The organism is Aneurinibacillus terranovensis DSM 18919, from assembly GCF_000430625.1.
GTDB classification, from domain to species: domain Bacteria; phylum Bacillota; class Bacilli; order Aneurinibacillales; family Aneurinibacillaceae; genus Aneurinibacillus_B; species Aneurinibacillus_B terranovensis.
The window spans coordinates 1-57,671 of the sequence record NZ_AUMJ01000028.1 but is presented as its reverse complement, the minus strand read 5'-3'; the positions used below and the strand labels follow the sequence as shown (position 1 = coordinate 57,671).

Annotated in this window: 54 protein-coding genes and 1 pseudogene (1 of these 55 running past the window's edge); 41 read left to right on the top strand and 14 right to left on the bottom strand. The window is 44.0% G+C overall.

Features of this window, described 5'->3' with window-relative positions:
* The 6 genes from H525_RS23025 to trhA all read left to right on the top strand — a co-directional run.
* On the top strand, nucleotides 1-948 hold the final stretch of the coding sequence (locus H525_RS23025) for a sensor domain-containing diguanylate cyclase (protein WP_051330846.1). The gene continues 1,332 nt to the left of window position 1, outside the view; 948 of the gene's 2,280 nt are visible here — the last part of the coding sequence; its start codon lies beyond the left edge, outside the window; the stop codon is at nucleotides 946-948.
* Nucleotides 949-1,048: 100 nt separating this feature from the next.
* Nucleotides 1,049-2,020 (top strand): MBL fold metallo-hydrolase, encoded by a 972-nt coding sequence (locus tag H525_RS0106375; protein WP_051330845.1) that lies wholly within the window; start codon nucleotides 1,049-1,051, stop codon nucleotides 2,018-2,020.
* Nucleotides 2,021-2,130: 110 nt separating this feature from the next.
* Nucleotides 2,131-2,793 (top strand): TVP38/TMEM64 family protein, encoded by a 663-nt coding sequence (locus H525_RS0106370; protein WP_027415527.1) that lies wholly within the window; start codon nucleotides 2,131-2,133, stop codon nucleotides 2,791-2,793.
* A gap of 51 nt (nucleotides 2,794-2,844) precedes the next feature.
* Nucleotides 2,845-3,468 (top strand): forespore capture DNA-binding protein RefZ, encoded by a 624-nt coding sequence (refZ, locus tag H525_RS0106365; RefSeq protein WP_027415526.1) that lies wholly within the window; start codon nucleotides 2,845-2,847, stop codon nucleotides 3,466-3,468.
* Between the two features lie 137 nt (nucleotides 3,469-3,605).
* Nucleotides 3,606-5,810 carry a septation ring formation regulator EzrA gene (locus H525_RS0106360; RefSeq protein ID WP_211236982.1) on the top strand — a complete coding sequence of 735 codons (2,205 nt, stop codon included), beginning with the start codon at nucleotides 3,606-3,608 and terminating at the stop codon, nucleotides 5,808-5,810.
* A gap of 107 nt (nucleotides 5,811-5,917) precedes the next feature.
* On the top strand, nucleotides 5,918-6,568 hold the full coding sequence (gene trhA, locus H525_RS0106355) for a PAQR family membrane homeostasis protein TrhA (RefSeq protein WP_027415524.1): 651 nt from the start codon (nucleotides 5,918-5,920) through the stop codon (nucleotides 6,566-6,568).
* Here the strand turns inward: trhA and H525_RS0106350 are convergent.
* Nucleotides 6,565-6,867: a hypothetical protein gene (locus H525_RS0106350; protein ID WP_027415523.1), complete on the bottom strand. Its 303-nt coding sequence runs from the start codon at nucleotides 6,865-6,867 to the stop codon at nucleotides 6,565-6,567. The genes trhA and H525_RS0106350 overlap by 4 nt on opposite strands.
* A gap of 338 nt (nucleotides 6,868-7,205) precedes the next feature.
* Entirely contained in the window at nucleotides 7,206-8,486 is a 1,281-nt protein-coding gene (locus tag H525_RS0106345) for a BaiN/RdsA family NAD(P)/FAD-dependent oxidoreductase (RefSeq protein WP_035100204.1), read from the bottom strand.
* Nucleotides 8,487-8,894: 408 nt separating this feature from the next.
* Here H525_RS0106345 and H525_RS0106340 point away from each other — a divergent pair, with 408 nt between their 5' ends.
* From H525_RS0106340 to desA, 18 genes and pseudogenes are all read left to right on the top strand, one after another.
* Nucleotides 8,895-9,917, top strand: coding sequence for a TRAP transporter substrate-binding protein (locus tag H525_RS0106340; RefSeq protein ID WP_027415521.1), 1,023 nt, complete (start codon nucleotides 8,895-8,897; stop codon nucleotides 9,915-9,917).
* Nucleotides 9,918-9,986: 69 nt separating this feature from the next.
* The gene (locus H525_RS0106335; protein ID WP_027415520.1) at nucleotides 9,987-11,156 is read left to right on the top strand and encodes an iron-containing alcohol dehydrogenase; all 1,170 of its coding nucleotides are present in this window, start codon (nucleotides 9,987-9,989) and stop codon (nucleotides 11,154-11,156) included.
* Nucleotides 11,157-11,167: 11 nt separating this feature from the next.
* Entirely contained in the window at nucleotides 11,168-12,649 is a 1,482-nt protein-coding gene (locus H525_RS0106330; RefSeq protein ID WP_035100200.1) for an aldehyde dehydrogenase family protein, read from the top strand.
* Nucleotides 12,650-12,670: 21 nt separating this feature from the next.
* Nucleotides 12,671-13,810 (top strand): acyl-CoA dehydrogenase family protein, encoded by a 1,140-nt coding sequence (locus H525_RS0106325; protein WP_051330844.1) that lies wholly within the window; start codon nucleotides 12,671-12,673, stop codon nucleotides 13,808-13,810.
* Nucleotides 13,811-13,825: 15 nt separating this feature from the next.
* Nucleotides 13,826-14,470, top strand: a complete 645-nt coding sequence (locus H525_RS0106320) for a 4-carboxy-4-hydroxy-2-oxoadipate aldolase/oxaloacetate decarboxylase (protein ID WP_211236981.1) — start codon at nucleotides 13,826-13,828, stop codon at nucleotides 14,468-14,470.
* Between the two features lie 17 nt (nucleotides 14,471-14,487).
* Entirely contained in the window at nucleotides 14,488-16,107 is a 1,620-nt protein-coding gene (locus H525_RS0106315) for an acyl CoA:acetate/3-ketoacid CoA transferase (RefSeq protein WP_051330843.1), read from the top strand.
* Nucleotides 16,104-17,861, top strand: coding sequence for an FAD-binding protein (locus tag H525_RS0106310; RefSeq protein ID WP_027415515.1), 1,758 nt, complete (start codon nucleotides 16,104-16,106; stop codon nucleotides 17,859-17,861). Before H525_RS0106315 ends, H525_RS0106310 begins: the two co-directional genes overlap by 4 nt.
* Entirely contained in the window at nucleotides 17,858-18,625 is a 768-nt protein-coding gene (locus H525_RS0106305) for an enoyl-CoA hydratase/isomerase family protein (RefSeq protein WP_027415514.1), read from the top strand. The genes H525_RS0106310 and H525_RS0106305 overlap by 4 nt, the downstream gene beginning before the upstream one ends.
* Nucleotides 18,626-18,664: 39 nt before the next feature.
* Nucleotides 18,665-20,539: a TRAP transporter large permease gene (locus H525_RS0106300; protein ID WP_051330842.1), complete on the top strand. Its 1,875-nt coding sequence runs from the start codon at nucleotides 18,665-18,667 to the stop codon at nucleotides 20,537-20,539.
* Nucleotides 20,540-20,590: 51 nt separating this feature from the next.
* On the top strand, nucleotides 20,591-21,565 hold the full coding sequence (locus H525_RS0106295; protein WP_035100195.1) for a 2-hydroxyacid dehydrogenase: 975 nt from the start codon (nucleotides 20,591-20,593) through the stop codon (nucleotides 21,563-21,565).
* A gap of 85 nt (nucleotides 21,566-21,650) precedes the next feature.
* The gene (locus tag H525_RS0106290; RefSeq protein WP_027415511.1) at nucleotides 21,651-22,325 is read left to right on the top strand and encodes a GntR family transcriptional regulator; all 675 of its coding nucleotides are present in this window, start codon (nucleotides 21,651-21,653) and stop codon (nucleotides 22,323-22,325) included.
* A gap of 348 nt (nucleotides 22,326-22,673) precedes the next feature.
* Complete coding sequence (locus H525_RS0106285) at nucleotides 22,674-23,501, top strand: electron transfer flavoprotein subunit beta/FixA family protein (RefSeq protein WP_027415510.1); 828 nt, start codon at nucleotides 22,674-22,676, stop codon at nucleotides 23,499-23,501.
* Nucleotides 23,502-23,645, top strand: a pseudogene (locus H525_RS28440) (DUF362 domain-containing protein); the annotation flags it as partial.
* A 177-nt stretch (nucleotides 23,646-23,822) separates the two neighbouring features.
* Nucleotides 23,823-24,893, top strand: a complete 1,071-nt coding sequence (locus H525_RS23020; protein WP_051330849.1) for an electron transfer flavoprotein subunit alpha/FixB family protein — start codon at nucleotides 23,823-23,825, stop codon at nucleotides 24,891-24,893.
* On the top strand, nucleotides 24,886-26,181 hold the full coding sequence (locus H525_RS0106275) for an FAD-dependent oxidoreductase (RefSeq protein ID WP_027415508.1): 1,296 nt from the start codon (nucleotides 24,886-24,888) through the stop codon (nucleotides 26,179-26,181). Before H525_RS23020 ends, H525_RS0106275 begins: the two co-directional genes overlap by 8 nt.
* On the top strand, nucleotides 26,163-26,477 hold the full coding sequence (locus H525_RS0106270; protein WP_081413261.1) for a ferredoxin family protein: 315 nt from the start codon (nucleotides 26,163-26,165) through the stop codon (nucleotides 26,475-26,477). Before H525_RS0106275 ends, H525_RS0106270 begins: the two co-directional genes overlap by 19 nt.
* A gap of 419 nt (nucleotides 26,478-26,896) precedes the next feature.
* Nucleotides 26,897-27,097 (top strand): cold-shock protein, encoded by a 201-nt coding sequence (locus tag H525_RS0106265; RefSeq protein WP_027415506.1) that lies wholly within the window; start codon nucleotides 26,897-26,899, stop codon nucleotides 27,095-27,097.
* A gap of 284 nt (nucleotides 27,098-27,381) precedes the next feature.
* Entirely contained in the window at nucleotides 27,382-28,377 is a 996-nt protein-coding gene (desA, locus tag H525_RS23015; protein WP_035100190.1) for a Delta(5) desaturase DesA, read from the top strand.
* 140 nt (nucleotides 28,378-28,517) lie between these two features.
* Here desA and H525_RS23010 read toward each other — a convergent pair whose 3' ends face one another.
* The 4 genes from H525_RS23010 to H525_RS0106240 form a co-directional block, all read right to left on the bottom strand.
* Nucleotides 28,518-29,351: a thermonuclease family protein gene (locus H525_RS23010; protein WP_051330841.1), complete on the bottom strand. Its 834-nt coding sequence runs from the start codon at nucleotides 29,349-29,351 to the stop codon at nucleotides 28,518-28,520.
* Nucleotides 29,352-29,699: 348 nt separating this feature from the next.
* The gene (locus tag H525_RS0106250; protein WP_027415505.1) at nucleotides 29,700-30,824 is read right to left on the bottom strand and encodes an acyltransferase; all 1,125 of its coding nucleotides are present in this window, start codon (nucleotides 30,822-30,824) and stop codon (nucleotides 29,700-29,702) included.
* 269 nt (nucleotides 30,825-31,093) lie between these two features.
* Nucleotides 31,094-31,291 (bottom strand): DUF378 domain-containing protein, encoded by a 198-nt coding sequence (locus H525_RS0106245; RefSeq protein ID WP_027415504.1) that lies wholly within the window; start codon nucleotides 31,289-31,291, stop codon nucleotides 31,094-31,096.
* A gap of 41 nt (nucleotides 31,292-31,332) precedes the next feature.
* Nucleotides 31,333-32,121: an SDR family oxidoreductase gene (locus tag H525_RS0106240; RefSeq protein ID WP_027415503.1), complete on the bottom strand. Its 789-nt coding sequence runs from the start codon at nucleotides 32,119-32,121 to the stop codon at nucleotides 31,333-31,335.
* Between the two features lie 280 nt (nucleotides 32,122-32,401).
* On the opposite strand from H525_RS0106240, the gene H525_RS0106235 reads away from it, so the two are divergent.
* Together H525_RS0106235 and H525_RS0106230 are read left to right on the top strand one after the other, a co-directional pair.
* On the top strand, nucleotides 32,402-32,713 hold the full coding sequence (locus H525_RS0106235) for a hypothetical protein (RefSeq protein ID WP_051330840.1): 312 nt from the start codon (nucleotides 32,402-32,404) through the stop codon (nucleotides 32,711-32,713).
* Nucleotides 32,714-32,805: 92 nt separating this feature from the next.
* On the top strand, nucleotides 32,806-33,915 hold the full coding sequence (locus H525_RS0106230) for a site-2 protease family protein (protein WP_027415501.1): 1,110 nt from the start codon (nucleotides 32,806-32,808) through the stop codon (nucleotides 33,913-33,915).
* A 70-nt stretch (nucleotides 33,916-33,985) separates the two neighbouring features.
* Here the strand turns inward: H525_RS0106230 and H525_RS27060 are convergent, their stop codons facing one another.
* Entirely contained in the window at nucleotides 33,986-34,135 is a 150-nt protein-coding gene (locus H525_RS27060; protein ID WP_155837163.1) for a hypothetical protein, read from the bottom strand.
* A gap of 329 nt (nucleotides 34,136-34,464) precedes the next feature.
* Here H525_RS27060 and H525_RS0106220 point away from each other — a divergent pair, with 329 nt between their 5' ends.
* Together H525_RS0106220 and thiI are read left to right on the top strand one after the other, a co-directional pair.
* Complete coding sequence (locus H525_RS0106220; RefSeq protein WP_027415500.1) at nucleotides 34,465-35,619, top strand: cysteine desulfurase family protein; 1,155 nt, start codon at nucleotides 34,465-34,467, stop codon at nucleotides 35,617-35,619.
* A gap of 1 nt (nucleotide 35,620) precedes the next feature.
* Nucleotides 35,621-36,823 (top strand): tRNA uracil 4-sulfurtransferase ThiI, encoded by a 1,203-nt coding sequence (thiI, locus tag H525_RS0106215; RefSeq protein ID WP_027415499.1) that lies wholly within the window; start codon nucleotides 35,621-35,623, stop codon nucleotides 36,821-36,823.
* A 208-nt stretch (nucleotides 36,824-37,031) separates the two neighbouring features.
* Here thiI and phaC read toward each other — a convergent pair whose 3' ends face one another.
* The 3 genes from phaC to H525_RS23005 all read right to left on the bottom strand — a co-directional run bounded on the left by phaC (nucleotide 37,032) and on the right by H525_RS23005 (nucleotide 39,554).
* Nucleotides 37,032-38,120, bottom strand: coding sequence for a class III poly(R)-hydroxyalkanoic acid synthase subunit PhaC (gene phaC / locus H525_RS0106205; protein ID WP_027415498.1), 1,089 nt, complete (start codon nucleotides 38,118-38,120; stop codon nucleotides 37,032-37,034).
* A 79-nt stretch (nucleotides 38,121-38,199) separates the two neighbouring features.
* Complete coding sequence (gene fabG, locus H525_RS0106200) at nucleotides 38,200-38,943, bottom strand: 3-oxoacyl-[acyl-carrier-protein] reductase (protein ID WP_027415497.1); 744 nt, start codon at nucleotides 38,941-38,943, stop codon at nucleotides 38,200-38,202.
* Between the two features lie 107 nt (nucleotides 38,944-39,050).
* Nucleotides 39,051-39,554, bottom strand: coding sequence for a poly(R)-hydroxyalkanoic acid synthase subunit PhaE (locus H525_RS23005; protein ID WP_051330838.1), 504 nt, complete (start codon nucleotides 39,552-39,554; stop codon nucleotides 39,051-39,053).
* Between the two features lie 342 nt (nucleotides 39,555-39,896).
* On the opposite strand from H525_RS23005, the gene phaQ reads away from it, so the two are divergent.
* From phaQ to H525_RS0106150, 7 genes are all read left to right on the top strand, one after another.
* Entirely contained in the window at nucleotides 39,897-40,343 is a 447-nt protein-coding gene (gene phaQ / locus H525_RS23000) for a poly-beta-hydroxybutyrate-responsive repressor (protein WP_051330837.1), read from the top strand.
* 76 nt (nucleotides 40,344-40,419) lie between these two features.
* On the top strand, nucleotides 40,420-40,980 hold the full coding sequence (phaP, locus tag H525_RS0106185; protein WP_027415496.1) for a polyhydroxyalkanoic acid inclusion protein PhaP: 561 nt from the start codon (nucleotides 40,420-40,422) through the stop codon (nucleotides 40,978-40,980).
* 86 nt (nucleotides 40,981-41,066) lie between these two features.
* A complete protein-coding gene (locus tag H525_RS0106180) occupies nucleotides 41,067-41,510 on the top strand; it encodes a MaoC family dehydratase (RefSeq protein ID WP_027415495.1) in 444 nt (147 codons plus the stop codon).
* Between the two features lie 334 nt (nucleotides 41,511-41,844).
* A complete protein-coding gene (locus H525_RS29360; protein ID WP_155837161.1) occupies nucleotides 41,845-42,024 on the top strand; it encodes a hypothetical protein in 180 nt (59 codons plus the stop codon).
* Nucleotides 42,025-42,339: 315 nt separating this feature from the next.
* Nucleotides 42,340-43,401, top strand: coding sequence for an S-methyl-5-thioribose-1-phosphate isomerase (gene mtnA, locus H525_RS0106160; protein ID WP_027415494.1), 1,062 nt, complete (start codon nucleotides 42,340-42,342; stop codon nucleotides 43,399-43,401).
* Nucleotides 43,402-43,455: 54 nt separating this feature from the next.
* Nucleotides 43,456-45,126: an ABC1 kinase family protein gene (locus H525_RS22995; RefSeq protein WP_081413260.1), complete on the top strand. Its 1,671-nt coding sequence runs from the start codon at nucleotides 43,456-43,458 to the stop codon at nucleotides 45,124-45,126.
* Nucleotides 45,127-45,145: 19 nt separating this feature from the next.
* Nucleotides 45,146-45,433, top strand: coding sequence for a hypothetical protein (locus tag H525_RS0106150; protein WP_027415493.1), 288 nt, complete (start codon nucleotides 45,146-45,148; stop codon nucleotides 45,431-45,433).
* Between the two features lie 89 nt (nucleotides 45,434-45,522).
* On the opposite strand, the gene H525_RS0106145 is transcribed toward H525_RS0106150, so the two are convergent.
* Complete coding sequence (locus tag H525_RS0106145; protein ID WP_027415492.1) at nucleotides 45,523-47,283, bottom strand: UbiD family decarboxylase; 1,761 nt, start codon at nucleotides 47,281-47,283, stop codon at nucleotides 45,523-45,525.
* A gap of 248 nt (nucleotides 47,284-47,531) precedes the next feature.
* On the opposite strand from H525_RS0106145, the gene H525_RS0106140 reads away from it, so the two are divergent.
* Entirely contained in the window at nucleotides 47,532-48,341 is an 810-nt protein-coding gene (locus H525_RS0106140) for a Cof-type HAD-IIB family hydrolase (protein WP_027415491.1), read from the top strand.
* Between the two features lie 128 nt (nucleotides 48,342-48,469).
* On the opposite strand, the gene H525_RS27050 is transcribed toward H525_RS0106140, so the two are convergent.
* Nucleotides 48,470-48,721 (bottom strand): hypothetical protein, encoded by a 252-nt coding sequence (locus tag H525_RS27050; protein WP_155837159.1) that lies wholly within the window; start codon nucleotides 48,719-48,721, stop codon nucleotides 48,470-48,472.
* A 564-nt stretch (nucleotides 48,722-49,285) separates the two neighbouring features.
* On the opposite strand from H525_RS27050, the gene folE reads away from it, so the two are divergent.
* The 5 genes from folE to mbcS all read left to right on the top strand — a co-directional run bounded on the left by folE (nucleotide 49,286) and on the right by mbcS (nucleotide 54,465).
* Nucleotides 49,286-49,888: a GTP cyclohydrolase I FolE gene (folE, locus tag H525_RS0106125; RefSeq protein WP_425387658.1), complete on the top strand. Its 603-nt coding sequence runs from the start codon at nucleotides 49,286-49,288 to the stop codon at nucleotides 49,886-49,888.
* Nucleotides 49,889-50,084: 196 nt separating this feature from the next.
* The gene (gene purU, locus H525_RS0106120) at nucleotides 50,085-50,978 is read left to right on the top strand and encodes a formyltetrahydrofolate deformylase (RefSeq protein WP_027415488.1); all 894 of its coding nucleotides are present in this window, start codon (nucleotides 50,085-50,087) and stop codon (nucleotides 50,976-50,978) included.
* Nucleotides 50,979-51,160: 182 nt separating this feature from the next.
* A complete protein-coding gene (locus H525_RS0106115) occupies nucleotides 51,161-51,820 on the top strand; it encodes a Crp/Fnr family transcriptional regulator (protein WP_027415487.1) in 660 nt (219 codons plus the stop codon).
* Nucleotides 51,821-51,965: 145 nt separating this feature from the next.
* Nucleotides 51,966-52,640 (top strand): TerC family protein, encoded by a 675-nt coding sequence (locus tag H525_RS0106110; protein WP_027415486.1) that lies wholly within the window; start codon nucleotides 51,966-51,968, stop codon nucleotides 52,638-52,640.
* A 238-nt stretch (nucleotides 52,641-52,878) separates the two neighbouring features.
* Entirely contained in the window at nucleotides 52,879-54,465 is a 1,587-nt protein-coding gene (mbcS, locus tag H525_RS0106105; RefSeq protein ID WP_027415485.1) for an acyl-CoA synthetase MbcS, read from the top strand.
* Between the two features lie 113 nt (nucleotides 54,466-54,578).
* On the opposite strand, the gene bcaP is transcribed toward mbcS, so the two are convergent.
* Together bcaP and H525_RS0106095 are read right to left on the bottom strand one after the other, a co-directional pair.
* Nucleotides 54,579-55,991 carry a branched-chain amino acid transporter BcaP gene (gene bcaP / locus H525_RS0106100; RefSeq protein WP_027415484.1) on the bottom strand — a complete coding sequence of 471 codons (1,413 nt, stop codon included), beginning with the start codon at nucleotides 55,989-55,991 and terminating at the stop codon, nucleotides 54,579-54,581.
* A gap of 314 nt (nucleotides 55,992-56,305) precedes the next feature.
* Nucleotides 56,306-57,259, bottom strand: coding sequence for an S-layer homology domain-containing protein (locus H525_RS0106095; protein WP_027415483.1), 954 nt, complete (start codon nucleotides 57,257-57,259; stop codon nucleotides 56,306-56,308).
* Nucleotides 57,260-57,671: the final 412 nt, after the last annotated feature.

Genomic DNA, 57,671 nt, shown 5'->3' with positions numbered 1-57,671 from the left:
ATGTTAATCAATAAAATTACCAAGCAGTTGAACACAAGCTTGAAATTAAAAGATGTACTTACGTTTGTCACTCGTAAGTTGGTGGAAACGTACCATACGGAATACTGCTGTATTCTGCGCAAAGCTCCGGATGAGGATATGTTCATCGTCCAGGCGGCTACCGATGAAGAACACATCGGCAAACAAATTGATGCCCATGCGGAACGGCTCAAAGAGATTTATTTGAAAAAAGAGTCCGTCATTCTCGCAGATATTCCACCTGGTGAGGAGCGGGGCTGTTTGCTTTTTGAACACCGTTCTTTTATGGGTGTTCCGCTGTTTCAGGGGGAAGAGGTAGCAGGAGCTTTACTGGTGATGGATTCACGCCCGAACTACTACACGTTTGATAATTTCAAAATGCTGGAATTATTGGCGCAGCATATGAACCTTGCCATGACAAACGCTTCCCTGCACGCGGAAGTAGAAAGGATGGTCATTACTGATAATTTAACGGGCCTGTATAACCGCAAATACCTGTATGATCATATTTACCTTTCCCAACAGCAGGATGCTTACGGTTCGCTTATCCTGATGGACATTGACCATTTTAAGCGAATTAATGATACGTACGGGCACCAAACCGGAGATAAAATATTAATTCAAGTGGCCAATATTCTCCTTTCCTCTGTCCGCAGCACGGAAGTCGCAGCCAGGTGGGGAGGAGAGGAACTTGCCATCTACCTGCCAAAGTGCTCGATGGAAACAGCGATAACGGTAGCTGAGCGGGTGCGAACCAAAGTAATGACACAGACTACGCCGAACATTACGATTTCATGCGGCGTGGCGACCTGGACAAGAGAACAAGCAAAAATAGACGTGGAATTTTTGATTCAACGCGCTGATGAGGCGCTGTATGAAGCAAAACGCGCAGGTCGAAACCGGGTGATTGCTGCTGATCCGCAAACATAATCAGCATAATCGTATAAAGGAACAAAGAGGGTGCTTCGTTTTTTGAAGCCTCTTTCATTTCAATATCACATGAATGAACATTCAGTCAGAGGAGGCTGTCATGAACAAGGTAAAAACGGATCTTCTATCCCTTCGAATCCCCACCCCATTTAGTGTTGGGCCTGTTAATGTTTACCTGATAAAAGGAGAAACGGTTACGCTCGTCGATGCCGGCCCTAAGACTAGAGAAGCCTGGCACTTGTTGGACGAATTTATCAAGCGGGCTGGTCTGGATTGGCATGATGTCGATCAGCTATTTCTGACTCACCCGCACGTCGATCACAGCGGCTTGGTCGGGGAGATTCTTCACCGTGCCGATGTAAATGTCATTGCACATCCGCATGCGGTGCCCTACATGGAGCTTACGAAAGATTTTATGTATTACCACGATCATTATTTTCGTCAGTTCTACCTGGAACATGGGGTGCCTGATGCTTTGCTGAGAGCGGTGGATGAATTCCGAAGCAGTATGAATACCTACACAGAGTCTGCTCCTGTCCATCACGCCATGGAAGGCGGAGCCGAGCTTCCGGGGAATCCGGAGTGGACCGTTGTATTTACGCCGGGCCATACGCAGAACCATTTGTCACTATACCGGGAAAAAGACGGGATTATGCTGGTCGGCGACTTTTTAATTAAGGAAGTGCCGGCCAATGCCTTTATTGAACCTCCTTTTGACCCGAAGGGAGAGCGAGCGCGGCCGATTCTCGTTTATCGTAAAGCCATGCAGGAAATATTTCGCCTGCCGGTAACGCGTATGTATTCCGGCCATGGCGAAGAAATCACCGATTATCGCAGCCTCATTACAAGCAGGTTAAATCGCAACTGGACCCGCGCGGAACGATTAGTTCAGTTCTTGCAGGAAGGGGAAAAAACGGCCTTCCAGCTTTCTGCTGAGATTTTCCCTAAAATTTATCAAACACAACTGCCGCTTACGATGTCAGACACGGTAGGCCACCTGGATCTTCTGGAAGAGAGCGGGCGTGTTTCGGTGCGAAAACAAGGCGGGCAGAATGTTTACCGGCTCGTATAAAAACACCATGAAATTTTTTATTAAAAACATGACTTTTTGAGGTTTTTTTTCGTATAACAATGGTATAATGAGGGGCAGAGAGTGCAGCAAAGAGTAGAGGAGGAAATTGGTTGAAGAAAATTATTTTTTCTGTCCTCTTCCTGGTCGTGTGTCTTGCCTTGATTATGCAGACCGATTTCGGTCAATTATTGCGTACCGGAAATATTGAAGAGGTCGCTGCACGCATCCAATCCTATGGATGGATTGCAATTTTTATAGCGATGGCCGCTGTTGTTATACAGACCTTTTTTCCTATTGTTCCGTTCGTGCTGTTGGCAGGAGCGAATGTAATGGTTTTTGGCCTATGGGGCGGCTTTGTAACCAACTGGATTGCTGCGGTATTGGCAGCGCTTGCGAATTTCGCGCTTGCCCGGTATGCGGCCAGAGATTGGGCGGAAAAGAAGATGGGCCATCATGCGTTTGTACAAAAACTCAACAGGCAAGCTGAGACGAAAGGATTTTTCATCATCCTGTTCGCTCGCTGGATCCCTGTTTTGCCGTCAAGTGCGGTAAATACGGCTTCTGGTATTTCAAAGCTTCCGTTTAAATCATTTTTGTTTGCTACTATTCTTGGGAAAATTCCGGCTGTGTTTTTTGAATCCGTGCTTGGAAACTATATGATTAACTGGGAGAATCATAAAGGAACACTTGTGCTCCTTATCATTGGACTGGCGCTCTTCATGGTGGGACTTAATTACTTAAAAAAGAAAAAGAAATCAACCTTGCTGTCGTAACGCAAGGTTTTCTTTATATTTATAGATGAACGCAATAGGGAGGTGCGGAGGGTGAAGCGGACATCAAACTTAACCAAACAAAAAATTGTTGAGGCTGCGATTAAACTGTTTGACTTTCAGGGGTTTGACGGAACAACGGTACGGCAAATCGCTTCTGAGGCTGCGGTGAATGTTGCTCTTATCTCTTACTACTTCAAAAATAAAAAAGGGCTGCTGGAATACGTCATGGTATGCTACTATGAGGAGCTGTTTAACCGGCTTGATGACTGCCGGTACCGAAATGATTGGACAACCCTTTATGTTCTGCTTCGCAACATGCTCGAAGAGTTTATTCGTTTTCAATGCGAAGCGTATCAGGTGACTCGTCTCATACAGCGTGAACTCTCTGTCGAATCCATGCTTGGCAGAGAAATTATGAGTACATACATAGCAAGATTAAAGCACTATTTTTCCGCCATCATAGAGGAAGGAATAGCTCAGGGGGAATTTCAGGATGTACCGGTTGAGGGGCTGACCCTACATATTTTTTCTATTATGAGCTTTCCTTACATTTATCCGCAAATTCTTCGTGAAGTTTTCTATGTAGAACCATTAGACGAAAAATTTGTGGGCCGCATGATCGATTATGTATTCGACTTTTTACTGCGCATGGTGACGCCAATCGACACAGTGTGAGTTTTTTTATAGAAAAGTTCCTGATCAAAGCAGGAACTTTTTTGTGTCATACCTAATTAATAATATAGGAATTTTACTAAAGGAGTATGCGCGCGATGAAAGGACAGCCTCAACGATTGACTCGTTTTTTTATATTTTTGATTCTTTTAAGTTTTGCACTCTTAACTTCCTCCCTTCAGGTGTGGGCCGCCGATCTCCCTCAGTCGATTGATAAACCCATCACCGATCCGGGGGGGATTATAAAAAAACAGCAGGCACAGCAGCTGACCAAACTTTTCACAGCTGGCCCCCAGGTCTATAAACTGGTCGCGGTTAAAAACACAAATCCTCAAACGCTTGAGGAATACGCCAAAAGCGTGTCCGATACATTTAAAATCGACCCAAATACGATGGTCATGATTTTGTCGGTGGATGATAAAACGATGGCGATTATCAGCGGAAGTTATTTTGCGAAGAATGGAATCACCAGAGACGTAATCAACCGCAAAATTGATTTGTTTTTTAATCCGTATGCGAAGGAAGACGCGTTTACAACCGGGGTATCCACTTTCGTAAAGGAAATTAACAATGAGATCAAAACATACCAGCAAAAGAAAGCCAGCGGACAGATTGTTTCTAATACCGCCCAAACAGAAGCGGCTCCAGCCCAATCCACTGCCGCCGCCAGTAACGGGCAGTGGCCCCTGTGGTTTATCATTGGCTTTGCCATTCTTCTCATTGCGATTGTCGTCGTTGTATGGGCTTATTTCAGGAGGAGCCTCCTATTGAAAGAGGTAGACGAGGTCGATACGTGGCGCGGAAAGCTGTTAGACGAATTAAATGCGTTTGATGTTGGTACGGAGTGGAAGAAAGAGTCAACCAAAGTCAGAGAACGGTATTTGGATATTCTAACGTCGCTCGACGATTTGAAAAAAGATGCGATAGCAGACGTTGAACTCATTTTAGTTGATGCGGAAGAAACGATTGGAAAGTTTCGTTTTAGAAGAGGCCGTGAAATTATTCAAGAGGCGAAGGCGAGGCTGCAGCGTATTGAAGATAGCTATTTTCAATTGGGCAGACGCGCGAACAAGTTGACAGAGACGCTGAAAGATATCGAAACGTTAAAAGGGGAAGTCGGGCAGCAAAGGCAAAAGATTGAACGCCGCCTCGATGAACTTCGCATTCAATTTAACGCATCGTTTCATTCGATGAAAGATCGGCTCAACCAATTTATAAAAGAAGAGCAGGAGATTAAGGAGAGCCAGGAAAACGGTAATTTCGAAGAAACGAAGACAAAGCTGCAAAAACTTCATGAAGAACAGAAATCGCTGTTTGAAGCTGTCCAGAAAGTATCACTGCTGAGGCAGACGATTGAAAAAGACCTGGATCAAGAAATCCGCCAGCTTGATGAGGATTATCGGGAAATGCTGCAGGAAGGGTATACTGACGGGGAAGAGTTTTTTGCCGGCAAGCTGGTGAAAATACGCGGGGAAGCGGATAAGCTTCCCAAGCTGTTCGAAGACGGAAAAGTGGCGGAAACTGAACAGGTAATTGTAAAAGTGCGGGAAGAGATAGAATCTGTTTATCAGGCCATGGAGGAAATTGTTACAAGCCGCCATCAGTACCAGCGATTTTTGCAGGAATTACCGTACCAGCTCTCTGTACTGCGTGAAGATAAAAGTTATTTGATGAGCGAGCTTGCTGATTTAGCGGAGCGTTACCAAGTGGAAGACGGAGAAGCGTTCCACTACTCCCAACAAATTCCCGAAGTGATAGCGGAAATTGAGCATGCGCTGGAGCAGGTGGCACTGACGGAAGAAGCAGAAAGGTATAAGCGAAACAGGGAGACACTGGCGCAGGCAGCAGAACGTGCAAACAGCATGATTGAGCGGCGGGAAGTCGTACTGAATGAATTGAAAGAATTCCGCGCGGGAGAGCTGGCCGCGCGGGAGTCGTTAACGAAACTGCGCAGCGATGTAGCGCGGGTCGAGCAGCAGTTGAAACGCCTGCATCTTCCGGGGATTCCTGAGAGTGTGCTCAATAGCAGCCGAATTTCCCGACAGGCCCTTGCGACCGTAGAGCATGGGCTGGAAGAAATACCGCTTAATATGCAAAAGGTCGAGCATTTTTTAAAAGAAGCAACGGAACAGGTTATCCAATTACTGGAAAATGCGACGAATACGATTCGTTTCAGCAACGAAGCGGAAGAAATGATCCAGCGTACCAATCGTTTTCGCCGTTATGACAAGGAAATCGCCAACCTTCTTTCCCAGGCGGAGCAAGCTTTTCGCAGAGGTGAATATGAAGAAGCGTACCAACTTGCCCGGAAAGCGTCCGACATAGCCGCCGAGCGGTTTGAGTAGCAGTTCCTACATAATGATTCTATTTGAAAAAAGAGCACTTCCTCTGAAAGGGGTGCTCCTTTTCATTCGTCCCTGTATAACTTCAGTCCAAAAGGATGTGAGCTCTTATGGTTACTACACATGTTTTTTCCAAAGGAGAGGAGATTGCCAATTCCATCATTCATGGGATCGGTGCCCTTTTAAGCATTCCTGCTTTAGTTCTCTTAGTTGTTTTTTCTTCTCGTTTCGGAAACGCCTGGTATATTGTCAGTTTCACGTTATTTGGAGTTACGATGCTGCTTTTATATTTATCGTCCACCTTCCTGCATGCTCTTCCCCAGGGGAAAGCAAAAGATCTCTTTGAGATATTCGATCATTCCTCCATCTATTTTTTCATTTCCGGTACCTATACTCCGTTTTTATTTATCGCAGTGAAAGGATGGTTAGGGTGGACATTATTTGCTGTCGTGTGGGGGATTGCAGTTGGAGGCACAGTTTTTAAATGCTTCTTTGTCAAAAGGTTCTTATTTCTCTCCACTTTGCTGTACGTTGTGATGGGCTGGCTAATCGTCTTTGCCTGGAATTCGCTGGTGTTGAACATCAATCCGACCGGCCTTGCATTACTGGTTACAGGTGGTGTGCTTTACACCGTTGGCGCTGTGTTTTATGTTTGGAGAGGATTTAAATATCATCATGCCGTCTGGCACTTATTCGTTTTGGGCGGATCGATCGCTCACTATTTTTCTGTTCTGTGTTTGCTCCCTTTCCGCGCATATTAAAGTAACCTGAACCGTGTCAATTGATCCCGCAAGTTTTCTTTTTGCAGGATTTCCTTCTGCTTCGGACCAATGAGGTCGAAGTGGGGGAATGGAGCCCGATTGTGAATATACTTCGGATTTAATCCATTGGCAGTACACCAATCAGACAGGCTCTTGAGGTTTGCACACCCGACTTTTGTTACTGTTTTGCTGTCCGGAAAACGCGGATCCAACCAGTAGTGAGTCAAAAAAGCAATCTCTCCTCTGCTCACCGCTTCCTTCCACTTTTCCAATTCTTCTCTTGCAATTCCGAATGCCACTGTGCTTCATCCTTATCTATTATTAGTTTTATATATAGATCAGCTCTTATCTATTGGTATGCCTTATTGTAGCAACTTCAACTTTGACCTGCAATATCTTTCGCTTCCACGGGTAGTGCAAGGTAAGAAACAAATAAACGGATTCGATGCATCCCGCCCGCTCCCTGGTTTATTTCTAACTACTCCTGGAAAACAAAAAAAGTGGCACATCCTAAGGATGTGCCAATAAGGGAGTAGAGGTGTGAGAGTCAGTTGCATTTTCAAGGGGGAGTAGGTTCACTATTATACTACCCCTTGTTACCAAATGTTAAACATCCAACCAGAAAAATTTTTTCAGATTAAAACTTCTCTGCTTCAAGCGCCTGTTTCGCAGCCGCCGTGCCGGCCGCGTGTCCTGTTGTAAAAGCAACCGTTATGTTGTAACCGCCTGTATGGGCGTGAACATCCATGATCTCACCGGCAAAAAAAAGCCCTTTTTTACATTTAGACTGCATCGTTTTCGGGTCAATTTCCTTTATCTTGACGCCGCCGCCTGTTACGGTAGCTTGTTCGAGCGAGAGTGTTCCTGTAATGGTCACCGGAAAATGTTTAATCAACTGAACGAATTTTTCCCATTTGTCTCTGGGTAAATCGTAATAGGTGACGTCTTCATTGATGCCCGCTATTTCAAGCATAAGCTTTAAAAGCCTGTCCGGCAAATATGTACGAAGCACATTTTTTATTGCCTTTCTTGGTTCTTCTTTTAGCATGGCCACCGTTTCTTCAGCAATGCTGCCTGCCGATTTAGCGGGCATCATATCGATCGTTAGAAGAAGCGGTGTGTTTTTGAATTTTCGCTGTGTGACGGAAACATAATGACTGGTGCGCAATACAGCGGGGCCTGAAATACCGAAATGCGTAAACAGCATATCGCCCTCTTCTGTGCAAACTTTTTTTCCTTTTGGATTGAACAGGGTAAGTTCCACGTTTCGTAAGGATAGTCCCTGCAGGCGTGCATCTTGTATAAAGAAATCACTTGCCGTGAGCGGCACTGCGGTCGGAAATAAATCGATAATTGTATGCCCTGCAGCCTTGGCCCACGGATAACCGTCCCCGGTTGACCCAGTAGTCGGAACTGATTGGCCGCCGACGGCTACAATAACCGTCTTACTTGTAATCGTCTCACCCGATGCCAGAACAATGGCTTTGACTGCGTCTTGATCATAAACAAGCTCTTTAACAGGCTTATTCGTCCGAATCGTCACACCAAGGCGGCGCACTTCTTTAACCAGCGCATCTACCACTGATTTTGCTTTATTATTCACGGGAAACATTCTTCCGCGGTCTTCTTCTTTTAATTCGATTCCAAGTCTGGTAAAAAATCCAATAATATCCGTATTGGAAAACATGTGCAGCGCGCTAAACAGAAATTTCCCGTTTCCCGGCACATTCTTAATTAACTCGTCAAGCGGTTTTGCATTGGTCACATTACAGCGCCCACCGCCGGAAATTGCTAATTTTCTCCCCAGCTTATCTCCTTTATCTACTAAAAGAACCTTCACATTATAACTGGCGGCAGCGGCTGAAGCCATAAGCCCGGCCGGCCCTCCGCCTATCACAACTACATCCCATTGTGCCATTGTTTCACCATCCTTTCCTATAGTTTTGCCAGCGATACCCTATCTCCACTCAACTAAAGTCATGTCACATATCGCTCTATCATCACGTAAAAAGAGGCAGGGCCAAATAGGTATTCTCCAATTGTACCCCAAAGCTAAAAATGGTCAAACCTTTCTGAGATAATGATTACATGAATTTGTTAGGAAGTCACTTTTTCTACGCCTGCCCAGAAAAAAAATCATGGAATGGATAAAAAATTCTAAATTTTATATTACATTTGACAATTCAAATAACTTGTGATAGTTTTATTATAGATTATCGATAATCAATATTGGATATATTTGGATGAGGAGGGAGCTAACGCATCTATCATTGCCACGAGTTTGGAAATCAGAGGGTTGCATTACTATTTTTTAGGGGGGAATTGAATGAAAAAGTTCTTAGTATTTGTTGCCTTAATAATGATTTTAGGCTTACTAGCCGGTTGTTCCGGTAGTTCAGCAACCAGTGGTAAAAATCAGTCACAGAACGCAGCAAAGGTAATTAAACTAGGTTCAGTGAATTCAGATAAACACACCTTATATCAAGGTTATCTTAAATTTAAAGAAGTAGTCGAAACCAAAACAAATGGAGCCATTAAGGTTCAAATTTATCCGAATGGCCAGCTGGGGGATGACCAATCGATGATCCAGGGGTTACAAACAGGCTCCCTGGAGGCAACGGGAGTATCTACATCCATGTTGGCTAATTTTTCACCGCCTATGCTAGCTTATGACCTGCCCTTTGTTTTCAAAGATGAACAGGCTGCTGATAAGATACTGGACGGAACCTATGGTCAAGAGGCAGGAAAGCTTCTCGAAAAGAATGGCCTTATATTGCTTTCTTATATGGAAAATGGCTTTCGAAATCTAACGAACAGTAAGCATGAAATAAAAACGGTGGATGATCTTGCCGGAATGAAAATTCGGACGATGCAAACGCCCATGCAGTTAGAAATTTGGAGGACCTTAGGAGCCAATCCAACGCCGATCGCTTATCCGGAGTTATTTACCGCCATGCAGCAGCATGTGGTGGATGGTGAGGAAAATCCGTTTGGAAACATGACACTCGATAGATTTTATGAGGTCCAGAAGTACCTTACTTTAACCAATCACGTTTACAATCCGATGGGACTTGTCATTTCGAAAATCTTTTACGATCAACTTACTCCAGATCAACAAAAAGCGGTAAAGGACGCTGCAGTTGAAGCGGCTAACTACCAGCGTAAATTAAATCGAGAGAAAAACGCAGAGTATAAGAAGACACTTATAGAAAAAGGTATGAAAATAACGGAACTTACGCCAGAAGCTTATAACGATTTTGTGAATAAAGTTCAGCCGGTTTATAAAAATAATGAATCGAAAATTGGAAAACAATATTTCGATGAATTTTTCTCGGAATTAAAAAAATAGGTCACTATCTCTTTACATGAATCTTCGAAAAGAAAAAAACTTCATTTTATTACTTGGAGGTACGGGAATATGAATCTTTTACTAGATTCCTTTGAATTTGGGTTGCATACGCAAATTCATTACGGTGTTGGTATGCTCGAGAAGCTTCCGGATGTGATCAAGAAATACAATTATACAAAAGTTTTAATCTGTACAGATGGAGGTATTGTTCGGTCGGGTGGGTTAGATCGCCTGGAAAAAATACTTACGAAAGCAGACATTACCTATACCGTTTTTGCGGAAGTCCAACCGGACCCTACGCTTGAAATTGTAGAACATGTAAAGCAAATATACCTGACGAACGAGTGTGAGGCCATTATTGGGATTGGCGGAGGAAGCTCTATTGATACAGCAAAAGGCGCTTCAGCTGCCGTTGCCAATTCCGGAAATCTTGCACAATTCGAAGGGAAAAATAAACTTCCAAATCGCGGCCCAGATGTTATCGCGATTCCAACAACAGCCGGGACGGGTTCTGAAATTACCCATGCAACCGTTCTGAAAGATACCACAAGGCAATATAAAATGGGTATTCTAAGCGAACATCTGCATCCGAAAGCAGCCATTTTGGATCCGCAACTTTTGACAACGCTTCCAAAACACGTTGTCGCTATTACGGGGATGGATGCACTAAGCCATGCGATTGAATCTTACACGTCTAATCAGGCACAACCCATTACAGAAGCATTGGGGCTCTATGCCATCCGATTGATTGGTAAGTCTCTTAGACCATTTGTAGCCCGGCGTATGGATTTGGAAGCGGCATCACAAATGATGCTGGCCAGTACTATTGCTGGAGCAGCATTCATTTGGGGGCGGGTGGCAGCCGTGCATGCCTTATCGCATCCTTTAGGAGGCCGCTATCGGATTGCCCATGGATTGGCCAATTCCATTTTATTGCCTGTTGTAATGGAGTATAACGTAAGCACAAACTTAGAAAAATTTCGGGAAATAGCCATTGCGCTAGGTGAGAACGTGGAAGGACTTAGCGTCAGAGATGCGGCTGATCGAGCTGTGTTCGCGGTAAAAAAACTAGTCTCTGATCTGGAAATCCCACCAACTCTCAGTCAGATAAACGTGAAATTATCATCGGAAGAATTAGATGTGGTCTCCCAGGAAGCTTTTGATAGTGGTATAGCTCTGGCCAATCCGAAAGATGTATCGGCAGCAGATTTGCGCTTCATTTTAGAAAGAGTGCTTTAGGAGGAAACTTCATGACAAAAAACATTACTTTGCCATTAACAATAAAGACTACATTACCACTAGAGATTAGCAACTTTATTGACGGGGAATGGGTGCCCTCAACAAGTGGAAAAACTTTCACCAGAGAAAATCCGGCAAAATCAAGCGAAATTGTGGCTATCGCTCCCTACTCAAATGAAGAAGATACGAATCGAGCGGTAGAAGCGGCATATCGGGCTTTTCACGAATGGTCAAACACACCGGCACCCACACGCGGAGATCTATTATTTCGTTTTGCTTCGATTCTGGAAGCGAAACGGGTTGAAGTGGCACATTTGTTGACAGTCGAACAAGGGAAACCATTGAAGGAGTCGCTGGGCGAGGTAGATAAAACGATTCGTGAAGTGCGTTATATTGCCGGGGAAGCTTCCCGGTTGGGAGGAGAGACATTACCCAGTGAACGCCCGGGAATCTCTATTAAAACCGTTCGCATACCAAAAGGGGTGATTGCTGCTATATCACCATGGAACTTCCCCATTGTCACCCCGCTTCGAAAGATTGCTCCCGCCTTAGCGGCCGGCAATACCGTTGTATTTAAACCAGCCAGTGTGACAGCTGCCATGGGAGCGAAAATTATTGAAATTTTTGAGGAAGCCGGACTGTCGAAAGGAGTATTGAATTTAGTAATTGGATCCGGCCGTCAGGTTGGCGATATCCTTGTCGGTCACCCATTGGTTCGTGGAATAACCTTTACAGGCTCAACGGCAGTCGGATCGTCGATATACCGTATCGCAGCAGAACGTTTGGTTCAAGTCCAATTGGAGATGGGGGGGAAAAACGCAGCGGTCATCTTTGATTATGAGGATATAGAAAGAGCCGTGGATCAAATCGTGCCCGCCGCTTTTGCAGCGAGTGGACAGCGATGTACTTCAATTAGCCGTATCGTTGTACAACGAAGCTGCCTCAAATCATTAATTAAAAGCCTTTCCACGAGAGTATCTTCCTATAAGATAGGAGATGGGTTGGATGACGCTGTCACCTTTGGTCCGCTCGTGTCACAGGAGCAATTAGATACGGTTGAGCGTTATGTTCAGCTTGGGTTGGAAGAGGGAGCAAGCTTAATCGCTGGAGGACAGCGTGCAGGAGAACAAGGATATTTCTTCCAACCTACAATTTTTAGTGATGTTACGGCGGAGATGAGAATTGCGAAGGAAGAAATATTTGGGCCCGTACTCACCATCGTTCCTGTCGATGACTTCGGTGAAGCATTACAAATCGTGAATGATACAGAGTATGGCTTAGCAGCCTCGTGTTTTACTAAAAATATGGAATACGCCGAAAGATTTGCCAGTGAGGTGCAAACGGGTATGCTTCATATCAACAACGGAACGATTAGTGAATCGCATGTGCCGTTTGGCGGGTTAAAAGATTCCGCAGTTGGTCCGTATTCTATTGGTGTCACAACAAAAGATTTTTTCACTGATTTGAAAGTTATTTATTCGGGTGCTAAATAAACGGCAGGGAGGATCATGATAATGCAGCTTACAGAGACAGAGACGTCATGGCAAAAAATTGTCCGTGATTTCGCACAGAAAAAATTAAAGCCGGGGACATATTGGTTAGAAGGAGAAGAATTTTGGGAGAACGCTAGAATGCTTGCAGAACATGGCTTTCTTGGGGTCACTCTTCCTGAAGAATATGGCGGTATGAATTTAAGTCTATTGGATGCTTTGTTAATTATAGAAGAATTATGCCGTGTTTGTCCGACCAGCGGAAGATTGGTTTACCATACCAGCATTGGAATTGCAAACTTTATCAATCATTTGGGCACGGAAGAACAAAAGAAGAAATACTTGCCCCGGATTATTTCCGGTGAACTATTTGTTGCCCTTGGCATGAGTGAACCAGAGGCCGGCAGTGCGACCACAGATTTGACCACTACCGCTACGGATGCCGGGGATTACTATAAATTAAATGGCTCCAAAATATTTATCAGTGAAGCTCACCTTGCCGACTTATTCGTTGTTTATGTTCGTTTTGGCAATACGGGTCGTGCCTCCGACATTGGGGCTATCCTCGTAGAACGCAATACTCCGGGATTCACCGTAGGGGTAAACGAGGAAAATATGAGCGGGGAAATTCAATGTGCGCTCTATTTTGATGACGCTCTTGTACCAAAAGAAAACCTTTTGATTGAAAGAGATGCATTTAAGGCGTTAATGGGCGTGTATAACGGTGTTCGATTAGGGTATGCCGCTCAAACACTTGGCATTACCCAGGCAGCCTTTGATCGCACCGTGCAATATGTACAGGAACGAAAACAATTCGGTAAGGAGATATGTGAGTTTCAGGGTGTTCAGTGGATGATTGCTGATATGTATATGCAGTTGGAAGCTGCCAGAACGTTATTATACCGGGCTGCACAAGCGGCGGCAAATAATAAGCCGGACAAAAATGCTGTAAGCATTGCCAAAGTTTATGTTGCTGAGGCAGCAAAGAAGATTACAGATGATTGCCTGCAGCTGCACGGAGGCTACGGTTTCTCCAAACAGTACCCCTTGGAATGGTATTACCGGTGTGTGCGCGCTGCATCGATTGCCGGGGGGACTTTACAAGTGCATAAAACGATGATGGCTGCCAGCGTCCTTGGGCGCAAATTCGATCAACGAAAGTAGGCTGATGATATGAGTATGAATGTAAAAAAACCAGCTCTATCAGAAATCATAAATACCTTGTTAGAGTTTGATACGGCTATTGTATCCGATTGTCTGGCAGGGAACCAGCAAGCCATGGATCGAGGGATTAAACCCCTTGATGCTCAAAATAAGATTTGTGGCCAGGCTTTCACCGTTCATTGCCCGCCGGGTGACAACCTTATGCTTCATCTTGCGGTTTCCAAGGCTCAACCAGGTGATATCCTTGTGGCTTCCACGAACGGTTACTATGAAGGAGGGGCTTGGGGAGAAATTATCACCATTGCAGCTCAGGAACGCGGAATTCAAGCGGTAGTCATTGACGGCAGCATTCGTGACTCTCAACAAATTATGGAATTAGGTTTTCCTATATTTACCCGATCCATTTCGATAAAAAAGACGGAAAAGAAAAATATAGGAAAATTGAATGTACCTGTACTGGTTGGGGGGGTATGGGTGAATCCTGGAGACATCATCCTGGGAAATGCTGACGGTGTCGTCGTCATTCCCCGGGATCACCTGGAAGAGATTGCGGGAAAAGCACAAGAAAAAGTAGAGTTTGAACAAGAAATAATAGAGCGGATTAAGCAGGGTGAACTCACGGTAGATTTGTTTGATTTACGAAAGTATGAAGGTGAATAAAGGAAAGGAGAGTCCAGATGGTGGAGGCAAGCTATAAGGGGAATTTCGTGGATGAAAATAACCGGAAATCAAAAGTGGTATCCTTCGAAGAAGCCGTAAGCCGAATACCTAGTAACGCGACAATCACCATTGGTGGATTGATCTCCGTTCTTTGCCCGGAAAAAGTTTTAGCAGCTCTTGAAGAACGATTCCATACCACAGGTGAACCGCGAAATCTGACCGTTGTCACCCCGGTTCGAGTAGGGTGGAGTCAAACTAGAAGCACAGGCTTAGAACATTTCGCAAACAAAGGGATGCTGAAAAGATGGATTAGCGGCAGCTTTAGCGCAAAGGAAAGCCCGAGAATTACCCGAATGATCAGCGATAATGAAATCGAAGCGTATGGTTTTTCAATGGGAATTCTATTTCATTTAGTCCGTGCCATAGCTGGCGACAAGCCAGGAGTCATGACAAAAGTTGGACTCCATACGTATGTGGATCCCCGCTATGATGGCGGGCGGTTAAATGAAATAACAAAGGAGAACATTGTTGAAGTAATAAAGCATAAAGGAGAAGAATACTTGTTTTATCGCTCCTTTCCTATTGATGTAGCGATTATTCGGGGGACAACGGCTGATGAAGATGGCAATATCTCATTGGAACAAGAGCCTGCCACATTAAGCGGGTTGGAAATGGCGATGTCTGCAAAGGCTAATGGCGGTTACGTCATTGCCCAGGTTAAAAGAATTACCGAAAAGGGGAGTCTCCATCCAAGAAATGTAGCTATACCGGGAATATTAGTAGATTCCGTCGTTGCGGATCCTAATCAGGAACAAAGTTTGTTAGGCTTTAATCCGAGTTGGACAGGAGAAATTAAAGTTCCCTGCTCCCAGGTGGCGAAACCGATGGCGTTAAACGAGAAAAAGATTATTTTACGGCGGGCTGCTCAAGAATTACTACCCGGTGCTATTGTTAACCTGGGTGTAGGCATACCGGTTGGTTTGCCCCAGCTAGCATTAGAAGAAGGCTTTTTTGACCAGGTGACCTTTTCCCTGGAACACGGGGCCATTGGAGGAATTCCTATGGGTGAGGAAGTTTTTGGAGCTCATATCAATCCTACTGCTATCGTAACCTCCCCGCAAATTTTTGATTTTTATCATTGTGGAGGTCTTTCAGCGAGTCTTCTAGGTTTTGCGCAAATTGACAGTCAGGGGAATGTCAATGTTAGTAAGTTTAATGGTATATTTCGTGGTTCAGGCGGATTTATTGATATCGCCCATAAAACAAGAAAGATTATGTTCTGTGGAACATTAACAAGCGGGGGGCTCAAGGTTCGTATCGAAAATGAAAAACTTCATATTGTACAGGAAGGAAAATATAAGAAATTTATTAAAAATGTGGAACATTTAACCTTTAATGGGAAAGCGACCTTCGAGAAGGGGCAAGAAGTGTTTTATATTACCGAACGTGCTGTGTTCCGTTTAGGCCCAAATGGGCTGATATTATCAGAAATTGCACCGGGAATCGATATAGAAAAACATATTCTTTCACAAATGGATTGTGAAGTGGAAATCTCCCATGATCTCAAGCCAATGTCCACCCATCTATTTCGCGAAACAAAAGTTGAAATAACCACTTATAATGAGGGAATAAAATGACTACCTTTAAAATATCACGAAAGATCACGGCCGATGTGCTTGTTGTGGGCGGTGGGGGTGCGGCTGCGAGAGCTGCCCTTACCGCGGCTGAAAATGGCGCTAACGTGCGCATCGCTATAAAATCCAAATGGCTGCACAGCGGATCCACCGCCACCGCATTTTCCGAACTACTGGCAATCGCCGCGGCAATAGGCCATGGTGATGAACGGGATAAACCGGAGATTCATTATGAAGATACGATGGAAGCGGGGCGGTGTTTTATTGACCCCCGGTTGGTATGGGTACTTGCTTCTGAGGCGCCGGATCGCATTCAAGATTTAATCGACTTGGGTCTCAATTTTGATAAACAGAAAAATGGCAAACTGGTTCAGGGAATGAGTGACTTTGCCACTTATCCGCGAACATGCAGGGTGAATGGGGTCACAGCCAGACATATTTTAAACACTCTGGCAAATGAATTAAAGAAAAGTAATGTTCCTGTTGACGAACATATCATGGTTTTCCGGTTACTAACAGACGAAAATGACCGAATTATTGGTGCTCTAGCTCATGACGGACAGAATGAAGAAATGGTTTTATACGAAACAGGCTCTGTTATCTTGGCATGTGGAGGCGCCCATTATTTATATCGCTACGGTGTCGGGACACCTGACATGACAGGGGATGGCTATGCCATGGCTTATGAGATGGGAATTCCGTTAGTTAACATGGAATTTGTCCAGATTGGACCTGCCGTCATTGATCCGCTGGTTACTCTTCTTTCAGGACCTGTATGGAAAACCAACCCGATTTTAGTAAATGATGCTGGCGAACGTTTCCTGGAAAAAAATCTTCCAGATCACATAACCGTTGAAAACGTTTATGCGGCTAAGGCCTTTCCCTTCACCGTCTCGAATCCATCTTTTTATCTGGATACATCGATACAACAAGAATTTGAAAAGCATCCCGCGGAGAAAGGATACGTTTGGGGCGATCTAACTGTTTGTCTGGAAGAAATCCTGGAAGGCAAAATTCCTAAAACGAAAAGAGTCTTAAAATCTAAGGGAATTGACATTACACGAGAACGATTCAAAATTGGCTTAGTGGCGCAGTGCATGAATGGTGGGGCGCAAATCTTAAATCCAAACGGAGAAACCTCCATTCCCGGTCTTTTTATCGCTGGTGAGACCGCCGGAGGGGTGCGCGGGCCCGATCGCCCCGGTGGAAATTCTCTTGCCGAAGGACAGGTATTTGGCTATCGAACCGGAAAGGCGGCAGCCGGTTGGAGTAAGGGTTGGAAAGCGAATGCTGCTGAAATAGAGAAACAGGCGAACATCGAACTGGAGAAATTAAATTCCTGGATAACCGCCAGTGAAAAGGGGAACCTTCAAATCGATGACGCGGTTCGTGATTTGAAGAAAAAAATGCATCAAAACTGTTTGGTGATCCGCAGTGAAGAGAGACTCGCCGATATGTGGGCTTTTTTAAAGAATATGGAATCAAATTTACGGGAGGGCAACTATCTAATCGAAGCGAAGAACATCCGTAAAGCGGTTGAATTACGGCATATGGTCATTACCTCCAAGGCAATTACTCTTGCAGCCCGCGAAAGAAGAGAGAGTCGAAGCTGTCATTATCGGGAGGATTATCCAAACAAAGATGATGCGAATTGGAAGAAGAGCATTCGTATCCTGTGTCGTGATGGGGAGATGGCAGTGGAGCGATACACTTGGCCTACAGATATACGTGAGGAAAGGAATGAAAGCTTTGTATGAGTGTTCATCTTTCAGTCAATGAGGGCATGGCAAAAATTTTACTGGATCACCCCCCTTATAATTTGTTATCAAACCAGGTAAAACGTGAAGTAACAGAGGCGTTTAAAGAAGTTTCAAAAAATGAATCGATTCGGGTGATTTTGTTTGAGGCGATTGGCGATCATTTTTGTTGCGGTGCGGATTTGAAGGAATTTCACGAAAGAATTAGCACGAAAGATGCCCCGAATGTATGGGATTGCGGACACGAAATGCTGGCTTCTATCATGGAGGCACCCCAGTCAACCGTGTCCTGCATATTTGGCAACGCATTAGGAGCCGGTGCCGAGCTGGCGAGCGCTTTTGATATTAGAATATTCGATCAACATGTGAATTTTGGTTATCCGGAAGTCCTGCGAGGAGTTTTCCCTGGTAATGGCGGACTGGAACGTTTGGTCGATTTGGTAGGTGCTGGAAAGGCTATGTCCTTGTTGTTAAGCGGTAAGACCGTTTCAGCGGAAGCGGCATTTCAGATGGGCCTGGCAACGGAAATTTCAACACCGGCAAAAGGCAAAGAACGCACGGAAGAATATGCGCAAATGTTATGCTCCAGACCGGGTGTTGCACTAAAAACAATTAAAAATGCAATAAAAAAATACGAAAAGGAAAAAGAGAGATTTTTCAATGCAGGAAGAGAGATGTTTGCCTGTGTTCATGAAACGGAAGATGTTAAAGAAGCAGTGACCGCCTTTCTTGAAAAACGGAAACCGGTATATCAGCATCGGTGATGGATCAACACCACACTAAGCAAAGAGGAAGTGAAAACTATGAATAGCGTTGAAGTATCTGCCATTCCTACGAGTCCAAAGATTGACAATCTGCTTGAACGTTTGAGCAGCAGGGTAAACCGAATGGTCATTGTTATAACGATTGCTTTAATGGGGGGAATGGTTGTAGACATTGCTTTGCAAGTCTTGTTTAGATATGTTCTCAACAAATCACTTGCATGGTCTGATGAAATAGGACGGTATTTATTTCTTTGGAGTGTGTTTTTGGGAGCAACCATCGGTATTAAACAGAATTTACATCCTTCTTTTGGAAGTGTCATCAATGTTCTTCCCGGTAAATTGAAAGGGATGGGCATTTTACTTGGCCGGGTGCTTACACTTGGTTTTAATGCTATTCTTTTTATTTTAAGTGTGAGGGTGATTCCAACCTTTGAATCAGGTCTTTCTCCTGCATTAGAGATTCCTCTTTCCTATTTGTATTTAGTGTTTCCTGTATTTTCTGTCATTTCTTCCATTCATACCTTATCTTATATATGGAAGGAACGTCGTGGAATCCCTTTAATGATGTGGGTGTTGTCGGTTGGGTTAATCATTTTGTCTTTGTATTTAGGTTCATTAGATAGCCATATGCAGCTTAACTTTCCATTAACCCTGTTTATCTGCCTCATAGTTTTTTTCTCTTTAGGAATACCGATTGCTTTTGTGTTAGGATTAACCTCTATCACTTTATTTTTTTTAAGCAGTCCGATCCCGATGACCGTTGTGCCCCAGCGAATGTTTCTCATTAGTGATAATTTTTCGCTGATGGCTATTCCCTTTTTTATGCTTACAGGATCATTAATGCAGGTTGGAGGAGTAGCTGAACGGTTAGTTCGCTTAACAAGTGTTCTTATCGGATGGGTTCGCGGTGGGTTGGGATATGCTGATATATTGGTAAGTGCTTTCTTTGCTGATATCTCTGGTTCAGCAGTAGCGGACACGGCAGCGATTGGTTCCGTAATGTTACCAGGTATGGTCGCAAGAGGATATGATAAACCTTTTGCGACAGCCATTCAATCTGCCGCCGGTACTCTTGGGGTGCTGATACCTCCAAGTATAACGACTATTTTATTTGCCATAACAGCCAATGTTTCAGTTACCAAGATGTTTCTTGCCAGCTTCTTTCCGGCGTTGATGGTCATCATTTCTTTTGCGATAGTTGTTTTCTTCACCGCAAGGAAACGCAATTATCCAAAAGAAGCAAAGCCAACCAGCACGGAGGTGTGGCAGGCGTTTAAGGGAGCCTTTTTTCCAATATGGACGCCCGTTATCATTCTCGGAGGGATTATGTCCGGAATCTTTACCACTACAGAAGCAGGCGTTATTGCTGTCTTTTATACTTTAATTGTCATGTTATTCCAGGGTCAATTAACGTTCAAATCGTTGTACCAGGGATTTTTGGATGCGATACACGGGACCAGCCGGGTCATGTTTATTGTAGCAAGCGCGTTTATTTTAGGATGGTTGTTAGTCGTTAGCCAGCTTTCTCAAACAACCTCTAATTTCCTATTAAGTTTATCTCATAATCCGTATGTCGTTCTCATCATCGTTAACGTTTTCCTCGCTTTAGTTCACGTGGTTCTCGAAACCAATTCGACCATTTTATTAATCGTGCCCATTTTAATGCCCATTTTAAATAGCATCGGAATTGATCCTGTTCATTTCGGTATATTGCTGCTGATTAACTCTGCCATCGGCCTGCTTACGCCACCAATCGGCATCATTCTATACATTGCCAGCGGCATCACAAATATTACTGTGGAACGGTTAGCGAAAGCCGTCATACCGTTTATCTTAATGTTGGTTCTTGATTTAATTTTTGTAATCGCTTTCCCGGGGATCGTTTCTTTCTTACCAAATCTGTTTGGAAAATAAGTCGGAGTATAATGGAAAGGAAAGTTATTTAAAAAGAGGAGTAGAAGAATTGTGGAAAAAAAACCAAAAGTGTATGTGACAAGAAAGCTGCCCGAGGAGATTATTGAGAATCTCCATTCGGTATGTGACATGAAGATGTGGGAAAAAGAGGATGAGCCAGTTCCACGTGAAATCCTTGAGAAGGAAATCACTGATACGGAAGGATTGCTTTGTTTGTTAACCGATTCGGTGGACCAAAATCTATTAGAAAATGGGAATAAACTGAAGGTTATTAGTAATATGGCCGTAGGCTACAACAATATAGATGTGGATGCAGCAACAAAACGGCGAATTGTAGTAACGAATACACCCGATGTTTTAACAGAATCAACCGCGGATTTAACATTTGGTCTTCTTATCGCAGCTGCACGACGATTTGGCGAGGCAAGTGATTATCTAAAAAAGGGGCGTTGGAAAACATGGTCCCCTATGCTTTTAACGGGTCAGGATATCCATCATGCAACGTTAGGCATCATAGGTCTCGGTAACATCGGGCAAGCGATTGCCAGGCGTGCTAAGGGATTTAATATGAATATTTTGTACTATAACCGCAGGCGAAGGTTAGACATTGAAGAGGAGTTGGGCATACAATATTGCGAGTTTGAGAATCTTCTAAGGGTATCGGATTTTGTTGTTATCATGGTGCCATACAACAACGAGACTAAGAATTTAATTTCTACTTATGAGTTGTCGTTAATGAAACCAACAACCGTTCTGATTAATACAGCACGCGGCGGCATTGTTAATGAGCAGGCACTCTACGAAGCCCTTATTGAAAAACGAATTTGGGCGGCCGGTCTTGATGTATTCGAGATGGAGCCTGTTCCCCCCGGTCACCCGTTGCTGCGGCTGGATAATGTATTGGCTCTTCCCCACATTGCCAGTGCAAGTATAAATACAAGAATGAATATGGCGAAATTAGCTGCCAGAAACTTAATGGATGTGTTTCAGGGACGTGTACCCCCTAATCCGGTTAATTTAAAATGAAGTAATTTTTAACTCGTTTCAGTGCAAAATCGTTGTGTTTATAATTGATTATCGATAATATGGATGAGAGGAGTGATTGAGAGATATGATTAAACGAAGTTCATTAGGCGATCAAATTTACGAATTATTAAAGGAATCAATTATAAAAGGTGTCTTAAAACCAGGCGATCGGATTGTGGAGTTAGAAGTGGCTAAAACTCATGGTGTTAGCCAGGCACCGGTGAGAGAGGCGCTGCTTCGATTAAATGAAGAAGGCTTTGTGGTTTCGCATCGCCATAAAGGAACATTCGTATCCAGTTTATCAAGAAAAGATATAGAGGAACTGTATAGTCTGCGGGAGGTTTTGGAATCATTTGCTATTTCCCGGGCGATAGAACGTATTGTTCCCAAGGATCTTGATACCTTAAGCAATATTTATGACAAGATGTTGCAGGCTGGTAAAAATAATAATTTGGATAAAATTAGAAATACAGATATTGAATTCCATGATCAAATTTATAAAATGGCGGATCACGAGTTGATGTTTCAGATGTGGGAAATGGTAAGGAGTAAAGCAGACCGTTTTTGGTATCTAACAAGTCAATTTTATTTTTCTAATCTAACTGAACTGGCTAAAATTCATGAACCCATATTAAATGCATTTCTAACTCAAAATGTTAAGGAGGGGATAAAAGCTTTTCAAGACCATTTAAATTATGTAAAGAAGGAGATATTCGAAAGTGATATTCTTGATATGGAAAACGAATCGGTAAACGGCTAAATAGATCCCTTTGTAGAAACCTGAGATGGCGGTACTTAAACCGGGATTTCAGGTTTTTATTCATGCAATAAAAATAAAATGAAATTTCATTTGACATTAATTTTTTTCTCAGCAGGAATTTCGTCAATTGTAGCGAATAAGAGTATTACATATCTTTATTTCTCATACAATGTATTAAAAAGATTCCCACTAGCAATATGTTATAAAATATCTGAATATTATACATTATTGCAATTTTTAATCTTTTTACTGTGAAAATAGTGTTAAAGGCAAGATCGCTATTTTTTTAGCTGAGGTAGTTATATTTTTCACAATATATTTTTCTGCATAAAGAAGGAGGAAACTTGCATGCATATTCTGGTCTGTATTAAGCAGGTCCCGGATACGAAAATCATTAAAATTGACCCCAAAACGAATACGCTGGATAGGAGAGGTGTTCCGGCGATTCTTAACCCGTATGATACTCATGCGGTTGAGGAAGCTGTCCGGCTTCGCGCCCGCTATGGAGGTAAGGTATCTATTCTGTCGATGGGGCCCCCGCAGGCTGTGGCAGCAATACGAAAATGTGTAGAAATTGGTGCGGATGAGGGATATTTAATTTCTGACCGTGCCTTTGCCGGTGCTGATACATTGGCGACAAGCTACGCGCTTTCCAAAGCGATTGACCGAATTGCGAAACAGGAACCCATTGATCTTGTGATATGCGGAAAGATGGCAATTGACGGGGATACCGGACAAGTCGGTCCCGGAATCGCCCGTCGTCTGGGGATTCCTCCACTGACGGGTGTAAAGAAAGTGGCTGAAGTAAATGAGGAGAAGAAAGAAATACTCGTCCACCGTAAGCTCGAAGATGGATATGAACTGCTTCAATCTTCTTTGCCCTGCCTATTGACCGTTGAAAAAGAAATTAACGAGGTTCCTTATTCGCCTCTCCCGAATATGATTCGCGCCGCTCGCTACCAGCCACAGGTGTGGACGGTGGATGATCTGGAGAATGTCGACCGAAGCCAGCTCGGCCTGAAGGGATCGCCAACGATTGTTGGGAAAATGTTCAGCCCGCCTAAGCCTGAAGGCGGCAAGAAAATTGAAGGAAAACCCGAGGAGCAGGTGCGCCAAATCGTCGACATTCTTATGAAGGAAAAACGTGAATTGCTTGTAGAAGGGGGCGTCAAATAGATGGCCGTTACAATATCTGCTGCCTGTATATCGTGTGGAACGTGCGTTGACACCTGTCCGGTTGAAGCGCTGTATTTAGGTCCTGATAAGTGCGAAGTACATGTTGATAAATGTGAAGAATGCCAGGAATGTATCCCGGTTTGTCCGACGGAAGCTATTAGCCTGCCCAATCCGACAAAGAAAGCGCCTGCCGCCGCACCGCCAACCGCTGCGCCGCCAGCGCCTGAAAAAAGCGAGACGCCGCCAGCTGCCGCACCGGCTGCCGCTACCGCGCCGGCTGAACCTTCCGTACAGCCTGAGCCTGCGAAACCCTCAGCAAAGGTGGAACAAGAGAAGAAACCAGAAAAGAAAGAAGAGACACGGACCGATAAGTTTGCCGAGCATGAAGGGGTCTGGGTATTTATCGACCAGACCGATGGGGTGATTGCCGGTGTTTCGCTGGAACTGCTCGGAGCAGGCCGCCGCTTGGCAGATAAAATAAATACTCCCTTATGCGGGTTTATTTTAGGGGATGGAATCAAGTCTCTGGCATCGAAATGTTTTGAATATGGGGCGGATAAGGTATACATCATGGATGATCATATTCTGCACGACTACCGCTCCGAGACCTACATGAAAGGCGTCGTTGACCTTTGCGGTAAATACAAACCTGAGATTATCCTGTATGGAGCGACCACCAATGGGAAGGACTTGGCCAGTGCTGTCGCTACCGAGCTAAAAACAGGGCTCACGGCAGACTGTACGATGCTTGATGTCAACCCGGAGCAGCGGCTTCTCGAAGCAAGCCGTCCGGCGTTTGGCGGCAACATTATGGCGACTATCCTGTGTAAAAATCATCGCCCGCAGATGGCAACCGTTCGTTCGAAAGTGATGAAAGCAATTGATCCGATACCCGGCCGCACAGGCGTTGTCATTGAGGAATCCATCGGGCTGAAGGAAGATGACCTGAAAACCCGGGTGCTTGACATTGTGCGTGATGTAAACCAGCGCGTCAAACTCGATGAAGCCCATATTATTGTTGCTGGTGGAAAGGGACTCGGCGATGAGCGGGGTTTTGAATTGTGCTATCAGCTGGCGGATGTATTAGGTGCAAGCGTAGGTGCGACAAGGGATGCCGTTGAGTCCGGTTGGATTGACCATCATCACCAAATCGGCCAAACAGGGGTAACCGTAACGCCGAAAATATACTTTGCCATTGCCATTTCCGGAGCGGTGCAGCATATCGTAGGAATGCAAAACTCCGAATTCATTATTGCGATTAATAAAGATCCGGAGGCACCCATTCATAATGTAGCGACTTATAGTATTGTAGGAGACGCATTCCAAATCGTACCGCGTCTCATAGAAGAATTCAAAAAAGCGCGCAAAGGCGGTGAAGTAGTATATGGCTGAGAAATTTGATGCGATTGTAGTCGGCGCAGGTCCGGCAGGAACATCCGCGGCCTATACGATGGCTAAAGCAGGACTTTCGGTTTTATTGATCGAACGCGGTGAATATCCAGGTGCGAAAAACGTAATGGGAGGCGTCCTCTACCGTAAGCAAATGGAGGAAATTATCCCAGGCTTTTATAAAGAAGCGCCGGTGGAGCGCCCGGTTGTAGAACAGCGCTTTTGGATGCTCGGTGAAGAGTCTGTGTTTACATCCGGCTATAAAGGAATGGAGTGGGGGAAAGAACCGTATAACAATTTCACCGTACTGCGGGCAAAGTTCGATCAGTGGTATGCAAGTAAAGCGGTGGAACAGGGTGCACTTCTTATTAATGAAACGGTTGTCAAAGAGTGTATCGTAGAAGACGGACGGGTTATCGGAGTGCGCACGGACAGACCGGACGGCGATGTATATGCGGACGTCGTAGTGCTCGCCGACGGGGTAAATTCTCTGCTTGCCAAATCGCTTGGTTTTCATAAAGAGTTTAAACCCCATGAAGTTGCGCTTGCCGTAATGGAGGTTATTAACCTGCCGGCCGAAAAAATAGAGGATCGTTTCAATCTGGAACCGAACCAAGGCACCACCATTGAAATTTTTGGCGATGCGACAAAAGGTTCCCTTGGTACAGGATTTATCTACACAAATAAAGACAGCATTAATATCGGAGTAGGAACTACACTGTCCGGCATGATTAAACAACGGATGCGTCCGTATGATCTGCTCGACTATTTAAAGAACCACCCGATTATACGACCGTTAATTAAAGGCGGGGAACCGATGGAATATGCGGCGCATCTTATACCTGAAGGCGGCTTTAATTCAATGCCGAAAATCGTTGGAAACGGCGTGGTTGTCATAGGAGACGCCGGGCAAATGGTTAACTCTATCCATCGTGAGGGAAGCAATATGGCGATGACGGCTGGACGCCTGGCTGCGGAAACGATTATTCTTGCCAAAGAAGCCAACGATTTCTCTGAGAATATGTTGGATTCATATCGAACAAGGTTGCTTGAAGGCTTCGTAGGCCAGGATTTGAAAAAATATAAGGACGCGGCCCATACGTTTGAAAATCATCCGCAGTACTTTAAAGAATACATTCCAATGATTAATAAGGCAGCCAGCCAGTTCTTTACTGTTGATGGTACGCCTAAGAAAGAAAAACAAAAGAAAATATTAAAATTACTGACGGAAGGCAGAGGAAAGTTAGGGATGGTTCAAGACTTATATCGTGCATGGAAGGTGATGAAATAATGAGCGGTGTACCTAAGACAAACACCATTGAAGAAAAGCAGTATTTGCTCCGGTTTCGTGCGGACACGCAGTCACATCTTCATGTATTAAGCCATGACATCTGTGCAACAAGCTGTCCGGATAAACTATGCACGCTGTTTTGTCCGGGAGAGGTATACAAGTGGGAAGGTGCGCGGATGGCAGTTGGCTATGAGGGTTGCCATGAATGCGGCAGCTGTCGTATTGGTTGCCCGTATGAAAATATCAAATGGGAATATCCGAAGGGCGGCCACGGAATCGTGTTCAGGCTGGCGTAACAGAAAGCAAATTAAAGAATTGCCGTTTCTATTGAAAAATTCAACCAAATCCAATAGGTGTGACCGCAATGTGACCAGACGTTGTTGAAGCAATTTGTTACGGAGCGTTTGTACGAGGAGGAAAATAAACTGCCGTCCCTATAAGGAGCGGCAGTTTATTTATGTCCGATACATCAGATGGCTACGTTATAATTTAATCGTTGTTATTTAACGATATAGGATAAAAATGTTTATTTGTTGCTATGTTGAAATGGATATGTTACAATGAATTTAAGATTTATTTATGTATTGATGTTTATAATTCACATGTTATCAAGAGTTATATTTTCAATGTATATGTGACTCGTGATAATATGTGAATTTTTATTTTCTACGGTAAATATCAATACATAATATATTAAAATTTTTGGAGGCTCTTAATGAATACAGGTACAGTAAAATGGTTTAATGCAGACAAAGGATTTGGTTTTATTGAGGTTGAAGGTGGAGAAGATGTATTTGTACATTTCTCTGCAATCACTGGAGATGGATTCAAATCTCTTGAAGAAGGCCAACGAGTAAGTTTTGATATTACTCAAGGCAATCGTGGAAATCAAGCTGCAAACGTTGTTAAGTTATAAAAAATAGCAAAAAAGCTTATACGATAAGAGTACGAGCTCAAGGCTGCTGACTAAATCATGTTAGCAGCTTTTCTTTATTAAAGTGGATTAAAATACACTACTCATAGTAAAAAAATAAGGGGTTTTATTCTTTTGGTCAAATGGTAACCTCTTCCTGTAGGTTGACGAGCTAACGATATTCAACAAAAGTTGAATTATAATGTAATCCATACTAATATGGTCTAGCTCATTTCGAATTTATTCAAACGCGTTTGACTTAAATGGTTTATAGAAAGGAAAAATTGATGGTGAACATCCAAAAAAAACAAAACAATTGGAAAAAGGACATTGCTCCTTTTGAAAGACCGGATATCAGGCAAAGTTTATGGCAACTTATAAATACAATAGTCCCCTTTTTAATACTATGGTGTTTGGCCTACCTAAGTTTGTCCGTTTCATATTGGATTACATTGACCCTCGCGACTCTGGCAGCCGGATTTCTGATTCGGATGTTTATCATATTTCATGACTGCTGCCATCAGTCTTTCTTTTTAAGCCCAAAGGCCAATGTGATTATCGGAATGATTACCGGTATTCTGACGTTCTTCCCTTATTACCAATGGAAGAACGAACACTCCGTTCATCACGCAACAAGCAGTAACCTGAATCAAAGAGGCACAGGTGATATTTGGATGCTTACGGTGAATGAGTACTTGGCATTATCCCCGTTACGGCGAATGGTTTACCGAATTTATCGAAACCCGTTTGTGATGTTCGGACTTGGACCAGTCTACATTTTTTTGATTGAATACAGGTTTAACAGGAAAGGAGCTCGACGAAAAGAGCGCTTGAACACCTATGTAACCAATTTCGGACTGGCCGGAATGGCAGGACTGCTTTGCTGGATGTTGGGCTGGCAGAAGTTTCTTCTTGTGCAAGGGCCGATCCTTTATCTTTCAGGAATGGCGGGCATTTGGTTGTTTTACGTACAGCACCAATTTGAAAACACCTATTTTGAGAGAGCAGATAATTGGGACTACGTACGTGCGGCTCTACAAGGCAGTTCATTCTATAAGTTGCCGAAGATCTTGCAATGGATGACGGGAAATATCGGGTTTCATCATATTCACCATCTACATCCCAAAGTGCCGAACTATAATCTGCAACGAGGCCATGAAAGCAACCCTTCTTTGCAGAATGTTCCAGCCATCGGTCTGCTTTTTAGTTTACGTTCCCTTCGATACCGTCTCTGGGACGAGAAGAGCAAGAAGTTTGTGGCATTTAAGGATTTAGGAGTATGAAAATTCCGATTTATCATACGCCCTCCCTGTAAGAGGAGAGTTAATTCATATTTTGAAAAACTATGCTGGAGTCACAACAGAAAAAGAAAGTAATTTTTAGTCTTACTTAATAATTAACAAGGCCAAGTCTGATCCCAACTTTATTCACATGCGCACCCATCATTATCACGATCGAGAGCCGGTCTGTATCCAGGCTGACCCCGATATATCGGTGCTGCTCCTGCTTTTCTTGCCTCCGTGCAATTTTTGTAATATACGCCGTCGTCATTTGATGAAACATTTCCCGCTTCAGCAACGTTCGATGCTGGAGCTGAGTTGTGTACAACTTGTGATGTAGAAGTTGGTGTATGATGTGAAGCGGTGCTTGACGTATTTGATGGATGGAATCCGTCCGCTTGAACATAATTTTCAACGCTCCAAATGCCGATACCTTCTTTTTGTGCCCTGGATTGAATGGCTCTATACTGGTCTACATATTTCACATTAGGCGGATACACGTAAGCTACACGGGCTAATCCATTTTCCAACAGCGCTTCCTGAACCGATTTCCCATTTACATACACATAATAGAGCAACCGGCCATACTTGTCTCTGGCGTCGCTGATATCCCGTTCTAATTGGACAGTTTTCCCTGTAAGCATTGCTTTAGTAAAATTTGATGCCTCTTTACCAAAAGGTTGAACCGGGGTGTTTGGCTTGACTGTTTCCGGTGTATCAATGAGCAGCATTCGTACCGTTTCCTCTTTACCATTGATAATAACCTTAAAAGTATCTCCGTCTACTACTCTGGAAACTTTTGCCGGAAAGGAGTTTGCCGGTACTGTACTCGTTGTTGCAGCTGTTATGAATGCAGCCTGCGGTGCATTCACCACGGTCTTTGACGTGGGCGGAGGAACGGCAACGGAGTTTTTTTCGGGAGAATATAAGAACGCAATTACCAATAGAGCTGCTGCTATACCAAATAAAAATTTCATGTCTCTCTACTCCACCATTTATTTCGTAGCAATCTTTTCAACCAATTGAAATCCTTTCGTTTTAGCGAACTTCATTCTATGCTCAAAATTACTCATTGCATCTGAACAATCAATTTTCCGCTGAATCAGGGAAAAGAGCCTTTTCTAAATCGAAATCACATGTAAAAACCTCCCCCGACCGCCTTAATTCAACGTTAATATTACCAATATAACACAATTTTCAAGGTCAAAATAATTTTAATGTCCCAACTGCTTAACAAGAAGTTAATCATATAAATTTGCCGGATGATAAATAAATAGTGGGCGAAGAAAAAACGAGGACGAAAGACGTTACTCGTTTTTTCTATTTTATGCCGCGGTGGTTTCTGCGTTTTCCTTTGTTTTTCGTCTGGAGTGAATGCCGACAATGAACTGGCTGTACGGCAGAAGGCTTATCAGGTAGACGAGCAGAAAACTAAAGGCAAGCGTCCCGAGGTACAGGAGCGGATAAAAAAGCAGGTGAGCGGGCTTTAGATTTACCACTGCAAAGCCGCTGATCAATAATTTTAAGACAAGCACATGGACGAGGTAAATGCCAAAAGAGAATCTGCCTATTTTTTGAATAATAGCTGTAAACGGGTTTTTCCATTTGGCAAGGGTGTGGGCCATTCTAAAACATAATACAAAGATGAAAAGGTAGAGGGCGGGTTCCAGGATAGCAGGGCCGATAAAATAAGAAGGCTTAATACTATAGAACAATTTATATTTTAGTAAACCGCTCATCCAAAAGGCTGAAATCGCGGCCGTCACCAGAAAAATTCCAGCGGTCGCTGTGTAATTGGATAGTTTAACAGAATGTATCCATGTTGAAATGGACGTATACGTCCGGCAAATATACATACCAAATACAAGATAAAAAATTTGGGACAGGGCAATGCTTATAAAAGTAGGAGATACAATATAATAAACATTCCAGACGGTTTGAATGAGTAACGCCAAAAGGACCAGCCATTCACTTTTCCACCGTTTTTCAACATAATTATAGACCGCCAGAACGAGGGGAAACAGGGCATAAATCTGGACAATAATCGCGTAAAACCACAGGTGGTATGCAGCCCCCGCCCACATAAAATTATGAACGATTTTTCTGAGGATGACGCCGGGTGCATTCGGTTCATTAAAAAATAGGGTGTATACAATCGTGAAACATAAATATTGGGGCAGAATCGATTTTGCCCTCTTCCCATAGAATTTCCCAATGGACTCGATTTTTTTATATTTAAGCGCAAGAGCAAATCCGGAAATAAAGATAAACAAAGGAACGGCGTAATGCGCCAGCACGTCGAGAAACATGGATACCACAACGATGGAGTTGATTGTTTTAATCGATGTGAAGTATGCGGATACATGAATAACGATCACGGCTGCAATAGCAAAGGCCCGTAAATAATCGATTTCCATATTCCAGCCTGACGAAACCTGGTTGGAAGTCACGCATTTCCTCCTTTCCTACAAAAACAGAACTTGTCTCTGCAAAAAAAAATAACCTGCCGTTTAGCAAGTATCGCCTTCATTGTCTCATTATTTCATGTATTTTACCATAACTAACCGTAATTTCCGAGACCACTCATAGAAAAAGTGAATAAAAAAGACAGGCGTAAAAAAACATCGCCTCTGCCAATTCCCTCTTCAGGTAGCACCCCCTGAAAAGCGGTAAAGGCTCGTCGTTTTTTTGCGCCTGTGGTTTGGCATTAGCCACATTTTTATTGTGCAGAGGAACGTTCGCGAAACAGCAGACTGATGCAGTACAGACCTGCCAGACCTACAAGGGAATAGACCACACGGCTTAAGAAAGAAGATTCGCCGTTAAAAAGAGCGGCAACAAGGTCCCATTGGAAAAGACCGACGAGAAGCCAGTTTAAAGCTCCAACAATCACCAGAATAAGTGCTAATCGATCCATGTTTAATTCACTCCTTTCAGCCCTATCCGTAGTATGTCCGTTTATTTTTTATTAATGCGCGGCACGATGATGCGGTTAAACAGGCTGGGAAAAAGCTGGTGAACTAAAATGCCGAGTTTCATATAGCGTGGAACCGTTATTTCTGCTTTGTTTGTTTCAATCGCATCCAACATGGCCTGTGCAACTTTTTCCGGTGTAAGCATGAATTTTTCAATATTGCGCCTGTATTCCCCGTTCGTGTCCGCCCGCTCAAAAAAAGCAGTATGGACCGGGCCGGGATTAACAGACGAAATGTTTACGCCCGTTCCATTCAATTCTTGGCGGAGGCTGTTTGTGAAGCCGAGTACAGCAAATTTAGTCGCGGAATATCCGCTTGACTTCGGCGTTGGCAGTTTGCCGGCGACGGAAGCGACATTTACAATGTGCCCTGTGTTGCGCCGCAGCATGTGGGGAAGAACTGCTTTTATGCAGCGAACGGTTCCCATATAGTTCACATCCATCATTCCGGTGAAATCGTTCAAATCAGCCTCCGTAAAAGCGGAGAAAATACCGTATCCCGCATTATTGATCCAGATATCGATTTGCCCGTACGCAGCAATAATTTCCTCGACCACGGAACAAACCTGCTGCTCATCCGTTACATCCAGACGGTATGAACCGGTCTGAGGCGATTTAGGAGCGAGATCTTCCTTCAGTTCTTGCAGGGCATGCGCCGTGCGGGCAAGCAAAACGGGGGTGGCACCGTGATCTGCCGCCAAACAGGCAAAGGTGCGGCCGATTCCGCTTGATGCGCCTGTGATGGCTATAATTTTTCCTTTTATGTGATTCATCCATGACCTCCGTCGGAGTATATTCTTCTATAGGCTTATCATATCAAAGTAAATAAAACGAAAAACGAAATTTTTATAAAACAAGCGCTGTACCCGTTGAACAAGCTGTGAAATTATGCCTGTATGGACTTAACCGTTAGAGGGACTCTATAGATGGGGAAACCAACAATCGCTTGCAAATAAGCAGACATAAGTCTCTAACAGAGATCAGGTATGCAGCATGGCCTTACATCTACAGAAAAATAACGTCTATTCTGTTACAAGGCGAAGGGAGGCAATCATGGAAAAGGATAAAAAATTTACCGATTTTAAGGAAGAAACTGCAGCTGAAATTGCCCCGGGTCGTCCCACACTTGTCTACCCGCAAAAGAAGGAAATGGCAGACACGCAGAATCGGACCGGAACCGGAATTGGTACACTGGCACTTGTGCTATCGCTCCTTTCGTTTTTTGTGATGCCTTTTCTGTTAGGAATTGTCGGCTTCGTTCTCGGTTATGCAGCCGCAAGGAGAGGAGCCGCCAGCGGCCGATGGGCCATGGGGCTTTCTGCTGTTGCTGTTTTGCTGACATTGTTTTTACGCCCCTTTTATTAACAATGAAAACCGGATCATAATGATCCGGTTTTTGCATAATAATTGAAACTTTTTAGGGGGGCGGTACGTACGTTTTATAGGGAGATGATATCGTGCCTAATCAGGGGAAAAAGAGTTGGAAAAAAACAGGAGGACTTCTTGCTTTTCTCGCCCTTATCAGTGGAAAGTTAAAATTTCTTTTGCCTTTTCTCAAATTTGGAAAATTGGGTCCGACCATCTGGTCTATTGCGCTCTCGATTGGAGGGTACTTGCTGATTTACCCGTGGTCTGTTGCGATAGGCTTGGTCGCTATGATATTTATTCATGAGATGGGTCATGTATGGGCGGCCAGAATCAAGAAATTACCGGTGTCAGCCCCGGCTTTTATTCCATTTATGGGAGCGCTGATTACGATGAAAAAGCAGCCGCAGGATGCTGCTACCGAAGCGTTTATTGCCATCGGTGGGCCGCTGCTTGGGACGATTGGTGCTGTGGCTGCGCTCGCGTTAGGGGTTCTCACCGGGTATGAGGCATTGTTTGCCATTGCGATGATTGGCTTTTTTATCAATCTTATCAATTTACTGCCGATACATCCGCTAGACGGCGGAAGGATTGTTACGGCCATTTCCCGCTGGTTATGGCTTGTTGGACTTATCGGGGGGGTAATTTTCATTATTTATTTGCGATCTATTTTATTTTTCTTCTTCTGGTGCTTTTTCGCCTGGGAATTATACAGCAGCTATGTGAAAAGAAGAAAAGCTGCCAGAGGAGATCGATCCGGTATATCCGCAGGTGCCCGCGAAGAGCATGTGGTGCTTGAAGTGCCTGTTTCATACTTTGAGGAACACGGGGTGTTCGTGCCGGCTATGGAACATCAGAGAACACTGCCGTTTGTTCAGGTTGGAGACATCGTTCAAAAACAGGAACAGCTTATGATTGGTTACCCGGGACTCGATATTCTGCGGCAAATCCCTTTTACTAAAGGATTAGTAAACCACGTGTGGCTCCTAAGGACGGAACGAATGCCCGAAATGGTCCGCATGATCTTACAAATTTCTTACGAACCCTATTTGGAGTACCAGGGTATGGTCAAAGAAGAAGCGTATTATAAAGTTTCCATAGGACAGCGCTTCGCTTATGGTTTTACCTATTTCGGGCTGGCGGCCCTCCTGTTGTGTTTGATGTATTACACCTCTCTGCTAACACCGCAAACGACCATGTGATAACGACAAAGAAAAGGGACAGCTGTTTACCCGTCGTGCAGGTGCTGTCCCTTTGGCTTTTTTTTACATATTATCCGTTATATACTTCGTTAAGACAGAAATCGGTGTCCAGTTTTTCAAAGCCATCTGCAGAGTTCTGCATAGCCTTCACCTGAAGCTGCAAACGCGCAATTTCAGCCTCTATTTTTTTTAACATCTCCATTTTCACAGTCACAGTCATGATTAATCTCTCCTTTAAAAATTATAATATTCTGAATTATTTCTCCTTGGCTTTTCATTGAGAAAAATACCTCCTCAATCGGCCAATATTTTTAATTTATTGAAAACTATATTAACAAGCCTAAGACATTTTGTAAATAGGTTTACCGAATGTAACCGCTTCCAATCATAAAACAATTTTTAGAAAACAGCTCAACATGATTTTTGGGGAAAAAACGTAAAATAATGATGACATAAAATAAAATGTGGTATGATATAAGTTGATGCTTTTTCGAATAAAATTCGAATGGCAAACAAGTTATGGATTCTTAAAAATGGATGTGAAATCAAGTGATTTATTTTGATAATAGTGCGACAACGCTTCCAAATCCGGAAGTGGTTAAAGTGTATGGAGAAGTCGCTCAGCAGTATTTCGGAAACCCTTCCTCCCTGCATAAGCTCGGATCGAAAGCAGCCAGACTCTTAGCGCAATCCCGGCAGGTTGCAGCCGAAAGTTTAGGTGTGTTACCGGATGAAATTATATTTACATCGGGCGGAACAGAAAGCAACAACGCTGCGTTAAAAGGGGTGGCCTGGCAGTACCGAAATCGGGGAAAGCACATTATCATAAGTCAGGTTGAACATTCTTCGGTATATGAAGCGGGGAAGCAACTGGAAGAAATGGGTTATACGGTCACGTATGTACCGGTAGATGACGAGGGAAGGGTGGCGCCGTCTACCATTGAACAGGCAATGCGTGACGACACTATCCTTGTGTCTGTGATGTATGTAAATAATGAGTTAGGCACTGTGCAGCCGGTAAAAGAAATTGGCGACATTCTTTCACGCTACCCAAAGACGCTCTTTCATGTCGATGCCGTTCAAGGGTTTGGAAAACTTCCCGTTGAGCCTTCCCGCTGGGGGGCGGACCTATTATCGCTTTCTGCTCATAAATTTCATGGCGTAAGGGGAGTGGGCTTACTCTATGTCCGCAAAGGCATTCGTTTATCACCGCTCATCATCGGGGGAGGACAAGAAGAAGGACGCAGGTCAGGTACGGAAAATCTGCCAGGGATTGTCGCTATGGCAAAAGCCATGCGAATGGCAAAGGAATCGTTGCAAAGGAATCGGGAACATATGGAAACGCTGAGACACCATCTCCTGAGTAAGCTGGAAAACTTCCCTGGCTGCCGCATTAACGGTCCACAAAAAAACGATTCGTGCGCCGCGCCCCATATTATTAATTTTTCGTTTCCCGGCCTAAAGTCTGAAGTTGTCCTGCATGCACTGGAAGAAAAGGAGATTTATCTTTCAACCCAATCTGCCTGTTCTTCCAGACAATTCAAACCTTCGCGCGTTCTGTTGGCGGCAGGGATGGATGCGGAACGGGCGGGGAGTTCGCTGCGCGTAAGTTTTTCAGCTTCCAACATACTGGAGGAAGTGGACCGATTTATGCGGGTAATCGAAGAAACCATACCAAATTTAGCAAAGATAATGAGGGTGTAATATGCAGTATGAACATGTCCTGATTCGTTATGGTGAGCTGGCGTTAAAGAAACGCAATCGTAAGGATTTTGAAAATCAGCTCATTCGCAATATAAAAAAAGCTCTTTATGCCTATTCGAAAGTGCAGGTAGTACGCGCATATGGCAGATTATATCTCGAACTGCACGGAGAACCTTATGGGGAAATCGAAGCGAAGCTGAGAAAAGTTTTCGGAATTCATTCGTTCAGCCCTACCCGTTTCATCCAGTCGTTTGACATTGAAACCATCAAGGAAGCCGCTTTAGCAGTCATTCGTGACGTGGAGCCTTTTCCGAAAACGTTTAAAGTTGTGGTTAAACGGCCCAATAAACAGTTCCCGTACCTTTCAGGGGAAATGAACCGAGAAATTGGCGCATATGTGCTGCGTAATACGAACAACCTCACTGTCGATGTGCATCAGCCTGAAGTAGAACTGCGCGTTGAAATACGGGTAGAAGGAGTATTTATTTCATGCGATACCATTCCGGGAATGGGCGGTCTGCCAACCGGCAGCAGCGGGAAAGCAATGCTCATGCTTTCCGGAGGAATTGACAGTCCGGTGGCCGGATGGATGACCATGAAGCGCGGTGTCCGCATTGAAGGCGTCCATTTTCACAGTTATCCTTTTACATCGGAGCAGGCAAAACAGAAAGTCATTGACCTCGCACGCATTCTCACGCAGTATAGCGGCGGAATGAAGCTTCACATCGTTCCTTTTACGGAAATACAAACAAAAATTCGTGAGACATGCCGCGAAGATTATACGATCACGATCATGCGCCGTTTTATGATGCGAATTACCGAACGCCTGGCCCAGCAGCACGGCGCTTTGGCCATTGCGACCGGCGAAAGCTTGGGACAGGTCGCTTCACAGACGATGGAAAGCATGTATACGATTAATCATGTCATCGACACGCCGGTTCTGCGCCCGGTTGTGGCCATGGATAAGGAAGAAATTATGCAAATCGCGCGGAAAATTGAAACGTATGAGACGTCGATACTTCCGTTTGAAGACTGCTGTACTATATTTGTACCGAAGTCACCCGTTACGCGGCCTAAGCTTGAATTAGCGGAAAAATTCGAGCGGGAACTCGATGTGGAGCGGCTGGTAGAGAATGCGGTGAACGGGGTAGAAAGCCTGTGGATAGACCCTGTTGCATCTGAAGAAGGACACTCATTCTTCTAGTAGAATGAATCGAGTGGGGCTGTCCCAAAAGTAATTTTCTAAAATTTTCAGCCCCACTTTCACCTTAAAATAGCCCCCAAAAAAGGACTCCTGCCACTTTTTATAGTGATAAGAGTCCTTTTTTGGGATTTGATAATATCGGCCCCCCTTTTTTGGGACAGTCCATTACGATGCATCTGCGGGCTTTCTATAAAAATTATTTTCTTTCCTATTGAGAACGTTCTGCGAGCCAATCTCCGACCGTTGGATATGTTTTGTTGATAGCTTGACGGCCGAAACAAACGGAAACGTGTCCTGTGGGCATCACCGCATACGTCTTGTCTTCGCTGGAAATTACATTCATCAATGCTTCAACCTGATGCGGGATTGCGATATGGTCACGTTCAGCCGCTACATTCAGCACATTCGCTTTAATATTGCTGAGATGCACCTCACGGCCGCGGACAATAAGTTCCCCTTTAATCAGCTTGTTGTGCTGGTAAAAGTCCCGGATCCACTGGCGGAAGGCTTCACCTGGGAACGGAATTCCGTCGTTAACCCATTTCTGCATAAGCTTCCAGCCTTTCACAAAGTTTTCGTTCTCCGCGCGGTCCACCAGATTTACATACGGCCCGTAGAAGTTTACAACAGGTTTTAGCATTTTATTCCCGAAATCGATCATTTCGGGCGGAATAATTCCCATTGTATCGACCATTTTATCCAAGTTGAAGTAACGCTCATCGAGCCAGTGGGTAAACAGGCCGGCATCGCTAAAGTCAAACGGGCTGGTCATAAAAAGCAAATTGCGGATGGGAAGTTCCGGGTGAAGCGCGGCAAAGATTGAAGTCATGGTTCCACCCATGCAATAGCCCAGCACTGATATTTCGTCGCTATTCGCCGCTTTCATGACTTTGCGTGCGGCGCGTGGGATGTAATCCATGATGTAATCGTCCAGTTTCATATAGCGGTCTTCAAGTGCCGGTGTGCCCCAGTCAAGCAGGTACACATCAAATCCGCGATTAACAAGGTATTCGATCAGACTGTTACCGGGTGACAAATCCAGGATATAAGGTTTGTTAATTAAGGCATAGACCATTAAAAGTGGTATACGGTGGGTTTTTGGCTTGGAAGGGGCATACCGGTAAAGTTTGGTTTTATTTTTTGTCCAGATAACTTCCTTTGGTGTTTGCCCTACTTGTGGTTCGGCTTCTGTTGTCAGAATTTCGGTTGCCCGTTTAAAACGACGGTAAGAACGCTTCACCTCTTGTGGCATTCCTTCCAGTATATCCTCCCAATCCTTTGAAAGCGGAGCTGACATGATTTTCCCTCCAGGAATTTAAATATTTGCTTATTCCCTATATTTTATATTTATATAAGAAAAATTTATTACTGTATAATTACATATACATGCCGCCGTTAATATTTAATTCTTGTCCTGTGATATAGGCGCCATCCTGACAGAGATAGATCACTCCACGGGCAATTTCTTCGGGCTTGCCGAAACGGCGGACCGGAATTTTAGCCACAATCTGCTCCCGGATTTCCTCAGGGATTGCAGTGACCATTTCTGTTTCAATAAAACCAGGGCAAATAGCGTTTACTGTCACCCCTGTTCGGGCGAGTTCGAGTGCCAGCGATTTAGTGAAGCCGATCATCCCTGCTTTTGCGGCTGAATAGTTGGTTTGGCCAAATCCACCCGCCTGGCCGATGATAGAGGATATATTAATAATCCGGCCGGTTTCGGAAGCCTGAATGTGAGCAAGAGCCGCACTTGTCATGTTAAATATGCTGTTTAAATTGACATCAATAACCTTTTTCCAGTCTTCTTCACTAAGTTTACGGAATGTACGGTCGCGGGTAATTCCGGCATTGTTTACGAGAATGTCAAGTTGGCCGTACTTGTTTATCGCATCTTCTACAAGTACGCGAGCATGTTTTGAATCAGATACGTCCGCCTGGCTGGCGAAAGCCTGACCGCCAGCTGCTTCAATTTCGCTTACAACTTGTTCTGCAGCTTCACTGCTGCTGTTATAGTTAATAACAACCTTTGCACCATTAGCAGCCAATTCTTTTGCAATCGCTGCGCCAATTCCGCGTGACCCTCCTGTGACAATCGCCACTTTTCCATCTAGTTTTACCATACACCTACACCCCTTCACATGACATCCTTAACGTGTTTGTAATGAAATCTTCACATCGATATTTCTGTAAATAACTTCACAAAATAGTCTCGTGTGCCAGTGAAAACCTATTGATTTGTTTGTTTTTCTTGCGTAGGTTTTTCCTGTACAGATTTTGCTTCCCGGGTGATGGCTTCTTCTTTCAGGGAGAGAAGATTTTCTTCCTGTTGTTTTAAAAGCTTGAGCACTTGATCCATCTTTTTGTCAATGGCTTTCATGTCTGTTTTCAGCCGATTGATTTCGCTTGTTGTGTCCAAATTGCTGATTTGGTGGGAAAGGTCCCCTTCCATCAGTTCTTCCAATCCGTCTACCTTTGCTTCCAGATTCACGATTAAGGAAGCGAGATTTGAAATATCCGCACGGGAAGGTATATTGGCCTGTTCCAGATACTTCTCCGCCGATTGCTTCACCATGTTCTGGTACTGCAAATACATGTTCAGGAATTGGCCCATCCATTCGGAATAATCTTCTTTCCGCATAGTCTCGTCAAATACTTGACTCCAGTGGGTTTCCGTTTTGTCATACAGTTCTTTCCACATGGAAAATGGATCAAATGGTATTTGTTGGCTCACCCTCTTCATCTCCTCTCGAATGTTTTCCGTTATACATATGGTCGAACGGAATATGTATAAAAGAACATTTTCATGTAAGATTATAGTAAAGAATAAGGTGTAACTCAAATAAAACAATTCGATAAATTGTGATATTTTTTTTAACGTTTTGTTAATCTCTAATTAATACGCTTGAACCATCGCGAATGTGAACGTTTACACGCTTGAGATACTTTATATATAGGACGTTTGGTATATACGGAGAAAATGATGAAGGAGTACTCGTGAAAACATTTGACAAAATAAAAACATAGGTGTAAATTACACATAAGGTTTATTTTACAGATTTGTAGGTGATTACACATGACTGAAAAGAGAGAGCAGGTAAATGAGCAGGCGGATACGGAAACAGAGGCCGAAACCGCAAAAGATGAGAAGGTATCCGGTGCTGTACCTAAGAATTTACTGATTCCATTTCTCCTCCTGCAGCTCCGCGGTTGGAATGTCCATGGGTATGAGTTAATTCAACAGTTAATAAAGTTTGGATTTCCCTCCGTGGACCAGGGCAATGTTTATCGAACCTTACGGCAACTTGAAAAGGACAACATGGTGAAATCTGAATGGGACACTTCTGCAGGCGGACCGGCAAAACGCATTTATTCTCTCACAGATGCGGGAGAACAGTACTTAAAGTCGTGGGCGGTTTCTCTTGAGCAATATCAGTCGATGCTCGATCGTTTCTTTAACATGTATACCGAGTTATTTATGCCGCCAACTTTAATGACTACTAAAAAAGACGACAGCAAGTGAGAACACAGATTCCCGGCAGGGATGCTGCAGCTATGCTGCAATCACCATAAAAATTAACATTCGGGAGGGATTTACCATGGCAATCAACAAAAGGCCTGAGAAGGAAAACACGGTGAACCAGAACGGAACGAATATTGTGGATTCTATGTGGGATGGCTGGATGAACGGAATTAAAATGCTGTATGCATACCAGCGTGAAATGGAAAACTTAACGCTTCAAACGATTGACCGTCAGAAGGAAATCTGGGCTAAAACAACTGAAAACATGGAAAAAATGGAGCAGGAAGTTAAAAAATTTTTAGAAGATGTAAAAGAAAACTATCGCAACCATGTAAGCAACTTCACCGGAGAACAGGCAAGTAAAGTATTCGAAGATTGGAATTCCCGGCTTGAAGAAATTTCAAACCGCATCCAGCAATTAACCTGGACACCTGGAAAAGCAGGGTTAACGGTGCTCAACAAATCGAATGAGCAGGTGGAAACAGCGATTAAAAGCTTGTTTTCCCAACAGCAAAAAACGCGTGATGAAATTCAGTCCCTTATCGAAAACTTCTTATCCCAGGTTAAAACAACGCAAAAAGGTATTATAGAAACGTTTGAAGTCAACAAAAACAGCACGATGAATATGTTTAAATAATAAATAAGTGTAGAATCCACTGAAAAACCCCCTGACAATGAAAAACAGGGGGTTTTTTCAGAAAAAGCCGTAAAAGGAGATAAAAAATGGATTTAGTGGAGCAATCGAGACATGTTGTTGAAAAATCGTACAATGAGATCCACGTCGGTGATAAGGCGCAGATTACCAGAACGATTAAAAATGAAGATATTTTGACGTTTGCCAGATTGACAGGAGATGTAAATCCGATTCATATCGACGACGAATTCGCAAAAAACACGTTTTTTAAAGAAAGAATTGCGCACGGCATGTTAACGGCAAGCTTTATTTCGACAATCCTCGGCACGCAATTACCGGGAACTAACACGATTTATTTGTCGCAAAATGTTAAATTTAAGGCACCGGTTAAAATTGGTGATACCATAACTGCCATAGCAGAAGTAATAGAGAAAAAAGACGACAAAAAAATTATTAGACTGCAAACCAATCTAGTAAACCAGGATCAAAAAGTTGTGGTCGAAGGCGAGGCTGTTGTCATGAAAATGGAGTAGCCCGCGGGCTACTCCATTTTCATCTCCATTGAACTTCCTGAGTGATCGGATTCCCAGGCTGTTCCCCAGAGCACCTTATTCTGTTTTTTTACCTAATTTTTCCGGGCCACGCTCCAGTCGGTATTTTTTACATCTTCCGCCTGATTTTTATTAACTGGTTCATCTTTCCATTCAAAACTGTTCGCATAAACATGTTCATTCTTATCCAATATTCAACTCCCTTTTCGTGTTGTGTTATTTATGGAATACCCTTTTTTCCGGCAGAGGAAACGTCGGTAAAAAAGCGAAATATAAAGGCCTAAAAAGAAAAAATAGGGTACAATTAAATCACCCTATGGAGGGAATTTGGGATAGAGGTGCGATGGTGCAGGAATATGTAGGAGATTGCATTCAGTGTGGTACGAAAATCTATTGTCACGACGGCTTTATTGGCGGGGTAGTGGTAGAACCCGGGAAAATGCTTTGCTTTTCCTGTCAGGAAAAAAAGGAAACAGAAAAGGAGGCACAAGCCTGAGCAGGCCTGTGCCTCCTTTTTCTTACATTCCTTCCGTGTAATCCGTATTCCTTGCCTGGTAAATCATTTTTGTAATACAGTAAACACTTGGAAACTCCCATTCCATCCAATCTTCCGGATTCATTTTCAACCCTCCTCTTCTTGCAGTCTCCCATATATCGACGTATACTCAGGTAAGTAATCGGGTAACCAGCAAATGAATTGTAAAATGACAGCTATGTGTTGTTTTCACCTATCATTTATAATAATACCCCAAAAATGATTCTTTTATTCATAAGAGTCTGGGAAATGAAAATAAAGTGAAGGAGCTACAAAATGAAACAAATATACAAGTCTCTGCAATCAGTTCGCTGGGATAGCGATTCGCTGATCCTTCTTGATCAAACCAAATTGCCGCACGTGACAGATTACCTTACGCTGGAGAAAGTGGACGACGTATGGGATGCGATACAGAAGATGCAGGTACGCGGGGCACCGGCTATTGGTATAACTGCAGCTTATGGTTTATATATAGCCGTTCGTCATAGCGAGACAAGTGACCCGGAGGTATTGCTGGGTGAAATAAGAAATTATGCGGACTATCTTGCTACTTCGCGCCCAACCGCTGTGAATTTATTCTGGGCATTGGATCGGATGTACAAAGCCGCACAGCGTGCCGCAGTGGATGGAATGCCGTCACAGGAGATCAAGCAGGTGCTTCTTGCCGAAGCCAGGCAGATCCAGCAGGAGGATGAGGATGTGTGCCGCGCGATTGGGGAACACGCGCTTACGCTATTTCATGACGGAATGGGCGTCCTCACCCACTGTAACGCGGGCGGGCTTGCCACGGCCAAATATGGGACCGCGACGGCGCCGATGTATTTGGCCCATGAGAAAGGCTGGAATATAAAAGTGTTTGCCGACGAAACGCGTCCGGTACTTCAGGGTGCGCGTCTTACAGCGTATGAACTGCAGCAGGCAGGAATTGATGTGACCCTTATTTGCGATAATATGGCAGCCAAGGTGATGGCTAACGGGTGGGTGCAGGCCGTCATCGTCGGAACGGATCGGGTTGCCGCGAATGGAGATGTCGCCAATAAAATTGGCACCTATGGGCTTGCTGTGCTTGCCAGAGCACATAATATTCCGTTCTACGTGGCGGCCCCGCTCTCTTCCATTGATTTGCAGACGCCAAATGGTACGATGATTCCGATCGAGGAGCGGCATGCGGTAGAAGTAACCCACAGCATGGGAAGGATGGTTGCCCCTGCTGACATCAAAGTGTACAATCCGGCCTTTGACGTCACTCCCCATGACTATGTGACAGCGATTATCACGGAAAAAGGAATTATCCAGGAGCCCTATGAGGAAGGCCTTAGGAAATTATTCAACAAGTAAAAAGATTTATAAGGAAGGAAAACTCTCTGGCTCTCTCTATTGAGAATATATAACATGGCTGAGGAGATGGGTATGCTTCGGAACCGCTATTATAGAATTTACGTCATCGTCTTCATGACCGTACGCTTTTTCTTTCAGGTGTGGTGGTTTAACCGCAAATACCGTACAGGAAACCGCGCTGAACTGCAGGAAAAGTGGGAGCAGCTTGTCGGACGGCAGGCGCGTGAGTATAAACAGAACGCGCTCAAACTTGGAGGGCTGCTCATTAAGATGGGTCAGTTTCTAAGTACGAGGGCGGATGTCATGCCGCGTGCGTTTACAAGAGAACTGGCTGATTTAACTGACCGTGTCCCTTCTGTTCAGTGGGAAGAAAGCAGGCAGGTATTGGAAAAGGAGCTTAACCAGCCTGTTCATGAAGTGTTTGTGGATATTTCTGATGGCCCGGTAGCTTCCGCCTCGATCGGAGAAGTGTACCAGGCTTTTCTGAAAACCGGTGAAAAAGTCGCGATAAAGATTCAACGTCCGGGCATAGAAAAAATCATCAGCGCTGACTTTGCTGCTACCCGCCTTGTGGTGAGCCTTGCCAGGAGATTTACCCGCTGGGGGAAAATGACCGACCTGAAGGAATTGTACCGGCAATTGGAGCAAACCATTTCGAGAGAACTTGACTTTCGAAAAGAATACGTGCATGCTAAACGCTTTATGGAAATGTATGCAAATGATAGTACCGTAAAAATTCCACGCTATTACGAAGAGTTTATGACCCGGCGCATTCTTGTGATGGATTGGGTGGAAGGCGCTAAGGTTACCGATCACCGGTTTCTTGAAACTCACAACATTGATAAAGAATATGTTGTGACGCGCGTGGCCCGATTATTTTTGGAGCAAGTTTTGCAATATGGCTTTTTTCACGCTGATTTACACCCGGGAAATATCTTCATCTGCTCTGCCGGAACGATCGTCCTTCTTGATTTTGGTATGGTTGGGGAAATCAAGCCGCAGTCCCGCATGTATATCCAGCAGGTGATCCAGGCGGTCATTCTTAAAGATTTTGATGGGGTAGTGGACGCACTCGATAAACTTCACTTTTTAACCCAACAGGCGGACCGGGAACAGGTGAAAATCGCTTTGCAAGTGGGGCTTGAACTGTATTTTACGCGTGATTTCATGACCCTTGACGATGATGTGCTGGAAGAAATGATCTTGCAGCTCCAGGATTTCGTGCAGGTACAGCCGATTCAACTGCCGGCGGAATACGCATTTTTAGGCAGGGCTTTCAGCACAGTTATTGGCGTGATTACGACGATTAAACCCGATGTGGATTTTTTGGAACTGGGCCGCCCCATCGTTGCCGAATGGCTAAACCAGGAGGAAACACGGACAAGCAACCGGGAAGTTATCGTGAAACTCGCGAAAGACGTGGTGCGGGAAATTGTGGCTTTACCGCGGCAATTAAATCGCTACATAGATAATTCTGCTGAATACCGACAGTATATTCGCAATCGGGATGAAATCAATAAATGGCTCGCATACTATAGGGCCAGGCAGAAGACATCCCTCCTGTTTCTTGTACTGGGATGGGGAAGCGCCATTCTGCTGTGGGTCATGCACTATTCCACAGAAACATATATATGCATAGGGGTTATGATGATCGCGTTCCAGCGTTTGCTTCATTACCAGAAGAAAGCGGTGAATCTTCTCAAAGAACGATCGACTGTTAATTAACGAATAGAGGTGAACAAAGATGGCGAAAGAAAGAGACGAAAAACTGGGAAAAGAAGAATGGAAAAAAGAAGTGGATGAAAAAGCGTTTAAGGAGGCTGAGGCGGAATGCGGCAATTTTTCGTTTAAGCTGGAAGGATTAAAAGACGGATACAGGTTTACTGTTAGAGGCGATGAAGAAAAAATTAAAGAAAACCGCCGAGCGGCCGCAGCCTTTATTAATTTTACCCGCCAGGCGGATCGGGCCGGATGGTGGCTTCCTTGGCCGTTCCGGTTCCTGCTCAAATTCTGGAACCGTTACAAAGGGTGAGATGCATCTGCCAACGTTTCTGTTTCTAGGCTCCACTTTTCCATTGCCCACTGTCTTCGAGTTTTCGTTCGGGCCAGCCCAATTTGTTTTCAGGAAGGAAAGTACTCCTTCCATCTGCTGTCAACGAGTGTGACGATATCTTCCCGCGGAATGAGTTCATCCGGATAAAAAGGTTTCATCCGCGCATCGATAATAATCGGGCCGTCAAACTGCACTTTGTTCTGCACCAGGCTTTTCCTCGCATACACATCGTGGGCCGGGTCAAAACGTGTAAAGGTGGTCCATAAGAAGGTAGTTTGGTCGACGATCTCGTCCGCATCATCCACCACAAATACGAGTGGCCATGGCGCAAGCTGTTCGGCTCCTTGCTCCACCAGCTTGTTTGCCAGTTCCCCGTCCGCCGTATAGCCTGCGCCCGATACAACCAGGCAGCCCGCGCAGTACGGTTTAATCTTGGCAATGCCGGGAATCGGGCTGCCGGCATACTCACGCGGAAGTTCGCGGATCGGATCGCCAATTCCGAGCATAATTGCTTTGCTGCCGTGGTTAAACTTGCGTCCTGTATAGTCGAGCGTATCCATCGACGTATCATGGACAATCAGCAGATCGCGGTTCGGATTAAAGCGGGCCAGAATTGTTTCCAGAAAAGGAGCGAAATTTTGCAAATCGCTGGGAGTGTCCGTCAGCATTAAAAATTTGGTCAGTGTTAGCTGACCTTCTCCCATAATTCGGAACGCATGGGCCATTGCTTCCCGATAATAGCTCTCCCGCACCACAGCTCCCGCCAGTGAATGGAAGCCGGTTTCTCCATATGTCCAGAGGCTTTTAACGCCGGGCATCACTACAGGGAAGATGGGAGAAAGAAGCCGCTGCAGGTATTCGCCGATAAAATAATCTTCCTGCCGCGGTTTGCCTACTACCGTTGCGGGATAAATCGCATCTTTGCGGCGGTACACCTTCTTGATGTTAAACACAGGAAAATCGTGTATCCAGGAATAGTAGCCATAATGGTCGCCGAACGGGCCTTCCGGGTGGCGCACATGTGGCGGAACTTCCCCGCAAAATGCGAATTCAGCCTGGGCAATCAGTTTATGGGCATGGTCCGGTATGCTTGTTATATCCAGCTTTTCCCCCATTAAAAAGGAAGTAAAAATGAGTTCCGGCACCATCTCGGGCAGAGGGGCAATCGCTGTGATCGTGAGAGCCGGAGGTCCTCCGAGAAACATGGTAACTGGAAGGGATCGATTGCGAAGTTCCGCCTCGTGATGGTGAAACCCGCCGCCTTTATGAATTTGCCAGTGTATGCCTGTCCGGTTTTTTTCCTGCACCTGCATCCGGTACATGCCAAGGTTGTGTTCTTTCGTAACCGGGTGTTCCGTATAGACGAGTGGAAGTGTAAAAAAAGGCCCGCCGTCTAGCTGCCAGCTGGTTAGTACGGGTAGTTTATGTAAATCGACCATTTCATCCAGCACATTTGTCACCGGAGCCTTGGCCGGGGGAACATTTTTGAGCCCGGTACGCGCAACATCCAGCAGGGCCGAGCGGCTTTCCCACAGCGTTTTTATTTTCGGAGGAAGAAGCTTATCAAGTGAGCCGACCAGCTGTTGGACGAGTTTTTCCGGACGCGGGCCGAAAGCGAGTTCCACCCGTCTCTCTGTTCCGAACAGATTCGTCACCACCGGAAATTCGCTGTCCTTTACATTGGTAAATAAAAGAGCAGGTCCACCCTCGTCAATCACACGGCGATGAATTTCCGCCAGTTCAAGATTCGCATCCACCGAAGCGGTTATTTCAAGCAAATTGTTCTCTTTTTGAAGTGTGCGTAGAAAGCTGCGCAAGTCGATATGCATTGGTTATAAATTCTCCCCTACAGTTAATTTCTCTTTTGCTATTATACCAGACAAGCAGGGCAATGAAACTTACTTCTTGGGACAGAATCATGGAATAACAGATTATGATATGATTACAATACACATACAGAGTTTATTTTAAAACCTCAGAAAGCGAAACCATGCTGCAGGCATTTTATACAGCGAACCACTGAATATACACCGATTAGCAGCATATTGTCAGGGGGAAAGGAGCATTTTTACTATTTATGAATTACAAATTAGCAGCAATCGATATTGATGGAACATTACTTACCGATGATTACAGCATCACCGGAGAAACAAAAAAAACACTGCACCTCGCCGAAGAACAAGGAGTTACCGTTGTAATGTGTTCGGGACGCGGGCCTTTCAGCGTGATTCCTATATTGGAGGAACTGGAGCTGGACGGTTATCTTATTACCCATAATGGGGCGGTTGTCACCCATTCAAAAACCAGGGAAATTTTATGGGAAAGCGGTTTTTATATGGATGATTTAAAAGATGTAGTAAGCTATTGCCGGGCTTCCGGTATCCATACCGACTTTTGTTCGCCTTTTGAAATGTATACAGAGACCCTTGATAATGAAGAAGTTAACAAGATGTATGCAAAATATCTTGCCACCCCCAAACTGGTCGACGATGCGTTACGTGTCCGGGACAAGATTGTAAAATTCACACTTTTCGGTTCCGATGAACAGTTAACGAAAGCTTTTGCAGATATTCAAGCGATGCAATTGCCGATAAAAACGATTCGAAGCGGCCCTTATTATATTGATATTATTGAGAAGTCAACGTCTAAAGGAACGGCGCTTCGCCACCTAGCGGATAAACTGGGAATTTCAATGAACGAGACGATTGCCATTGGAAATTATTATAATGACCTGGAAATGATTCACGCGGCCGGTGTTGGGGTTGCTGTCGAGAACGCACCGGAAGATGTCAAACGGGAGGCTGATCTTATTGTGGCTTCCAATAACGACAACGGTGTAGCCGACGCGATCCGCCGTCTTATCCTGGAAAAAGCGAAAATAAGATAACAACGATTCGAAAACGAGATAAAACCGAAACCGGAAACAAAAAACGGGAAACATGTAAAATATAGAAAAAGGCGAACCTTACCGAAGGAGGTTCGCCTTTTTAACCGTTAAAGAAAGTATATGTTGCTTTACAGTGTTAAAGCAACATATACTTTCTTCCATTGGTCACCTGAGAAAAACTCGCGGGAGTGTGCCGAACGTTGCTTTTTCGATGTGGAGCGTGTGGCCGGAAGGTCGATCAGACCGACAATTGTCTCCATCATTGAGGTACCCGGATGTTTTGTCGGTCCGACCTTCCGGTCACTAAGCGGCCGTTTCGCTACCCTGCAGAAAAAGGACGAGCGGCAACGCCCGCGAGTTTTTCTCAGTATAGGTTTCATACTTCTTCAAGCGCATGAAAAATTCGCATATGTGTCGCCAAATACTGGCTGCTTGTATACAGCCGGAATCCCTGATTGACCATATAATCAAGGGTAAGAGTCTCCGGGTACATTTCCTGAATGTCTTTGTCTATACAATAAGTTATTCCCTCTTTATCCCTGCATTCAAAAGAGGTGCCTGGTATGTTGCCCTGAACCAGGGCAAAACGCAGCGTGAAGCCTCAGCCGCCTTCCCGGATGCCGAGTACAGTTAAACGCCGCGATGCTACTCTGTTTTTCACTTCGTTTTTTGCCCGTTCTGTTACTTGCAGCACGGAAATCTCCCCTTTCATTTTTCTGTGCAATACGATCATGCAAGCAAGTGTGATATCTGCTGACTGGATAGCCGGTAATTGATGTTGAAAACAACCTCTATTTTCTTCTATTATATATATAGAAATAGTAATTAACAAATTATCTTCTTGTTATTATTAGACAAATACTATACAATTCATTTCATGGAGAACAGAAGCTGGCACTGCTGAAATCTGTTCTGTATAAATGAAGGAGATGAACGCTATGCGCGTGGAAGCAGTTAAGTCCAGTAGCAATAAAGTTTTTAATCCAACGGTTGATCCGATTGAAGAACACTTCTATGAAGTCATAAAACTAATCGGAGAAGATGCGGATCGCGAAGGATTGAAGGAAACGCCGAAACGAATTGCCAAAATGTATCGTGAAATTTTTAGTGGGATACATGAGAACCCGGCGGATGTCATCGGTAAAACGTTTCCGGCTGAAGGAACCAATGATATTGTTATCGTTCAGGATATTCCTTTCTATAGTATGTGTGAGCACCATTTCGTGCCCTTCTTTGGTAAAGTCCACATCGGATATATACCGGACGGCCGTATTGTTGGCTTAAGTAAATTTGCCCGTCTTGTTGAGATTTTATCCAGGCGTCCACAGGTTCAGGAACGCATCACCAATCAGATTGTGGACACGCTGGAAGAAGTCATTAAACCTATTGGTTCGATTGCGATTGTCGAAGCGGAGCACATGTGCATGACTATGCGTGGTATTAAAAAACCCGGGAGCAAAACAAGAACCATTGCCCGCCGCGGGGTATTCGATTCAAAGGACGGGGTTCAGGAGGAACGTTTCTTCCGCCTGCTGGAAAAACAATAATCGCCTTTTAAGTTGTTACCCTTAAGTACGGAGGGGAAACTAAAGCGGAATTACTCCATTGGGAGAGGTTCCGCTTTCTTAATTGTGTAGGAAATTATTGTTTTTTATTATATCGATAAAGCAGGGGCCATTAAACAGGCGTGTAAAACAGTGTATAATGGAGAAAATAAAAAAGCCATTCATGGAGGCAAGAGAGATGACAGCACAACAAATTTTATCAAAATTCCAGGAGAAGTACCGTGGAGTTGCCCGCATGTTGATCGCCTGCCCGGATCGTCCCGGTATTGTAGCGGCGGTATCCAAATTTCTATTTGATAACGGGGCGAATATTATCCAGTCCGACCAGTATACGCAGGATCCGGAAGGCGGTATGTTTTTCATGCGTATCGAGTTTTATCGGGATGGCCTGGAGGAGGAGTTAAATGAGCTGCGTGATGATTTCTCAGCGGTGGCGGACGAGTTTGAAATGGATTGGCGTATTACATCCGCCGGTCAGCCGAAAAAAATGGTTATCTTTTCATCCAGGGAAGAACACTGCCTGCGCGAATTGCTATGGCATTGGCAGGAGGGGGATTTGAACGCGGAAATCCCGATGGTCATTAGCAACCATCCTGATTCCCGCGAGTTGGTGGAGTCGATGAACATCCCGTTTCACCATGTTCCGATTACAGCCGAAACCAAGCATGAGGGGGAAAAGAAGCAGCGCGAACTGATGGAAGGCAAGGTGGATTTTATTGTACTCGCGCGTTATATGCAGATTTTGTCCCCGTATTTTGTTGAGCATTTCCCAAACCAGGTAATAAATATTCACCATTCGTTTTTACCGGCTTTCATTGGCGGAAAACCATACGACCAAGCGTACAGGCGAGGTGTAAAAATTATTGGTGCGACTGCTCACTACGTAACCGAAGAGCTGGATGCGGGACCTATTATCGAGCAGGATGTGATTCGCGTTAGCCATCGCAACAATGCCGAAGAACTAAAAAAAGAGGGACGCTATATTGAACGTACTGTACTTAGGCGTGCCGTTAAATGGCATCTTGAAGATCGAATCATTGTACATAAAAATAAAACGATCGTTTTCTTATAAAGGAAATAAAAAAGCCCGGATTTATCCGTGCTTTTTTGTGTGGGCATATTTTTAGTCTGTTATTTATTCAAATGGTCACCCATGATGTGAAGCCCCCTGTCGATTAAGTTCGGTAAAAGAATTGCAATCATATATATGGTACACTTATATAAAGTGTTTACATATGGGAGGCGGTATACAGAATGGGGGACCACCGGAAAGATTTTCTCAAAGATGTTCCTTTATTTGAACATGTAACGGACACAGCCCGGGAAAAAATAGGTTCAGTGATGTCTTCAAAGGAAATTAAAAAGCGGGAAATTCTCTTTTATGAGGGTGAGGAATGCACGGCCATTTATGTGATTCATAAAGGAAGAATCAAAGTATATAAAACAACGGAAGACGGGCGAGAACAAATCGTTAACTTATTAAAAGAGGGTGACTTATTTCCCCATATTGGATTGTTTGGTGGAAGCCCGTATCCGGCTACTGCCGAGGCTATGGAAGATTGTTCGCTGTTCTTTATTAAAGTTGGGGAATTTACGCGGATGCTTGAAAGCAATCCAACGTTAAGCATTGAACTGCTGCGAAGCCTTGAGGAGAAAATACGAATCCTTCAGGCCAGGCTCACGAATGTGTTGAGTAAAGATATGACAGATAAAATTATGAATACCCTTACATCTCTGGCAAAAACAAATGGCTATAAAACGGCGCAAGGATACCAAATCAATATGGAATTAACCCAGCAGGATCTTGCTAATATGGTGGGAACAACGAGGGAGACCGCAAGCCGTACTATAAGCCAATTAAAAAAAGAAGGAAAGATTGAGTTTCATTCTGGCTACATCATCATTAAAGAGTAAATTCGTCTTTGAGTGTGATTCAATAGCAAATGGAATACATTCATCAAAACAACATACTCACTGGCAAAGGAAGTTTCTTCAATAATAGTAATAGCGTGTCCTGTGTGCGAATATAATGGTTCCATAAGGAGCGAGGAGGCGACTTATGGACGCGAAGTTCTGGGTGGGTTTTTTAAACATCATTATCATCGATATTGTATTAAGCGGTGATAACGCGGTTGTCATTGGGATGGCCAGCCGTCGGCTCCGAAAGGAGGACCGGAAGAAGGCTGTTTTATGGGGGATCGTAGGGGCCGTCGGTTTACGGGTAATTTTAACCGCGCTTGCCACATGGTTTTTGTTGATTCCATATTTAAAAGCCATTGGTGGAATTATGCTTGCGTGGATTGCGTTTAAGCTGCTCATTAGCGATGGAGAAGACACATCTGCCATTAGAGCGGAGAATTCGTTGGGTGCGGCCGTAAAAACCATTATTGTTGCCGATTTCGTGATGAGTCTTGACAATGTACTGGCGGTTGGCGGGGCAGCCCATGGAAATATTATTCTTGTCATGTTTGGCCTGGGCTTAAGCATTCCGCTTCTTATGATTGGAAGCAATTTTATCGCTAAATTGATGGATCAGGTTCCGACACTTGTATATATTGGAGCCGCGATTCTGGCGCATACCGCCGGTACGATGGTTATGTCTGAAGAAACGATACAGCAATTTATTTTACCTTCCTATGCATTTCTTGATTGGGCGGCACCACTTGTACTTGTAGCTATTATTTTGATAGGCGGAGCATGGTGGCGCAGAAGAATGTTTGCGTCCTACGGCTGATTTTATAATGACTGTCAAGAAGGCAGCAGCGGCTGGCCTCTTTTTTTGCTTTATTGGAAAGTACATGAGACAATCTATATTTGTGGTGGGCATGTCTTCTTCTGCTGGATAAAGGGGAAATTTGGATTCGTTTTTTTAGAGATAACGGGAAGGAAATTTGCAAAATTTATAGAATTATAATCCGTAACCGTTTTCAAAAAATGTAGAAAAATATCGGGAAATGAATGGGGGAGAGAACATGACACGGGTTAATCTGCATGCACCTGAATACTACAATATGGTGAATGACATTGAACGTCACGCAAAAAATCCTGAAAAGCTGGCATTGTTATGGGAAAATGAGGCAGGGGAAACGAAGCGGTTTACTTATGCCCAGTTAACCAAAGCATCCAATCAACTTGCAAACGGGCTCACAGAGCTTGGAATTGAAAAAGGCGATAAAGTAATTATTATTTTACCGCGTATTGAACATGCATATATAAGCTATATGGCTGCACTTAAAATAGGGGCCATTATTTTGCCTGGCTCGGAGATGTTAATGCCGAAGGATATTTTATATAGAGCGACCCATTCACAGGCAAAAGCGGTCATCTCGTTCCATACCTTAACCGATCGCATAGATGAAATTCGGACAGACTGCCGTACACTGCAAACGTTTATTGTAGTCGGCGGGAAAAAAGCAGGATGGACACCTTTTGAAAGTGTAGCAGAGGGCAAAGGAGAGCAATTTGAAGCGGCCAATACTCGCGCGGATGATGTAGCGTTCTTAAATTATACGTCTGGCACCACAGGCAACCCAAAGGGTGTGATTCACACACACAGCTGGGCTTATGCCCACCAGGCTGTGGCTGCCAGGATGTGGCTAGATGTCCACGATGGAGATATCGTCTGGGCTACCGCAGGACCCGGATGGGCAAAGTGGAACTGGAGCCCTTTTATCTCCACCTTAGGCACGGGAGCAACCGGGCTTGTCTATTACGGCAAATTCGATCCCGAAAAGTATTTATCTTTGCTTGAAAAATATAAAGTAAATGTGCTCTGCTGTACGCCTACGGAATACCGGCTCATGGCAAAAGAAGATGGGCTCGACCAATACAATCTGGAGCATTTACACAGCACGGTTAGTGCAGGGGAGCCGTTAAACCGTGAAGTGATTGATACCTTTAAGAAGTATTTCAATATCACGGTTCGGGACGGATACGGCCAAACTGAAAATTCACTCATTGTTGGAACGCTTAAGGGGATGGAAGTCAAACCGGGCTCGATGGGGAAACCAACACCGGGAAATCGCATAGCGATTATCGATGAAGACGGCAATCCTGTTAAACAAGGCACAGTAGGTGACATTGCTGTCCACCGGAGTGTACCGGCCCTGTTTAAAGGCTATTTAAATGACCCGGAACGTACAGCGGCGGCTTTTCGTGGAGATTGGTATCTGACCGGGGATCAGGCAAGAGAGGACGAGGACGGGTATTACTTCTTTGAGGGCCGGTCAGATGATATCATCATCAGTTCAGGATATACGATAGGCCCTTTTGAAGTTGAAGATGCGCTGGTGAAACACCCTGCTGTTAAAGAATGTGCGGTTGTCGCCAGTCCGGACCCGATTCGTGGAAGCATTGTCAAAGCGTTTGTTATCCTGCGGGATGAAAAAGCGGCTGCTGATACACTTGTTAAAGAACTTCAGGAACATGTTAAAAATATTACAGCACCGTATAAATATCCCCGTGAAATTGAATTTGTCAACGAACTGCCAAAAACAACTTCCGGAAAAATACGACGGGTTGAACTCAGACAGCTCGAAAAAGAACGTAATGTAAATTAATAAATCCGTAAAAATAATATAAAAAAAGTCTTCGTATAAATTTTCCGAAGACTTTTTTTATTGTTTGGGAACTTATCTTTTTTTATATTAGTTTTTTATATTAATCGTGTGTTCTAGGCGACTTTGTCTGACTTATTTTCTTTCGAAAGAAGGCTGTTTTTGTTTCCGTAAAAGATATAAACAATAATTCCAATCACAAACCAGATAGCAAACCCTTTCCATGTTAAAGACGGCAGGTTGACCATCAGGTAGCCGCAGAAGATAACGGCCAATGCCGGTAATACTGGGACGAAAGGTACTTTAAAAGCCCGCTTCAGGTCAGGCTGTGTTTTTCGCAGAACAATAATTCCGATAGAAACAACGACAAAGGCAAACAGGGTGCCGATATTTGTTAAATCGGCGAGTTTGTCCAATGGAACAAATCCGGCAAACACCGCGCACAGTAAAGCCGTGAGCCATGTACTCTTTGTAGGAGTCTGCGTGCGAGGGTTAACATCAGATAAAGCCCTCGGAAGCAGTCCGTCACGGCTGATAGCAAAGAACAAACGGCTTTGACCATACATCATAACAATCAATACGGTGGTAATACCGCAAATGGCACCGAGTGAGATAAATCCCGCAACCCAATTCTGGTGAACGAACTGGATAGCAAAAGCAACCGGGTTTTTCACGTCAAGCAGGGTATAAGGCACAATTCCTGTGAGGATAGCAGATACGACAATATAGAGAACCGTACAAACAAATAGAGAACCTATAATGCCGATTGGCATGCTGCGCTGCGGATTCCGCACTTCTTCCGCAGCAGTTGAAACGGCATCAAAACCGATATAGGCAAAAAACACTGTGGCCGCCCCTGTTGCTACACCCTGAAAACCGAAAGGCATAAACGGTGTCCAGTTAGCAGGTTTGACATACCACACACCGACTCCAATAAAGAGAAGAACGACAGCAATTTTGACTAAAACGATAATGTTGGTAACACGGGAGGATTCTTTAACTCCACGCATCAATAAAAATGTAATAAGGAAAATAATAGCGATGGCCGGTAAGTCCACATATGTTCCTTTAGCAGGGTTATAAGCGCTTGTTAAAGCGGTAGGCAAGTGTATGCCAAATCCTGAAATTAACCCCTGAAAATAACCGGACCAGCCGCTGGCGACAGCCGATGATGCGAGCCCGTATTCCAAAAGTAAATCCCAGCCGAGAATCCAGGCGATGATTTCACCGAATACTGCGTAGCTGTAGGTGTAAGCGCTGCCTGATACAGGAACAGTGGAAGCAAATTCCGCATAACAAAGAGCCGCAAATACGCAGGCGAGTCCTGACAAAATAAAAGAAAGAATCAGGGCGGGACCGGCATGCTCGGCTGCGGCAACTCCGGTAAGAACAAAAATTCCTGTTCCGATAATTGCGCCAATTCCCAGCATCGTTAAATCAAAGGCGCCGAGCGCTTTCTTTAATCCACCCTCTTTAGTTTCCGTGTTCTTGAGTAAAGCTGAAATCGATTTTTTCCTAAAAAGACTCATAATATGCTCTCCTAAATAAAAAGTTTTCCCTACACGAATAGACGCGTTTAAACAGTAAAGTGTGTTATAAAAAATAATATTCTGAATTATATATCTATACTCTTTTATTCCTCCTTACTATCTATGAAAAGAATTCTATACTAAATCATTTGATACGTAAAGCAAAAAAATTGCATATATAAATTATTTTGATTATTTATAAGAGTTGTATATTTCGGTAATATAAAGGAATACGAGGAATCGTTTCTTAAACAAGCGGTGAATTAAGTTAATAAAAAAACGATTTATCAGTGGTTGATAAATCGTTTTTGCTTTTAAACATTGAAGCTTGCTGTTTGTTTTCCGTTCATTATAACAATTACTTTTGATACGCCGGCTTCATGAACGGTAATCGTGCGCATTTGTTTGAAGACGTTGCCTGAAGAACTGTTGTCCAATTTTATCTGTTCAACATTAATTTTTAACTGTGTTCCTGATCGGGTTATCACGAGAATCTGTCCGTCAAAGCCTGCGCCATTGATATCATAGGTGAAAGTAATATACAGTTGTCCATTTTTATAGTAGGCATCATATTTATCTGCGAATTGACCTGAACGTTTATCTTTTTCTTTGTAAGGAACGATTTGGCCAAAGCGGTACATGACGGAGGCGGCTTCTCCCCGGGTTAAAGAGCTTTTCGGATTAAAATCGCCATTGCTTCGTCCGAATATGAGATTAATTTTATCCGCGATCATTACATCCTTCATGTATCGTGATGCGATTTGCTGTGCGTCTTTGAAGGGAATTTCATGAGAGGTAACGAAAGAGGACAAATCCTGGGCATAAAGATACGTGTAGCCTTTAACTAAATAATGGGCCATTTCTTCCCGCGTAATTTGTCTGTCTCCATGAAAAGCTCCTCGATCATCAATAATATTGGCTTTACGCAATCGGACAAGTTCATCCGCGTAGAAAGCAGAGAAACTTACATCGGAAAAATACTTACCGACTTCTGCGGCCGATCCGGAAGTACGAAGGTTTTCTTTTAATATTTTTGCCAGCATTACAGTAAATTGAGCCCGGGTTAATGGTTTGTTCGGTGCAAACGTGTCTTCGTCTATACCGCTAACCACTCGTTCATTTGCCAGATTTACAATTTGCTTCTTTGCCCAATAGCTATTAATATCATCGAAAGAGACTGAAGATGCGGAAACATGAGAGAAGCCCGTGCATAAACTGCCTATTGTGATTGTGAAAGCAAACATTTGTTTTAGCCATCTATTTTTCAAAACAGGCTACCTCCTGACTATGTATGCAGAAAAATAATAGATCGATTTCCAACATTTTATTTGACTCATTATGGAATTAAAAGTTGCTAGCAAGTGGGTAAATGTGATAGGTTTTAGTTCCTGCCCGGCTGATGCTCTGTGCAGTATGAAAACTAATGAAAGCAATGAGGGGTAAGCTTGAAGGATAGGCTCATTTGTGAGGGAAATAGTTTTAAAAAAGTTATTGACTTTGAAGTTTGATACGTGATATATTGATAGAGTCGCCGCTGAGAGCGATGACGAAAATAAAGTTCCTTGAAAACTGAACAGTGAAATGCCAAATGTGCGATATAACTCAGATACAATTCTGATTTAGTATAACCAGCTTTTTAAATGAGTATTAAGGAACGTCGACTAAGAACGCAACATCGTG

Bases quoted from the DNA above. Each gene is read 5' to 3' on its own strand.
- H525_RS0106115 (WP_027415487.1), top strand. From the start codon at position 51,161: ATGGGGGACCACCGGAAAGATTTTCTCAAAGATGTTCCTTTATTTGAA.
- H525_RS27050 (WP_155837159.1), bottom strand. From the start codon at position 48,721: ATGAAACCTATACTGAGAAAAACTCGCGGGCGTTGCCGCTCGTCCTTT.
- H525_RS0106375 (WP_051330845.1), top strand. From the start codon at position 1,049: ATGAACAAGGTAAAAACGGATCTTCTATCCCTTCGAATCCCCACCCCA.
- H525_RS0106265 (WP_027415506.1), top strand. From the start codon at position 26,897: ATGAATACAGGTACAGTAAAATGGTTTAATGCAGACAAAGGATTTGGT.
- thiI (WP_027415499.1), top strand. From the start codon at position 35,621: ATGCAGTATGAACATGTCCTGATTCGTTATGGTGAGCTGGCGTTAAAG.
- H525_RS0106300 (WP_051330842.1), top strand. From the start codon at position 18,665: ATGAATAGCGTTGAAGTATCTGCCATTCCTACGAGTCCAAAGATTGAC.
- H525_RS0106270 (WP_081413261.1), top strand. From the start codon at position 26,163: ATGGAAGGTGATGAAATAATGAGCGGTGTACCTAAGACAAACACCATT.
- desA (WP_035100190.1), top strand. From the start codon at position 27,382: ATGGTGAACATCCAAAAAAAACAAAACAATTGGAAAAAGGACATTGCT.
- H525_RS0106240 (WP_027415503.1), bottom strand. From the start codon at position 32,121: ATGAATCACATAAAAGGAAAAATTATAGCCATCACAGGCGCATCAAGC.
- H525_RS0106145 (WP_027415492.1), bottom strand. From the start codon at position 47,283: ATGCATATCGACTTGCGCAGCTTTCTACGCACACTTCAAAAAGAGAAC.
- H525_RS0106345 (WP_035100204.1), bottom strand. From the start codon at position 8,486: ATGGCACAATGGGATGTAGTTGTGATAGGCGGAGGGCCGGCCGGGCTT.
- H525_RS0106275 (WP_027415508.1), top strand. From the start codon at position 24,886: ATGGCTGAGAAATTTGATGCGATTGTAGTCGGCGCAGGTCCGGCAGGA.
- phaQ (WP_051330837.1), top strand. From the start codon at position 39,897: ATGACTGAAAAGAGAGAGCAGGTAAATGAGCAGGCGGATACGGAAACA.
- fabG (WP_027415497.1), bottom strand. From the start codon at position 38,943: ATGGTAAAACTAGATGGAAAAGTGGCGATTGTCACAGGAGGGTCACGC.
- phaP (WP_027415496.1), top strand. From the start codon at position 40,420: ATGGCAATCAACAAAAGGCCTGAGAAGGAAAACACGGTGAACCAGAAC.
- H525_RS0106180 (WP_027415495.1), top strand. From the start codon at position 41,067: ATGGATTTAGTGGAGCAATCGAGACATGTTGTTGAAAAATCGTACAAT.
- H525_RS0106325 (WP_051330844.1), top strand. From the start codon at position 12,671: ATGCAGCTTACAGAGACAGAGACGTCATGGCAAAAAATTGTCCGTGAT.
- H525_RS0106285 (WP_027415510.1), top strand. From the start codon at position 22,674: ATGCATATTCTGGTCTGTATTAAGCAGGTCCCGGATACGAAAATCATT.
- H525_RS0106320 (WP_211236981.1), top strand. From the start codon at position 13,826: ATGAATGTAAAAAAACCAGCTCTATCAGAAATCATAAATACCTTGTTA.
- mtnA (WP_027415494.1), top strand. From the start codon at position 42,340: ATGAAACAAATATACAAGTCTCTGCAATCAGTTCGCTGGGATAGCGAT.
- H525_RS0106110 (WP_027415486.1), top strand. From the start codon at position 51,966: ATGGACGCGAAGTTCTGGGTGGGTTTTTTAAACATCATTATCATCGAT.
- H525_RS0106245 (WP_027415504.1), bottom strand. From the start codon at position 31,291: ATGGATCGATTAGCACTTATTCTGGTGATTGTTGGAGCTTTAAACTGG.
- H525_RS0106305 (WP_027415514.1), top strand. From the start codon at position 17,858: ATGAGTGTTCATCTTTCAGTCAATGAGGGCATGGCAAAAATTTTACTG.
- H525_RS0106335 (WP_027415520.1), top strand. From the start codon at position 9,987: ATGAATCTTTTACTAGATTCCTTTGAATTTGGGTTGCATACGCAAATT.
- H525_RS0106310 (WP_027415515.1), top strand. From the start codon at position 16,104: ATGACTACCTTTAAAATATCACGAAAGATCACGGCCGATGTGCTTGTT.
- H525_RS0106330 (WP_035100200.1), top strand. From the start codon at position 11,168: ATGACAAAAAACATTACTTTGCCATTAACAATAAAGACTACATTACCA.
- trhA (WP_027415524.1), top strand. From the start codon at position 5,918: ATGGTTACTACACATGTTTTTTCCAAAGGAGAGGAGATTGCCAATTCC.
- mbcS (WP_027415485.1), top strand. From the start codon at position 52,879: ATGACACGGGTTAATCTGCATGCACCTGAATACTACAATATGGTGAAT.
- phaC (WP_027415498.1), bottom strand. From the start codon at position 38,120: ATGTCAGCTCCGCTTTCAAAGGATTGGGAGGATATACTGGAAGGAATG.
- H525_RS27060 (WP_155837163.1), bottom strand. From the start codon at position 34,135: ATGACTGTGACTGTGAAAATGGAGATGTTAAAAAAAATAGAGGCTGAA.
- H525_RS0106315 (WP_051330843.1), top strand. From the start codon at position 14,488: ATGGTGGAGGCAAGCTATAAGGGGAATTTCGTGGATGAAAATAACCGG.
- H525_RS22995 (WP_081413260.1), top strand. From the start codon at position 43,456: ATGGCTGAGGAGATGGGTATGCTTCGGAACCGCTATTATAGAATTTAC.
- H525_RS0106290 (WP_027415511.1), top strand. From the start codon at position 21,651: ATGATTAAACGAAGTTCATTAGGCGATCAAATTTACGAATTATTAAAG.
- H525_RS0106150 (WP_027415493.1), top strand. From the start codon at position 45,146: ATGGCGAAAGAAAGAGACGAAAAACTGGGAAAAGAAGAATGGAAAAAA.
- H525_RS0106340 (WP_027415521.1), top strand. From the start codon at position 8,895: ATGAAAAAGTTCTTAGTATTTGTTGCCTTAATAATGATTTTAGGCTTA.
- purU (WP_027415488.1), top strand. From the start codon at position 50,085: ATGACAGCACAACAAATTTTATCAAAATTCCAGGAGAAGTACCGTGGA.
- H525_RS23010 (WP_051330841.1), bottom strand. From the start codon at position 29,351: ATGAAATTTTTATTTGGTATAGCAGCAGCTCTATTGGTAATTGCGTTC.
- H525_RS0106235 (WP_051330840.1), top strand. From the start codon at position 32,402: ATGGAAAAGGATAAAAAATTTACCGATTTTAAGGAAGAAACTGCAGCT.
- bcaP (WP_027415484.1), bottom strand. From the start codon at position 55,991: ATGAGTCTTTTTAGGAAAAAATCGATTTCAGCTTTACTCAAGAACACG.
- H525_RS29360 (WP_155837161.1), top strand. From the start codon at position 41,845: ATGGAGGGAATTTGGGATAGAGGTGCGATGGTGCAGGAATATGTAGGA.
- H525_RS0106140 (WP_027415491.1), top strand. From the start codon at position 47,532: ATGAATTACAAATTAGCAGCAATCGATATTGATGGAACATTACTTACC.